Source organism: Streptomyces sp. NPDC058632 (assembly GCF_042717095.1).
Lineage (GTDB): Bacteria > Actinomycetota > Actinomycetes > Streptomycetales > Streptomycetaceae > Streptomyces.
This window is the reverse complement of record NZ_JBHXQZ010000017.1, coordinates 1-57,671: the sequence shown is the minus strand read 5'-3', so window position 1 is coordinate 57,671 and position 57,671 is coordinate 1. Positions and strand designations below refer to the sequence as shown.

Annotated in this window: 48 protein-coding genes and 2 pseudogenes; 34 read left to right on the top strand and 16 right to left on the bottom strand. The window is 68.8% G+C overall.

Annotated elements, in window-relative coordinates; genetic code table 11:
• Nucleotides 1-333 precede the first annotated feature (333 nt).
• From ACFWVE_RS09565 to ACFWVE_RS09550, 4 genes are all read left to right on the top strand, one after another.
• The gene (locus ACFWVE_RS09565) at nt 334-1,989 is read left to right on the top strand and encodes a class I SAM-dependent DNA methyltransferase (RefSeq protein ID WP_384009921.1); all 1,656 of its coding nucleotides are present in this window, start codon (nt 334-336) and stop codon (nt 1,987-1,989) included.
• Between the two features lie 608 nt (nt 1,990-2,597).
• Entirely contained in the window at nt 2,598-5,582 is a 2,985-nt protein-coding gene (locus ACFWVE_RS09560) for a CHAT domain-containing protein (protein ID WP_384009919.1), read from the top strand.
• Nucleotides 5,579-7,087 carry an alpha/beta hydrolase gene (locus tag ACFWVE_RS09555; RefSeq protein ID WP_384009916.1) on the top strand — a complete coding sequence of 503 codons (1,509 nt, stop codon included), beginning with the start codon at nt 5,579-5,581 and terminating at the stop codon, nt 7,085-7,087. Before ACFWVE_RS09560 ends, ACFWVE_RS09555 begins: the two co-directional genes overlap by 4 nt.
• A gap of 91 nt (nt 7,088-7,178) precedes the next feature.
• Nucleotides 7,179-7,463, top strand: coding sequence for a hypothetical protein (locus ACFWVE_RS09550; protein WP_384009914.1), 285 nt, complete (start codon nt 7,179-7,181; stop codon nt 7,461-7,463).
• 341 nt (nt 7,464-7,804) lie between these two features.
• Here ACFWVE_RS09550 and gap read toward each other — a convergent pair whose 3' ends face one another.
• The 9 genes and pseudogenes from gap to ACFWVE_RS09505 all read right to left on the bottom strand — a co-directional run bounded on the left by gap (nt 7,805) and on the right by ACFWVE_RS09505 (nt 19,367).
• The gene (gene gap / locus ACFWVE_RS09545) at nt 7,805-8,803 is read right to left on the bottom strand and encodes a type I glyceraldehyde-3-phosphate dehydrogenase (RefSeq protein WP_384009911.1); all 999 of its coding nucleotides are present in this window, start codon (nt 8,801-8,803) and stop codon (nt 7,805-7,807) included.
• Between the two features lie 107 nt (nt 8,804-8,910).
• Nucleotides 8,911-9,867: a GlxA family transcriptional regulator gene (locus tag ACFWVE_RS09540; RefSeq protein ID WP_384009908.1), complete on the bottom strand. Its 957-nt coding sequence runs from the start codon at nt 9,865-9,867 to the stop codon at nt 8,911-8,913.
• Between the two features lie 349 nt (nt 9,868-10,216).
• Nucleotides 10,217-10,864: a CBS domain-containing protein gene (locus ACFWVE_RS09535; RefSeq protein WP_384009905.1), complete on the bottom strand. Its 648-nt coding sequence runs from the start codon at nt 10,862-10,864 to the stop codon at nt 10,217-10,219.
• A gap of 317 nt (nt 10,865-11,181) precedes the next feature.
• The gene (locus ACFWVE_RS09530) at nt 11,182-11,400 is read right to left on the bottom strand and encodes a hypothetical protein (RefSeq protein ID WP_384009902.1); all 219 of its coding nucleotides are present in this window, start codon (nt 11,398-11,400) and stop codon (nt 11,182-11,184) included.
• 341 nt (nt 11,401-11,741) lie between these two features.
• Complete coding sequence (locus tag ACFWVE_RS09525; protein ID WP_384009899.1) at nt 11,742-12,137, bottom strand: hypothetical protein; 396 nt, start codon at nt 12,135-12,137, stop codon at nt 11,742-11,744.
• Between the two features lie 24 nt (nt 12,138-12,161).
• Entirely contained in the window at nt 12,162-16,058 is a 3,897-nt protein-coding gene (locus ACFWVE_RS09520; protein WP_384009897.1) for a hypothetical protein, read from the bottom strand.
• Nucleotides 16,059-16,395: 337 nt separating this feature from the next.
• Nucleotides 16,396-17,076: a lipoprotein gene (locus ACFWVE_RS09515; RefSeq protein ID WP_384009894.1), complete on the bottom strand. Its 681-nt coding sequence runs from the start codon at nt 17,074-17,076 to the stop codon at nt 16,396-16,398.
• Between the two features lie 292 nt (nt 17,077-17,368).
• Nucleotides 17,369-17,488: pseudogene (locus tag ACFWVE_RS09510) on the bottom strand (VOC family protein); the annotation flags it as partial.
• Between the two features lie 604 nt (nt 17,489-18,092).
• Nucleotides 18,093-19,367, bottom strand: coding sequence for a tyrosine-type recombinase/integrase (locus ACFWVE_RS09505; protein ID WP_384009891.1), 1,275 nt, complete (start codon nt 19,365-19,367; stop codon nt 18,093-18,095).
• Between the two features lie 417 nt (nt 19,368-19,784).
• Here ACFWVE_RS09505 and ACFWVE_RS09500 point away from each other — a divergent pair, with 417 nt between their 5' ends.
• From ACFWVE_RS09500 to drmB, 5 genes are all read left to right on the top strand, one after another.
• On the top strand, nt 19,785-20,018 hold the full coding sequence (locus ACFWVE_RS09500) for a helix-turn-helix transcriptional regulator (RefSeq protein WP_384009889.1): 234 nt from the start codon (nt 19,785-19,787) through the stop codon (nt 20,016-20,018).
• 636 nt (nt 20,019-20,654) lie between these two features.
• Complete coding sequence (locus ACFWVE_RS09495) at nt 20,655-22,268, top strand: hypothetical protein (RefSeq protein ID WP_384009886.1); 1,614 nt, start codon at nt 20,655-20,657, stop codon at nt 22,266-22,268.
• 831 nt (nt 22,269-23,099) lie between these two features.
• Nucleotides 23,100-23,330, top strand: coding sequence for a hypothetical protein (locus ACFWVE_RS09490; RefSeq protein ID WP_384009883.1), 231 nt, complete (start codon nt 23,100-23,102; stop codon nt 23,328-23,330).
• Nucleotides 23,323-27,231: a DISARM system helicase DrmA gene (gene drmA, locus ACFWVE_RS09485; RefSeq protein ID WP_384009881.1), complete on the top strand. Its 3,909-nt coding sequence runs from the start codon at nt 23,323-23,325 to the stop codon at nt 27,229-27,231. The genes ACFWVE_RS09490 and drmA overlap by 8 nt, the downstream gene beginning before the upstream one ends.
• 3 nt (nt 27,232-27,234) lie before the next feature.
• Nucleotides 27,235-28,977, top strand: a complete 1,743-nt coding sequence (drmB, locus tag ACFWVE_RS09480) for a DrmB family protein (protein ID WP_384009879.1) — start codon at nt 27,235-27,237, stop codon at nt 28,975-28,977.
• An 81-nt stretch (nt 28,978-29,058) separates the two neighbouring features.
• Here drmB and ACFWVE_RS09475 read toward each other — a convergent pair whose 3' ends face one another.
• Nucleotides 29,059-30,822: a DEAD/DEAH box helicase gene (locus ACFWVE_RS09475; protein ID WP_384009876.1), complete on the bottom strand. Its 1,764-nt coding sequence runs from the start codon at nt 30,820-30,822 to the stop codon at nt 29,059-29,061.
• Nucleotides 30,823-31,153: 331 nt separating this feature from the next.
• Nucleotides 31,154-31,351, bottom strand: a pseudogene (locus ACFWVE_RS09470) (ISL3 family transposase); the annotation flags it as partial.
• Between the two features lie 181 nt (nt 31,352-31,532).
• On the opposite strand from ACFWVE_RS09470, the gene cutA reads away from it, so the two are divergent.
• Nucleotides 31,533-31,859: a divalent-cation tolerance protein CutA gene (cutA, locus tag ACFWVE_RS09465; protein ID WP_384009873.1), complete on the top strand. Its 327-nt coding sequence runs from the start codon at nt 31,533-31,535 to the stop codon at nt 31,857-31,859.
• Between the two features lie 49 nt (nt 31,860-31,908).
• Here the strand turns inward: cutA and ACFWVE_RS09460 are convergent, their stop codons facing one another.
• Nucleotides 31,909-33,156 (bottom strand): helix-turn-helix domain-containing protein, encoded by a 1,248-nt coding sequence (locus ACFWVE_RS09460; protein WP_384009870.1) that lies wholly within the window; start codon nt 33,154-33,156, stop codon nt 31,909-31,911.
• Between the two features lie 131 nt (nt 33,157-33,287).
• Between ACFWVE_RS09460 and ACFWVE_RS09455 the strand changes: the two genes are divergently transcribed.
• The 17 genes from ACFWVE_RS09455 to ACFWVE_RS09375 all read left to right on the top strand — a co-directional run bounded on the left by ACFWVE_RS09455 (nt 33,288) and on the right by ACFWVE_RS09375 (nt 48,374).
• The gene (locus tag ACFWVE_RS09455) at nt 33,288-33,806 is read left to right on the top strand and encodes an ATP-binding protein (protein WP_384009868.1); all 519 of its coding nucleotides are present in this window, start codon (nt 33,288-33,290) and stop codon (nt 33,804-33,806) included.
• Nucleotides 33,764-34,369, top strand: a complete 606-nt coding sequence (locus tag ACFWVE_RS09450) for a hypothetical protein (RefSeq protein ID WP_384009866.1) — start codon at nt 33,764-33,766, stop codon at nt 34,367-34,369. Before ACFWVE_RS09455 ends, ACFWVE_RS09450 begins: the two co-directional genes overlap by 43 nt.
• 130 nt (nt 34,370-34,499) lie before the next feature.
• Nucleotides 34,500-34,754 carry a hypothetical protein gene (locus tag ACFWVE_RS09445; RefSeq protein WP_384009862.1) on the top strand — a complete coding sequence of 85 codons (255 nt, stop codon included), beginning with the start codon at nt 34,500-34,502 and terminating at the stop codon, nt 34,752-34,754.
• An 86-nt stretch (nt 34,755-34,840) separates the two neighbouring features.
• Entirely contained in the window at nt 34,841-35,533 is a 693-nt protein-coding gene (locus tag ACFWVE_RS09440; RefSeq protein ID WP_384009860.1) for an HAD family hydrolase, read from the top strand.
• Nucleotides 35,530-37,377: a hypothetical protein gene (locus ACFWVE_RS09435; protein ID WP_384009858.1), complete on the top strand. Its 1,848-nt coding sequence runs from the start codon at nt 35,530-35,532 to the stop codon at nt 37,375-37,377. The genes ACFWVE_RS09440 and ACFWVE_RS09435 overlap by 4 nt, the downstream gene beginning before the upstream one ends.
• On the top strand, nt 37,374-38,324 hold the full coding sequence (locus ACFWVE_RS09430; protein WP_384009856.1) for a thymidylate synthase: 951 nt from the start codon (nt 37,374-37,376) through the stop codon (nt 38,322-38,324). The genes ACFWVE_RS09435 and ACFWVE_RS09430 overlap by 4 nt, the downstream gene beginning before the upstream one ends.
• Before the next feature lie 8 nt (nt 38,325-38,332).
• Nucleotides 38,333-40,051 carry a carbamoyltransferase gene (locus tag ACFWVE_RS09425; protein WP_384009853.1) on the top strand — a complete coding sequence of 573 codons (1,719 nt, stop codon included), beginning with the start codon at nt 38,333-38,335 and terminating at the stop codon, nt 40,049-40,051.
• Entirely contained in the window at nt 40,048-41,100 is a 1,053-nt protein-coding gene (locus ACFWVE_RS09420; RefSeq protein ID WP_384009851.1) for a hypothetical protein, read from the top strand. The genes ACFWVE_RS09425 and ACFWVE_RS09420 overlap by 4 nt, the downstream gene beginning before the upstream one ends.
• A gap of 96 nt (nt 41,101-41,196) precedes the next feature.
• Nucleotides 41,197-41,706 (top strand): topology modulation protein, encoded by a 510-nt coding sequence (locus tag ACFWVE_RS09415; RefSeq protein WP_384009848.1) that lies wholly within the window; start codon nt 41,197-41,199, stop codon nt 41,704-41,706.
• A 31-nt stretch (nt 41,707-41,737) separates the two neighbouring features.
• Nucleotides 41,738-42,586, top strand: coding sequence for a class I SAM-dependent methyltransferase (locus ACFWVE_RS09410; RefSeq protein WP_384009845.1), 849 nt, complete (start codon nt 41,738-41,740; stop codon nt 42,584-42,586).
• On the top strand, nt 42,583-43,341 hold the full coding sequence (locus ACFWVE_RS09405) for a phosphotransferase (RefSeq protein WP_384009843.1): 759 nt from the start codon (nt 42,583-42,585) through the stop codon (nt 43,339-43,341). The genes ACFWVE_RS09410 and ACFWVE_RS09405 overlap by 4 nt, the downstream gene beginning before the upstream one ends.
• Complete coding sequence (locus ACFWVE_RS09400; RefSeq protein WP_384009840.1) at nt 43,338-43,994, top strand: histidine phosphatase family protein; 657 nt, start codon at nt 43,338-43,340, stop codon at nt 43,992-43,994. The genes ACFWVE_RS09405 and ACFWVE_RS09400 overlap by 4 nt, the downstream gene beginning before the upstream one ends.
• Nucleotides 43,991-44,827 carry an aminoglycoside phosphotransferase gene (locus tag ACFWVE_RS09395; protein WP_384009838.1) on the top strand — a complete coding sequence of 279 codons (837 nt, stop codon included), beginning with the start codon at nt 43,991-43,993 and terminating at the stop codon, nt 44,825-44,827. Before ACFWVE_RS09400 ends, ACFWVE_RS09395 begins: the two co-directional genes overlap by 4 nt.
• Before the next feature lie 83 nt (nt 44,828-44,910).
• Entirely contained in the window at nt 44,911-45,861 is a 951-nt protein-coding gene (locus tag ACFWVE_RS09390; protein WP_384009837.1) for an NAD-dependent epimerase/dehydratase family protein, read from the top strand.
• A 31-nt stretch (nt 45,862-45,892) separates the two neighbouring features.
• Nucleotides 45,893-47,014 carry an adenosylhomocysteinase gene (locus tag ACFWVE_RS09385; RefSeq protein ID WP_384009835.1) on the top strand — a complete coding sequence of 374 codons (1,122 nt, stop codon included), beginning with the start codon at nt 45,893-45,895 and terminating at the stop codon, nt 47,012-47,014.
• The gene (locus tag ACFWVE_RS09380; RefSeq protein ID WP_384009834.1) at nt 47,011-47,571 is read left to right on the top strand and encodes an NUDIX hydrolase; all 561 of its coding nucleotides are present in this window, start codon (nt 47,011-47,013) and stop codon (nt 47,569-47,571) included. Before ACFWVE_RS09385 ends, ACFWVE_RS09380 begins: the two co-directional genes overlap by 4 nt.
• 32 nt (nt 47,572-47,603) lie before the next feature.
• Nucleotides 47,604-48,374, top strand: a complete 771-nt coding sequence (locus ACFWVE_RS09375; RefSeq protein ID WP_384009832.1) for a 3-deoxy-manno-octulosonate cytidylyltransferase — start codon at nt 47,604-47,606, stop codon at nt 48,372-48,374.
• A gap of 17 nt (nt 48,375-48,391) precedes the next feature.
• Here the strand turns inward: ACFWVE_RS09375 and ACFWVE_RS09370 are convergent, their stop codons facing one another.
• Genes ACFWVE_RS09370 through ACFWVE_RS09360 form a run of 3 tightly spaced genes read right to left on the bottom strand, consistent with a single transcriptional unit; the run spans nt 48,392 to nt 51,292 of the window.
• Nucleotides 48,392-49,570: a cytochrome P450 gene (locus ACFWVE_RS09370; protein WP_384009830.1), complete on the bottom strand. Its 1,179-nt coding sequence runs from the start codon at nt 49,568-49,570 to the stop codon at nt 48,392-48,394.
• Between the two features lie 4 nt (nt 49,571-49,574).
• Entirely contained in the window at nt 49,575-50,729 is a 1,155-nt protein-coding gene (locus ACFWVE_RS09365) for an MAB_1171c family putative transporter (protein ID WP_384009828.1), read from the bottom strand.
• A 17-nt stretch (nt 50,730-50,746) separates the two neighbouring features.
• The gene (locus ACFWVE_RS09360; protein WP_384009826.1) at nt 50,747-51,292 is read right to left on the bottom strand and encodes a regulator component; all 546 of its coding nucleotides are present in this window, start codon (nt 51,290-51,292) and stop codon (nt 50,747-50,749) included.
• 354 nt (nt 51,293-51,646) lie between these two features.
• On the opposite strand from ACFWVE_RS09360, the gene ACFWVE_RS09355 reads away from it, so the two are divergent.
• The gene (locus ACFWVE_RS09355; RefSeq protein ID WP_384009825.1) at nt 51,647-52,492 is read left to right on the top strand and encodes a helix-turn-helix domain-containing protein; all 846 of its coding nucleotides are present in this window, start codon (nt 51,647-51,649) and stop codon (nt 52,490-52,492) included.
• A 43-nt stretch (nt 52,493-52,535) separates the two neighbouring features.
• Here ACFWVE_RS09355 and ACFWVE_RS09350 read toward each other — a convergent pair whose 3' ends face one another.
• Nucleotides 52,536-52,982, bottom strand: a complete 447-nt coding sequence (locus ACFWVE_RS09350; protein WP_164253271.1) for a Secondary metabolite protein — start codon at nt 52,980-52,982, stop codon at nt 52,536-52,538.
• Nucleotides 52,983-53,413: 431 nt separating this feature from the next.
• Between ACFWVE_RS09350 and ACFWVE_RS09345 the strand changes: the two genes are divergently transcribed.
• From ACFWVE_RS09345 to ACFWVE_RS09320, 6 genes are all read left to right on the top strand, one after another.
• Nucleotides 53,414-53,740 (top strand): transcriptional regulator, encoded by a 327-nt coding sequence (locus tag ACFWVE_RS09345; protein ID WP_384009823.1) that lies wholly within the window; start codon nt 53,414-53,416, stop codon nt 53,738-53,740.
• A 1-nt stretch (nt 53,741) separates the two neighbouring features.
• Nucleotides 53,742-54,761 (top strand): hypothetical protein, encoded by a 1,020-nt coding sequence (locus ACFWVE_RS09340; RefSeq protein ID WP_384009821.1) that lies wholly within the window; start codon nt 53,742-53,744, stop codon nt 54,759-54,761.
• Nucleotides 54,761-55,468, top strand: a complete 708-nt coding sequence (locus tag ACFWVE_RS09335; RefSeq protein ID WP_164253273.1) for an ATP-binding protein — start codon at nt 54,761-54,763, stop codon at nt 55,466-55,468. The genes ACFWVE_RS09340 and ACFWVE_RS09335 overlap by 1 nt, the downstream gene beginning before the upstream one ends.
• A 115-nt stretch (nt 55,469-55,583) precedes the next feature.
• Nucleotides 55,584-56,150, top strand: a complete 567-nt coding sequence (locus ACFWVE_RS09330; protein WP_384009819.1) for a WhiB family transcriptional regulator — start codon at nt 55,584-55,586, stop codon at nt 56,148-56,150.
• Nucleotides 56,147-57,214, top strand: a complete 1,068-nt coding sequence (locus tag ACFWVE_RS09325) for a DUF2637 domain-containing protein (RefSeq protein WP_384009817.1) — start codon at nt 56,147-56,149, stop codon at nt 57,212-57,214. The genes ACFWVE_RS09330 and ACFWVE_RS09325 overlap by 4 nt, the downstream gene beginning before the upstream one ends.
• A 102-nt stretch (nt 57,215-57,316) precedes the next feature.
• Nucleotides 57,317-57,541, top strand: a complete 225-nt coding sequence (locus ACFWVE_RS09320; RefSeq protein ID WP_219088720.1) for a hypothetical protein — start codon at nt 57,317-57,319, stop codon at nt 57,539-57,541.
• Nucleotides 57,542-57,671 lie beyond the last annotated feature (130 nt).

Sequence of the window (57,671 nt, the reverse complement as noted above, 5' to 3'; positions counted from 1 at the left end):
CGAGGTGGGGCCTCATGCTCCTGTTCCCTCCCCGCGTACCGGACCCACGCCGGACACTCGCGTGATCATGGCACTTCCCGTGCCGCGCGTCCATGAGCTTCCCGCGGGGGTGAGCAGGCGGCCGAGGGCCGGCCCCGAAGGTGATGGTGTGCAGGTGCGGTCCCAAGGGGCGTTGGTACGGCGAACGGCAGAGCCGCGGAACCTGCAGGGTCAGGTGCGTCGCAATGGACTCGGGCGAACCTGGACACGTCAAGAGCGAAACGACTTATTGTTGCTGCTGTCAACAGGTATTCGGGCAGGGGGATGGGTTTTCGGTCCGTGTACGCTAGGGGCATGACGGACAATGCCGCCCCACCGGTAGGCCCGCTTGTTACCGGTTCTGAGATCGCCCGGTTGGCCGGAGTCACTCGGGCCGCTGTCTCGAACTGGCGTCGGCGCTACGACGACTTCCCCGCGGCGGCGGGAGGTGCTGCGAACAGTCCGCTCTACGCGCTCGCCGAGGTCCAGGAATGGCTGGACAAGCAGCGCAAGGGCCAAGAGGTGTCGCCCGAGGTCGAGCTGTGGCAGGCCATGAGAGCCGCGTACGGGGAACAGATGGTCGCGGGTCTGGCAGAGGTGGCCTCGGTGCTGGCCGGAGGAAGTGGGCAGGGGCTGCCGGATGACGTCGCCACCCGTGTGCAGGAGCTCGCCCGGACCGAAGCGCCCGTCGGCCTTGTGAAGGCACTGACGGAACGATTCATGGACTCCGCCCGGCGTGCGGGATCGGACCAGGTGACGTCCGGGCGCGTGGTGCGTGCCATGTGTCACTTCGCTCCCGAACTGCGGGCCGACGCCACGGTCTTCGATCCCGCCTGCGGTATCGGGGTGCTGCTCCTGTCCGTCGCCTCCGAAGCGGGAACGCGCTGCTGCGGCCAGGAGACGGATGCCGACAGTGCCCGCTTCGCGCAGCTCCGCGCCGACCTCCTGGGCCGATCGGGCGTGCGCATCGCGGCAGGTGACTCCCTGCGCGCGGACGAGTGGCCGGATCTCAAGGCGGACCTGGTGGTCTGCGACCCGCCGACCGGCGTGACCGAGTGGGGGCGAGAGGAACTGCTGCTCGACTCCCGCTGGGAACTCGGTACCCCGTCCAAGGCCGAAGGGGAGCTGGCGTGGCTCCAGCACGCCTATGCCCACACCGGGCCCGGCGGCCAGGTCCTCATGGTCATGCCTGCCTCGGTCGCCTACCGCAGGGCGGGCCGCCGCATCCGGGCAGAGCTCGTACGCCGGGGGATCGTCCGTCAAGTGATTGCCCTGCCGCCGGGCACAGCGACGTCTCACGCCCTGCCCGTTCACCTGTGGTGCCTGAGACGCCCCGAGAACGCGGGAGCCGCGGACACGAACCAGACCGTGCGCATGGTCGACCTCACCGGCAACAGCCCCGACGGGAGCCTGGAACCACGCCCCGACCAGGTCGCCGAGGTGCCGCTGATCGAACTCCTCGACGAGACCGTCGACCTGACCCCCGGCAACCATCTCCGGTCCCGGCACCGCGACTATCCCGGTGAATACGCCGCCCTGCGCAAGGAACTGGAGGACCAGGTCCGTCGACTCGCCGTACTCCTGCCCGAGCTCGCGCCGGGCGGCGAACCGGGCTCACTGGACGGTGCCACCACCAGCGTCGCGGATCTGGCCCGCGCCGGACTCGTCGCGTACGACGGTCCGGAGCCGGTCTCGGCCAGCGAGCAGCTCGACACGGACTATCTGCAGGGATTCCTGCGCAGTTCCGTCAACGCCCGCCGGTCCACAAGCGCCAGCGGTACCTACCGCCTTGACGGCAGGGGCTCCCGCATCCCCCGCATGGGCATCGACGAGCAGCGTCGGTACGGCACTGCCTTCCGGGCCCTGTCCGCGTTCGAGGAAGGCATGCGCAGGGTCGACGAGCTGAGCCGGCGGCTCGCCGAAGTCGCCCGTGACGGCCTCGCCGCGGGTGCTCTGGTACCGGAGGAGTGAGGGACGGCGCGGCCCGCCCCGGCGGGCGCCTCGCGCCGCCCCGCACGCGTTCGCACCGGCGAGCATCGGCCGGCCGGCCGGGCCGAAGCGTGCGCACACGCAGGTCCCGTGCGGTGCGAGGTCTTCGGCGAGCAGCGCCCGGCCCTGGCCCACCAGGGCCCCGGCAGGAGGCAGATGCGCGTCCGCGAGCGAGACGAACCCCTCCTCTTCCCCGGTGTTGTGCCCCCGCACGATTGGCGCTCCCGGACCCCCTACACAACAACAAGCGCCGTAAACCAGCGTGTTGGCGTTGTCAACGCACTAATGTGTCGGGGGGTGGTGGCGAGTGCCAGGCCGCGGAGGGCCTCGGCTTCGGCTTCGGCGCTGTCGTCATCGCCGACGCGTGGCGCCGGCCCGGTGGACGAGCGCGACGCCGGGGCGGGTGAGGTCGAGGTAGCGGTAGCGGTAACGTCCGGTAGCGGCCGCCGGGTTGGGGCTCGTGGGCGGGGCCGGCCCGGTGCGGGCGGCGGACGCACGAGGCGGAAGCGCCGGTACCGATCCGCTTCGGTCGGGAGATTTCCGATGCTGGGGGACGAAATCACGCCGCCGACCATAAACTGCTGCGGCATATGGACCCTTACGCGAGTGCCCTGACGCACTGGGACGAGTTCGACCGCACGGGCGACACCGGCCGACTGGTCCTGGCGGTGGACCTGTTACGTGTCGCCTACAAAACGGCTGAGGTGCCCGAGGACCGCTACCGCTGCGGAAACGATCTGGGGCTGGCCCTGAGCCGCCTGTACGACCAGACCTACGACCTCGACCTCCTGCGGGAGTCGATCGACCTGCTCCGCGGCGGTCTCGGCGTGGAGTCGACGAGCGACGGGCGCGCCTACAACCTCGCGCTCGACTTGCAGAAACACGGCATGATGACGGACGATCTGCCCGCTCTCGACGAGTCGATCGCCCTCATGCGCGAGGTGTCCGACTGCGCGGCGGTCGCGGAGGACATGCGAGCCCGCGTGCTGTCCGCGCTGAGCACGGCACTGCAGGACCGCTACGAGCTGGCCTCGGACGCGGAGGCGCTGGCCGAGAGCGTGGTCAAGGCCCGCGCGTCGCTGGTGATCACCCCGGAGGACCACCCCCGTCGCGGGCCGCATCTGGCGCACCTCGGGCTCGCGCTCCGTATGACCTACGAGAGCACGGGGGACCCCGAGGCGCTCGAGGAAGCCGTCGAGGTCGGACGCGCGGCCGTGCGCGCCATCGACGACGACGTCCCGAGCAAGGACATCGAGATGGGCACCCTCAGCCTCGCGCTCCGGGTGAAGTACGAGGCCTACGGTGATCCGGCCGCACTGGACGAGTCGATCCTCTGGCTCCGACGGGCGATCGCGTTCCTTCCCGAGGACCACGGCCGGCAGGCGCCCCACCATTCGAACCTCTCGCTCGCCCTGTGGACGCGGTACGAGCGGACGGGCGATCTCGCGGTCCTCAACGAAGCCGTCGACGCCGCCCGGACCGCCGTGGCCCGAACCGATCCCGGTACCTCCGACCACCGCCTGTACCGCAACAACCTCGGTCTCGCCCTGTGGTCCCTGCACGAACGGGACCCCCTGTCGGGCGCTCTGGACGAGGCGATCGACCATTTCCGCGCCGTCCTCGCCACCACCGGGGAATCCAGGACGTTCTTCCATCAGACAGCGGCGAATCTCGCGGTGGCCCTTCGCGCCCGTTACCTGCGCCGCGGTTCCGCCACCGACCTCCGGGACGCGATCTCGGCGGGCGAGCTCGCCGACCGGGCGGCGGCCGAGACCCACGTCGACCGGCAGCGGTACCTGTCGCTGCTGGGCACACTGCACCAGGACAGCCACCACCGTCACTCGGTCCCGGCCGATCTGGAAAAGGCCGTTTCCCACTTCCGCGACGCGGTCGCCGCCACCCCGGCGGATCACCCCGACCACGCCCTGTTCCAGCTCAATCTCGGAACGGCCCTCGTCGAGCGATGGCGTGCGGGGCACAGGGCGGACGGAAGCCGCCTCTCCGCGGCACGGGACATCCTCCACGAGGCGGCCGGTTCCCCCACGGCGCCCCCGCGGATCCGCGTCGCCGCCGCACGGACCGCCGGTGACGCGGCCGCGGAGGTCCGGGACTGGCCCGGCGCGGTGCGCAGTTACGAGACCGGTGTGGCGCAACTGCCCCAGGTCGCGCCCGGGCACCTCGACCTGGCCGACCGGGGCCGTGAGCTCGGCCGGTTCCTCGGCCTCGCCTCCGACGCGGCGGCGGCGGCCTTCCACTGCGGCGACCCCGGCGGAGCACTGCAGCTCCTGGAGGACGGACGCGGGCTGCTCCTCGGGACCGTCCTCGACGACGTGCCGCTGCTCGCCGAGTTACGACGGCGCGAGCCGGAGCTGGCCGACGCCTTCGTGTGGACACGTCACCGCCTGGACCGGGCCGGCCCGGACCCGGTGGGAATGCCCCGGCCCCAGGATCTCGAGTCCGACGACCGTCATACCGCCGGCGCCGAGTGGGACCGCCTGATCGAGCGGATCCGCGCGATACCCGGGTTCGGGGAGTTCCTCAGGCAGGAACCGGTCGCGGAGCTGATCGACGACGTCGACGACACACCCGTGATCGTCCTGAACACCAGCCGGCTGCGGTGCGACGCCGTGGTCCTCCGGAGCGGTGCGGCGGTCCACGTACCGCTTCCGCTGCTGGAACACGACACCGTGCGGGCGCGGGCGGGCGACCTGCGGCGGGCGATCGACGCCGCCACCGACAGCTCGGAGGCCGGACGCACGGCGGCCGAACGCCGCTTCGGCGAGACCTTCGACGCGGTCTGCCGCTGGCTGTTCCTGGCCGTGGTGGAACCCGTGCTCGCCGTCTGCGGCCCGGTCGACCGCGTGCACTGGCTCCCCACCGGCGCGCTGACGGCGCTGCCTCTGCACGCCGCGGCCGAGCGTGAACCCGGCGACTTCCTGGAACGTGCGGTCTCCTCCTACACGGCGACGCTGCGCGGCCTGCGAGCGCCCGTCCCGGCCAGGACGTCCCCGGAGAGCGTCCTGATCGTGAGCGGGGAGCAGGATCTGCGCGCGGCCGAGCGCGAGGCCGACGTCCTTGAACACCTCCTCGGAGCGGACCACCAGGTCCTGCGCCCGGGACCCGCGACGGTGCGCACGGTCCTGGACGCGCTCCCTGCCTGCTCGACGGCGCACATCGCGCTCCACGGGTACAGCGATCCGGACAATCCCCTCTCCGGTTGCCTGGAACTCACCGACGGCGACCTCGACGTGCCGGCGATCTCACGGCTGCGTCTGACCGCGATGCGGCTGGCGTACCTGTCGGCGTGCGACACGGCGGCGCCCGACGACGGCTGGGCGGACGAACCCGTGCACCTCGCCGCGGCCTTCCGCGCGGCGGGATGCAGGCACGTCATCGCCACGCTCTGGCCTGCCGAGGACGACAGCGCGGCCGAGGTCGCGCTCGACTTCTACGCCGACGGCCTCCCCGAGGATCCCGCCGTCGCCATCAACCGCGCACAGCGTCGCCGCAGGGCGGCCGCTCCCGCGTCACCGCTGTCGTGGGGGCCGTACGAGCACTGGGGAGTCCTGGGATGAAGGTCGTGATCTGCGAGCTGGACCCGCACGCCGTCCCGGCCGGGCTCGCCGGGCACGCGGCCGCCCTGGACCCGGACCCGCGGACGGTGCCCGCGGACCGGCTCGCCTTCCCCCTCCCGCTCCCGGGCGGCGAACCAGTCGCCGTCCTCCACCTCGTCGGCTCCGACGACGGGATCCGTGCGAGACACGGAGTCACACCGGGCGCGCCGGCCCCGGCGGCGGGCGACTGGGTGGCCGCGGTTCTTCCCCCGGGCGCCGCACCGGAGATCGTCGTGCTCGACTCCTGCTACCTGCCGTCACAGGCCGATGCGGTGGCCGGGGTCGCTCCCGTGGTGATCGGGCTGCCCGGACGCATCGGGCGCGTCACCGCCGACGCCTTCCTGGAGGAGTGGTACGCGCAGTTGGGCCGAGGGGCCGCGGCCGAGGCGGCGTTCGAGGCCGCCTGTGACCGGATCGCGGCCGGTGACCTTCCGGAGCCGCTGCAGCCCCGACTGCATCGGCGCGGTGGGGCGAGCACGGTCTACCGCAACGGCAGGCACGCAGGTGCCGAGACGGTCACCGTGTGGTTCGGTACCAATCGCGTACGGCTCGAGAACGGTGAGTTCGGCGCCCGGGCGTCGTCCACGCTGCACCGTGGAAGCTGCTCCGTGGAGGTTCCGGCGTCGGCGCCGATCGGGGGACGGCCCCGCCGTCGTCTCGGGCGCGCCGACGGGCGGCGCCGGCTGGCGTTCGTCGGCTCCCGGCCACTCGACCGCGAGGCGTACCTGACGGCGGTCGCGGACGCGCTGGACGACACGCTGAGCGATCGAAGGGCCGTGTTCGTCTACGTGCACGGCTACCGGACGACGTTCGAGGAAGCCGCCGTCCGTGCCGCCCAACTGCACATGGACCTGAAGATCCCCGGAGTCACGGCGTTCTTCAGCTGGCCGTCGCGCGGCACGGCCCACGGTTACGCCGCCGACGAGGACGCCGTCCAGCTGAGCGAGCGCCACCTGTGCGAGTTCCTCGTCGACCTCTGCGCGAAGTCCTCGGCGAAGAAGGTGCACCTCCTCGCGCACAGCATGGGCAGCAGGGCCGTCCTCCGGGTCGCGATGCGTGCCGCCGAGAACTCCTCGAGGACCCAGGGAATCGAGCTGGGCCAGCTCATCCTGGCCGCGCCGGACATCGACGGCGCGTTCTTCGCGTCCGAGGCGGACTCCTTCCGGCACATCGCCGAAGGAACGACGCTGTACACGTCGTCCCGCGACCTGGCGTTGCAGAGTTCGTCCGTCGTGCACCGCGGTCCTCGCGCCGGCCAGGGGCCCTCGCTGCCGCTCCCCGGAGCGGTGCACGTGATCGACGCGGCTCCGATCGACGTCTCCCTGCTCGGCCACGGGTACTACTCCGCGGCTTTCCCCGTCCTCGGGGACATTCACTCCCTCATCTACGACCGGCACGATCCGTCCGCGCGCATGGCCCTGCGGAGTCTGGGCGAGGACCGTTGGGGATTCCGCGAACTGAACTGAACTGAGCTGAGCTGAGCTGAGCTGAGCTGAGCTGAACCGGATTGACCGGACCGGACCGGACGCGTCGCGCACGGTAGGGCAGGAGGCGGGCATGACCGACATGGCCAGGCTGAAAGTGCTGTTCGAGGAGATCGGCGGATACCAGCGGGCGCTCGACGGCGGGATGACGCTCAGCACGGGCGGGCCCGAGATATACCGGCGGGTGCTGGAAGTGCAACTCCTGCTACCACCCGGCAACGAACACATCTGGAACGACTTCCGCATGTGGATCATGCAGAGCTGGGCCACGGCCCATCAACGCGGGGGCGACGCGGAGTCCGAGCCGTGGCGGGTGTTCCTGGGCGAGATCGGCGACCTGCTGGGCCCTGCTGTCTGACTTTGCATCGTGACCCAGGTTTCCGCTTACTCGAGGTGGAGAGCCGCCAAGCGTGGCAGTCGGCGAGTCATTTCGTCTCGATCGTCGAAGTCGAAGTTCCAAGTGGGGTCCAGCTCGGGATGTCGGATGCTGAACGCGTCGTCAGGGAGTTGCCTGTCGGTCGCCGGGGCGACGCTCGAAGAGTGCCTTGACCGGCCGTGGCGCTCCCGCACCCTCCGGAGGCCGGGCGGACCCGCTTCTGTGACGGGGCGCTCCGGTTGGCCCGACCGGTCAACCGGAGCGCCCGAAGGAAGTGCCGGCCGGCGCGGTCGCCGGAGGCGGTGCACCGCCCCGGCGTCCGGTCAGCGGGTGGCGAGCAGCTCGAGCGTGTCGATCACGCGGTTCGAGAAGCCCCACTCGTTGTCGTACCACGCGACCACCTTGACGTGGCGGCCGTCGACGCGGGTGAGGGCCGAGTCGAAGATCGACGAGGCGGGGTTGCCCGTGATGTCGGACGACACGAGCGGGTCGTCCGAGTACTCGAGGATGCCGGCGAGCGGCCCCTGCGCTGCGGCGCGGTACGCCGCCAGCACGTCGTCGCGTGTCACGTCGCGGGCGACGGTCGTGTTGAGTTCGACGATCGAGCCCACCGGCACCGGTACGCGGATCGAGTCGCCCGACAGCCTGCCGTCGAGGTTCGGCAGCACCCTGCCGATCGCCTTGGCGGCGCCGGTCGTGGTCGGCACGATGTTGACGCCGGCGGCCCGGGCGCGACGGGCGTCGCGGTGCGGACCGTCCTGCAGGTTCTGCTCCTGCGTGTAGGCGTGCACCGTCGTCATGAACCCGTGTTCGATACCGGCGAGTTCGTCGAGGACCGCGGCCAGCGGCGCGAGCGCGTTGGTGGTGCAGGAGGCGTTCGAGACGATCGTGTGCACGGCCGGGTCGTAGGCGTCGGTGTTGACCCCGAACGCGAGCGTGACGTCGGCGCCGTCCGACGGCGCGCTGACGAGTACCTTCCTCGCGCCCGCGTCGAGGTGGGCGCGGGCGGCCTTGGCCGAGGTGAAGCGGCCGGTGGCCTCCAGGGCGATGTCGACGCCGAGTTCGGCCCACGGAAGCTGCGCCGGTTCGCGCTCGGCCAGCACCGTGATGCGACGGCCGTCGACGACGAGGGCGTCCCCGTCGACGGTCACCGGGCGCCCGAGCCGGCCGGCCGTGCTGTCGTAGGCGAGCAGCCGGGCGAGAGCGGCGGGCTCCGTCAGGTCGTTGACGGCGACGACCTCGAGGGGGCTGTCGCGCTCCAGCAGTGCGCGCAGCACATTGCGTCCGATGCGGCCGAATCCGTTGATGGCGATGCGAGTCATGAGTGATGTCCCTTCCCTTCCACACCAGGCTCGCCCGCGGCTCGCGCCCCTGACAGTGGCGGGATCGCCACGGTTCAAAAGGATCCCGCCACGCGGTGCCGGGCGGATCACTCGCCCCGGGTGAAGGTGCGCCGGTACTCGCTCGGTGTGGTGCCGAGGATGCGCTGGAAGTGCAGGCGCAGGTTCGCGCCGGTGCCGAGCCCGACGCCGGCGGCGATCTGTTCGACGCTGCGCTGCGAGCGCTCGAGCAGTTCGCGGGCCAGGTCGATGCGGGCGCGCATCACCCACTGCATCGGCGTGCAGCCGGTCTCCCCGACGAAGCGCCGGGAGAACGTGCGCGGCGAGACCCCGGCCTGCCGCGCCAGTATGTCGAGGGTGAGGGGCTCACCGAGCCGGTGCAGCGCCCACTCGCGGGTGGCGGCGAACCGCTCGCCGAGCGGCTCGGGGACGCTGCGCGGCACGTACTGGGCCTGGCCGCCGCTGCGGTAGGGGGCGGCAACCAGACGCCGGGCCGCGTGGTTGGACGCGGCCACTCCGAGGTCGCCGCGCAGGATGTGCAGGCACAGGTCGATGCCGGAGGCGGCGCCGGCCGAGGTGAGTACGCTGCCCTCGTCGACGAACAGCACGTTCTCGTCGACCTGGACGAGCGGATGCCTGGCCAAGAGTGCCCGCGTGTAGTGCCAGTGCGTCGTGGCGCGCCTGCCGTCGAGCAGGCCCGTGGCGGCGAGCGCGAAGGCGCCCGTCGAGATGGCGGCGAGCCGCGCGCCCCGGTCGTGGGCGGCGATCAGCGCCTCGACGACGGCCTGCGGCGGGTCGTCGCGGTCCGGGAACCGGTAGCCGGGGACGAAGACGACGTCGGCCCACGCAAGCGCGTCGAGGCCGTGGGCGACGTGGTACGCGAGGCCGTCGCCGCCGGTCACGAGACCGGGTGTCGCCCCGCACACCCGCACCTCGTACGGCATGCTCGCGCGGGTCGTGAACACCTGCGCGGGAATTCCGACATCGAGCGGCTTCGCACCCTCGAGCACGAGGACGGCGACGCGATGCAGGCGGGAGGCTGGCACGGGAAGAGGTTACGCGGGCCGAGACCGTCACCCGCTCGGCTCGGTGCCCCGCGGTCCGAGCGGCCGATCACCGCACATGAGTCGCCCCTGTTCTTCTCGCCGGCTCGCGACGGGCCGAAGCGGGCGGCCGAGGCGACGGACAGCGGCGGGACAGCGGGCATCCGGTCAGCGCGGCGGCGAGGCCGGCCAGTCCGGCCGCCGCGAAGCCGCCCGCCGGCACGGAGACCTCGACCGCCACCCCGACGATCGGGGATCCGAGCGCGAAAGGAGAGTGATCGTGGGTGGGGACGGTCTCGTGCCGGGACCTGCCCGACCGCACCTGGTGGTCGGCCCTCCCGGGGCAGAACACTCAGCCCGCCCCGGTGGCGGCGAGGTGGGCGTCCACGGCGACGACACCGTCGACGCCCTGGCAGAGGCCCACGACCACCGGAACGAGCCGCGGTTCCGGGACGTGTCCCCGAAGGACGACGACCCCGTCCCGGACCTCGACCGCGACGGTGCCCTCGTCCAGGCCGAGGATGCGCCCCAGGACGTCCTGCTCGACCTCGCCGCGGATCTCGACGTCGGAGCGGATGAAGGCGTCGAGCAGGTCGCTGCGGGTGACGATGCCGGTGAGGAGCCCGTCGTCGCCGACCACCGGCAGCTGCTTGACGTGACGCCTGCGGAGTTCCCGCGCGGCCCGGGGGATCGTCCAGTCGGCGCGGGCGGTGAAGACGGGGCTGCTCATGAGCGCGCCCGCGGTTCGCGCCTGGGCCTTGCTCCAGGCGCGCTCGTCGTTCCCGCCCCGACCCTGCGGATCGGGCATGCCGGTCTCGTGCCGCAGCACGTCGGACGCGGACACGACGCCGACGGGAACGCCGTCATCGTCGATGACCGGGGCCGCGACGATGTCGTTCGCGTCCAGCAGGGCGGCGACCTCCTGGAGTGGTGTGGTGGGGCGGAAGGTGAGGACCTCCTCGGTCATCACGTCACCGACCGTGCGGCGGTACAGCGTCATGGCATCGGCCTCCTCCGCTGTGCGACGGGGCGGCCGCGCCCTTGCCGGCTCGTCCGCGCCGTCTTCCCTACTCATGACACCACCGCGAGGCTCCGGCGACCAGTGACGTTCGGCCTGGCGGGGAGGGCCGGCGGTCCCACGGCCAGGAGTGCGGCCGAGTGCGCGTGAGATGCCGGCGCCGCTGGGCGCCTGGCCCTTGCGCTTGTCGATGGGGATGATCAGGTTGTCCCCTGACCGCTCACTCGGCGTCACTGAGCTGCGGGCTTCAGCCGCGAATGCGCGCCCCCCACCACGCGCCCTCACCAGTCCCGAGACCGTCATGCCGAGCGCGCGCAGGTCAGGGCTTCGGCACGCTCCGTGAGGTTCCGCGGTGCGCCCCGGGCGTGCGCCCCGGGCGTGCGGCTCGGGCGTGCGGCTCGGGCGTGCGGCTCGGTCACGGCGAGGAGCCGGGCGGGACGGGCGCCGCGCCGCGTGGACGACAGCAGCTGGGTGAAGGCGCCGACGGGGGCGCCGACGTGAGGTGTTGCGTGGTTCATGGCGTCGGAGCGCCGGCCGGACACGGGGGGAGGGCCCCGGCCCGGCAGCCCCATAGCCACCGGTAGTCCTGAGGGCGTTCAACAGAGGGTGACCGGTAGAACCGGGGAGTGTCGCCGCCCCTTGTGAAGGGTGAGTTTTTATTGCAGGGCTCGTCATCCGCTTCACCTGCTCGGGTGATGCTTGATCACGGAGATGGCAATGTCAGCCTCCGCGACCGCTCGGCCGACGGTCGGCGTGCCTTTGGAACGGGGGTTCCCGAGGCGCTGGGGGACAGGGCCGTAAACCGAACGGGCCGCACCCGGAGTGGGGTGCGGCCCGCCTTGTGGGACGGCCGGGTCACCTACGGCGCCGTGGCCTCGGACACGGCGCTGACGATGTTCGACGCCATGGCGTCGAAGTTCTCCCGGAAGAAGCTGGTCCTGTCGTGGAACCCTTCCTCCGAGAACCCTCCGTTCGTCAGGAACATCGGGGCGATCGCCGTGAGCGCCGCATGGATGACGTGCAGCTCGCGGGAGGTCAGGGTGAACTCCCGGGTGGTTCTGTGGTCACCCTTGAGCCTGTCGCGCAGTCGGCCGACCTCTTCGCGGTCCGCGCCGAGCTGTACGACCAGGGCCTCGTCCGTGGAGGCCCAGCCGTCGAGTGTCCGCAGCGCCTCGCACATCAGGTCCGTCTGCGTCGCCGTGAGCCGTCCCTGGAACGCCTCACCGGCCCTGGTCAGCTTGATCCGTGTCCTCATCGTGGTCGGTCTTTCCTAACTGGTCTACGGAGTGAGGGGGTTGTACTTGTCGTTGAACTTCTCCAGGGTCATCTTGTATCCGTGGATGTACCTGTCCTTGATGATGACGACGACCTTCTTGTTCGCGTCGAAGGCGACCTTGTTGCCGGTGTTGGGGTCGATGTGGGTGGCCTTGCCCCGCCACGAGGCGAAGTACTTGGCCAGCTCCTCGATGTTGGTGCCGATACCGGGGATGGCGTGGTCGTTCGCGTTCTTCGTGGGCTTCCCGTCGGGTCCCTTCTCCATCATCTTCTGCCAGTTGTAGTCCACGCCGTCGGCTGCGTCGAGGCCGTACTTGTCCTCCAGGGCGTCCAGCTTCTCGACGGGCAGGTCCTCGATGGTCCAGTCGAGGTCGCAGACGTCGTTCGTGCTGTTGGCGACGGCGAAGGACCTGGCACCGGAACCTGCCGCTTCTTCGAGGCAGGGCGGGGTGTCAGGGTCGCGCCTGACCTTCTCGATGATCTCGCGGAGCTTCTTCAGGGTCCGTCGTCCCTTGGCGGACGCTTCGAAGAACGCCTTGATCCCCACCACGACCCGTCCCACGGCCACGGTGAGCTGCGGGAGCTTGGCCACGACGACGGCGAGACTGACGGCGTTGATCAACGTCCACAGGCAACCTTCGATGTCACCCTTGCTGAAGCACGCCTTGGCGTCGTTGTAGCCGACGACGTCGAGGATGATCTCGCCGCCGTTGGCCTTGACCCAGTCCATGACGTCCTGGGAGGTGGCCGCCTTCGCCTCACGCCACTGATCGACGCAGGTCTGGCCGCACGCGGCGAGCAGGATCTCCTCCTCGTCGGCGGTCAGCTCCGCCCCGGTGTCGACGGGGCTGTCGGCCCTCTCCGCACGGGCGGCTTCGATGCGCTCCTGGAGCGCCGCCTCCGCCCGCGTGGCCGCGGCGTCCGCCTCAAGGGCGCTGGCCTGGGCGTTCGCGGCGGCGGCCTCGGCGCGCAACGCCTCCTGCTCGGCGTAGTCCGCCACGGCGTGCGCGGCACCGGCGTCGCTCTCGGCGGCGTCGGCCGAGGCGTGGGCGGCCGCGGCGTCCAGTTCGGCGGCCGAGGCCGCCGCTCGGGCGCTCGCCGCCTCGCTCTCGGCGCCCGTGGCCGCGGTATCGGCCGCAGCGGCGTCGGCCGCCGCCTGGGTCTCGTACTTCGTGGCGTTGACAGCCGCCGTCTGCGCCGCACGCGCGTCCGCCGCCGCGGCACTGGCGGATGCCTGCGCCTTGGTGACGGAGACCGCCGCCTTCGCCGCCTGCTCCGCGGCGGTGGCCGCGGCGGTGGCGGCGAGCACGGCGTCGGCGTCGGCACGGTCGGCCGCTTCCTTCGCCGCCAGAGCGGCTTCGGCCGCCTCGTCCGCCCGGGCCTGCGCCGCAGCAGCCTGCTGCACCGACAGGCTCAGCGCGCTCTGTCCGACGAGCACAGCCATGCCCGCGGAGGCATCTCTGGTCTGGTGCGGACTGCCCAGCGAGATCGCCTCGTTGGCGGGATCGATCACCAGCGCCGCGGCGTCACTCGCTGCCGTGGCCGCCTGGGCGGCTGCCCAGGCGTGGCCGGTGGTCACCGCGCTCTCGGTGCGGGCCTGGTCGGCCTGCGCCCGGGCGGCATCCGCGTTGGCCTTCGCCGACACGGCGTTGGCCGAGGCGACACGGGCGTACGCCTCTGCCGCCCGTGCGTGGGCGCCGGCCGCCTCGGAGGCGTCGATGGCGTCGGCCGCCGCGGCACGGGCCGCGGTGGCTTCGGCGTGCGTGGTCGCGGCAGCGGCCTTGGCGCCTTCGGCGGCGGCCCGGGAACGCCCCGCGGCCGCAGTGGACTCGTCCGCCGCGACGCGTGCGGCCACTGCGGCGGCGCTCGCCTCGTTGGCCGCGGTGCGGGAACGACCCGCAGCCGCTGACGCCTCGTTCGCGGCGGCTCTGGCGTCGGTCGCCGCCGCGCGTGCCGCCGCGGCGTCCTCGGTGCCTTCCGCCGCCGCTGCGGCAGCTTCGTAGGCCGCTGCCCGGGAGGCTGCGGCGTCCTCCTTCCGCTCGGCTTCGAGAGCTTTGTTTTTGGCATCCGCGGCCCGGATTTCGGCGGCCAGGGCCTCCGACGTCCGGGACTCGGCGATCGCGGCGGATGCCTCGGCACTGGTCAGGGCCTGTGCAGCGGCTTTGCGCTCCGCGGCGGCCCGTTCCTCGGCGGCGGCAGCCTCGGCGCGTTCGGCGTCGGCCCGCTTGCGTGCTTCGGCCGCGACCTTCTTCTCCGCCTCGGCGGTCAGCCGCTTGGCGCGGGCCTCCGCGGCGGCCTCCTTGGCATTGGCCTCGGCGGTCTCCGCGCGGACGCGGGCGGTCTTGGCGCGCGCGGCCTCTTTGGCGGCCTTCGTGGCCTGCTCGGCCGCCGCGTTCGCGGCCTTCGTGGCCTGCGCCGCGTTCTCCTGCGCGGCGACCCGACGGTACTCGGCCTCCAGCGCGTTCGCCTCGGCACGGGCCCGGGAGAACAGGGCGCCGTTGTCGGCGACCGTCGCCTTCGACGCCTGCAGCGCGGTGTTCGCGGCCTGGTAGGCGGCCTTGGCCCCCGCCGCCGACGCCTTCGTGACCTGTACCGACTGTTGCGCGTAGGCCAGTCCGCGGCCGGGCGGTGCGCCGATCTCGGCGGCGGCCTCAAGGGCGGCCTCCTGCGCGGCGTCGGCCCGGGTCACCTGCTTCTCGGCGTCCTCGACGTACGACCGGGCGAGGGTCAGCTGCTCGGTGATGTTGGTCTGGGTCTCCTTCAGCCCAGCCTCGATCCTGCTCTTCTCTCCAGCCGTGGGCACCCAGTTCGCGCCGTGCGCACGCTGCCATGCCAGGATCTCCTCGGCCACCCATGCCTGGCCGACCGCCTCGACCATGGCGAACGAGGCGTTCCACAGGTCGTCGTAGGCGAGGGACTCGGCGTCGACGATGGTGTTCCGGTACTCGGCCTGGGTGTCCAGCTCCGCCTGGTACTCGGCGCGGGCGGTCTCCACGACGTCGCCCATCACCCGGTAGGGGTCGGAGGCGTTCTCGTGGTCGCAGTTGGCCCACCGGGTCTTCAGCGCCTCGACCTCGGTGCGGAACTCGACGGTGCCCGGCTCGGGGGCGGTCTTCGGGAAGCCACCGGCCTGGAGGAACATGCGGGCGTCGTCCGCGGACATCCCGACGGTCAGGTCGGTCAGCGTGCCGGCATCGGAGCCCAGCAGAGTCGCCAATTCTGTCTGGAACCGGTTGAGTTCGACGAAGTACTCGTCGGTGTCCTTGGTCTGGCCGATGATCTCGGCCACTCGGGCGACCGACTCCGCACCGGCTCGCGGAACCAGGTCCTCGAAGGTCGCGTCCTGCGTCCTCTGGTGGGAGTCGCGGCGGAACTCGCGGGTTTCGGTGTCGAATTCAGGTGCGTCGAAGTGGTGCTGGAACTCGCCGATCTGTTCCAGCCAGCGTTCCTGCTGCTCCGTTTGGAATCCGGGCGGCGGTGGTGCGGTCGCCCAGTCGTTGGAGTTCGCCAACTCGACGGGGGTGTCGCCCGTGGAGTTCTCGGTGAGTGCGAGGCGCCGGTCCTCGGGGGCGCCGGCCAGAGCGGTCTTGGTCAGACCCTTCACCAGCGGGCCGCCGGTGTGCAGGACGCGGCCCAGGCGGCACATGTCGGCGAGCCCCTGCTCACCGGTGGCGGCGCTGGGTATCCAGGCGTTCCAGACGGTGACGTCCGGCTGTGCAAAGCTGGTCCAGATGCTCCACTCCGGCCAGCGGTCCCAGTTGATGTCCGGGAACCCGGGCGGGGCGTCCGACGCCGCTTCGGCCTGGGAGGCCAGGGCGGCCTCGGCGACGGCCACAGCGGTGGTCCGCGAGGCGGCGGAGGCGGTGTCGGCGGTCGCCGCGAGCAGGGTCATGCTGGTCACCGCGGCCGTCGTCGAGATCGCTCTTCTCGCGAGCCTCAGCATAGTTCCTGATAACGATGGTCTTATCGGCTTCATGCCGAGCAGAACCTTTCTATCGGCTGACCGGCATCATGAGAGATGCCGGGTGTTCCGGAATCGCGCCCGCACCTGCTGTTTTTGGGCAGCATGAGGTGCCGGGTTGAGGTATCCCGGAAGAATGGAAAGCGAAGGGAGGGGAGGTATTTGGGCACGCCGAGAAACCTGGACGGGAGGTCGGCTTGAACCTCGGCCGATGGAATCCGGCGATTGGGGCGGGCAGCGCGCGGATTAAGGCGCTGAGGGGTGCGGGGTTGTCCGGTTACGGAACGGGTTGAGCGGAAGTGATGGAATCCCGCATCGTGTTCCGGGCGAGAACGTATGCGGGAAGCATGTTCTCGTGTTCCCGGGTGTCGAGACCGCCGAGCTGGAGAACGACGGAACCCTGCGGAAGCTCCACGGCCAGGGCGCGCTCCCGTTTCGTCTCCGCCTCAGCAGCACCGGGCTTGAGGTAGGTGACCTCGGTGGCCGGGAACGGACCGGCCTTCGTCTCGCGGTACGTGGGCTCCTCCACGCCTGTCTCTTCCGCCATGTAGCCGTTGAGAACCTCACGGGAATCGAGCTTCGTGTCCTCGCTGGCCCATACGCGCAGGAATCCGGCGTGGCCGGCGGGCTTGGCGTCGATTTCGCAGGCCAGGGAGACGGTTCCCTGACCGGGTGTGCCGCCCCGTTCATCCGCATCCACCGTTTCGGGAACCCAGGATTCGGCGATGTCGAATGTGACGGGCAGCCGGCACGCGCTGTTCGAGCCGCCGACGGTGGTGGTCGCCGGCACCGGTGCGAGATCGTCCTGCCAGCTGTCTCCGTCCGAAGGGGATGTGCATGCGGCGATCGAGCCGCCGACCAAGATGAAGGCGACGAGCCTGAAGAAGAGTGTTCTGTGCATCCCGCATCCAGGTCGGTTAAATGAAAGTCGTGTCAAGTTACATCTGGTCATGATCATGGTCAATAGAAATGATCAATTTTTTCTTCAGGATTTTCCTGAAGAACGATACTCGCTTTCCACGTCACTTGCGGCGATCTAATGGCTGATGTGTTTCGGATTCTGCAAATTCCCGAAAGATTTGATGTGTATACATTTTTGGTGCATGTTCGAGCTCTTGTCGCGCAAGGGGCGACTTGTACGGCTTTTCCTCGCGGTTGCCCGGTTGCCCGGTTGCCTGGTTGCCCGGTTGTCCGGTTGGACGCCCACCAGCAGGGCTCGGTGGGCGGCCAGGTCGATGGGCGGCCGGTCGGGGGCGTGTGTAGGGCCGCGTCATGGTTTCCATGTTGTGGCCGTCCGGGTCGGCGCAGTACGTCACCCCGACCGTCTCCAGGCGGGCGATCATCGCGCCGAACTGCTCCTCGGGCACGAGGCGGAGGGCATCTGAAAAGCCCTTCGGCGGGCAAGTCCCTGGTAGCGGGACGGCGTGTGGGAGCAGATGCTGACGTCGCTGCGTGAACGCGAGCGGGTGCAGCTCGGCCGGGATCCCACTCCCACTCCCAGTGCCGCCGTCGTGGACGGCCGGAGCGTCCGGGCCGGTGAACGTGGCGGCCTGCACGGTTACGACGGCGGCAAGAAGGTCAGCGCGGTATCAAGCGGCACCTGTTCGTCGACAACCGTCCACGAACGACACGGCGGTGGCGCTCCACCAGTCGGCCGGGTTCCCCGCCCTGGACGATCCGTCCCGAGAGGTCAGTGGTCGTAGGCGGTCAGTGAGCGCAGTAAGGGTTGTCCGACCGGACGCACCGGGGCCGGACCGTGGCTCGCGGCAGCCCCCGCTCGGGCGCGAAGTCCCGGAGAGGTCCCACGGATACCGCCGCCCCTTCCGAACCAGTGGTTCACCCGGTCGTGGAGGGAGCGGCGGTCTTCGTCGATCAGATGTCGCGGAACTCATGGACAAAGCTTCTGACCTGCGTAAATGACACCTCTCGAAGATCATCTTGCACGGTTGTTGCACAAGCCGAACGGAGGAGGACTCACGCGGCCCTGGTGTAGGCGCTCCGGACCGCGATGCGGACCTTGGAACCGGCTCCCACGACCCGGTGCACGTATTTACGCAGAGTGAACGCGGGATCGGCGTGTCCGAGTCGGTCTGCAAGCGTGTACACGTCTACCCCGCCGTTGATCATCATCGACGCGTACAGGTGTCGGAGCGCGTGCATCATCACGTCGCGGGACTTCTCCCAGCGTCGTCCCTTCGCGTCGGGCTCAAGGGGCTTGATGAGGCCGGCCGACGCCAGGGCGGGCTTCCAGCGGTAGGAGTTGAACCAATTCGACTGAATGGCGGTCTTCTCCCGGGTGTAGAAGATCAGCCGCACCGTGACCGGGTCGCCGCCTTTGCTGCCCCACGGTCGGGTCACCTCGACCGGCGGGTACTTCTGCATGTGCTCGCGCAGGGGGATGGCCACGTCGTCGGTCAGCTCGACCCACCGGTCCTTCGGGTCCTCGTCGTCTCCGCCCTTGGGGAGGGCGTATACGAGGAACGAGCCGTCGTGGACTACTTGCCGTTGCACGTGCACCATGGCACCGTCCGGATGTGCCCAGTCGATATCTTCTGGTGACAGGCCGAATATCTCTCCTTGCCGAAGACCCAGGCCGCGACCACAGTCGACGAGTGCTTTATAGCGGTCGGGAAGTTCGGCACGGATCTTCTCGGTGTCCTCCCATGTCAGGGTCAGCTCTGCCCGGCCGCCACCTCCTCGCTTCGGCTTGGCGTCCTGCACCGATTTGGCGAGGCACGGATTTTTGTGTATCAGGCTGTCGTCCACGGCCAGGTCAAAGACAGCCCGAAGATTGTCGAAGACCAGGCGCAGTGTGGAACTCTCGAGCAGCCTGCGACGGTCGTGCAGCCAGTCCAGCAAAGATGAGGCGTTCACGTCCTTTACGCGCATCTTCCCAACTGAGGTAGGAACGACGTGCAGGAGGATCCGCTCCTTGTGGCGTCGATAAGTCCGTGGATTCTTGTGTTCGTGCCCCTTGAGCCACGTAAGGGCGAGTTCACCGACCCTGACCTCTCCGGCACGAGGGTTGATGTACGAGCCGTCGTCCACTCCGGACCGCATCTTGGTCTCGTGCCTGCGGGCTTCGACCTCGGTGCGGAACAGCTCCGTCTGCTGGACATCTTCCCGGTTGCGCCATCGGGCCTGCCACCGCTTCCCCGTCCCATGATCCCGCGTCGGAACTTTGCCGTGTTCCTTACAGGTCGACTCCTCGTCTTTCGGTCGCGACTTGTGCCAGCGGTCGTACGGCATCGACTCAACTCCTAGTTTCTAACGGCCCTTTGAGTCTATTTGTGGACTCTCTTTAATCAGGGCCATCGCCGACGGCGAGATCGTCTGTCCGTTCATCGCACCCTGAGTGAATTGGATGTTGATCCAGGCGAGCTGGAGATGTCAAATGTATTCTTGGGCTCTTCGCGACAAAGGGGGCGGAGTGGTAGGGAAGATTTCACCTAGGCGAATGCTCGCTGAGGGTTCGACGAGGGCTCGTCGAACCCTCAGCGAGCATTCGCCGGTGTCCTTCGAGAGTTCGCAAGAGTCGTAGGCGTTTCGTCGAAAGGCCCTCTGTTTGGTCCGGCCGGAATTTAATGCAAACGTTCCGTCTACCACCACGGCGGAGTACCGCTCACGTGGTTTTTCCTGCCCGCTTCGAACCGTTCTGGAGTGCCCATGCGTCGAACCACTGCCCGCGCGGAAGAGGCCGCTAGTGGCGCGGGGGACCGTTGTCCCTTGATGGGCGCGGAGGAGCTGGCCGACTTCTTGGGCGTACCTCTGAATACGGTCTACATATGGAATCACCGACACCAGGGTCCGCGAGCCCACAAGGTTGGCCGCTATTTGCGCTACCGCTGGTCGGAGGTAGAGGCATGGCTGGAAGCTCAAGCAGTGAATCGCGCGACCTGATCAGCCAAGATTGGCTGGTGCCCTTGTCCTTGGTCGGGAGACAGAACCCGGCGTACAGCCCGACTCGCGCGTCGCCACCGGCGACTTTAGATCGGAAAGGGCCTCCGACCTGCGTCGGAGGCCCTTTCCGGACTTTCAGGAGCTTGCCGCATTAGGCGGTGAAAAGTCCCTAGAAATTCCCTCAGACAGCGCGGAAAGTCTCTGGCACGAAGGGGCAGACGATGCCGCTGAGTGCATCGGGTTGATGAGAGAGCTTGCTCTGGCTCCGCCACGCTGGAGCGGGAGGCGGCCGGGGTGGAGTGCTTTGAGGAGGCGGGTCGGGTGCTGGCCGTTGGCCGTTGGCCGTCGCGGTCCGGGCGAGGAAGGGGAGTGTCGTCTCGCCGTCGATCAGCGGTACCCGGATCGGGAGATCGGCGGACCGGCGCAGCTTGTGGTGCTGCGGGGTCGGGCGGTTGCGCCCTTGGTGCTCTGCGTCATGATGCATGCGGCGGCACACCGTTTCTGTGGACAAAGAACGGAGACCGGCTGCCCTGGCCAGGGACTCGTATAGCCGCTGTTCGACCCCAACTGTCAGTGCCGAGGCGCACAATGGCGTGGTACCAGTCGAACGGAGCATTTGGAACACCCGGGAGCAGGATGGACACACGCCTTATCCAGACGGCTGTCCTCGGCAGTCCGGAGTCCGACGAGCCGGTGATCTGCCCGGAGGACCCGGAAGAGCTGTTGGCCTTCCGTCTGGAGCACGAAGGAAACACCTGGTGGTGCGGCAGCAACCTACCGGGTGGATGCGGCCGCCGCCTCACAACGCGGCTTTGCACAGACAAGATCTGCCACTTCATGCATGTGCCGGACCCGCACGGTTCCTCCGACTCCAGCCTGCCCTGCACCCGACGGCTCCGCGGCAAGGAGGACGCCGACCACCTCTTCATCAAGGCGGACATCGCCCGGTGGCTGCGCGAGCAGAATATCGAGGCCGACCTCACCCTCCCCGACCCTCTCGGGTCCGCCGTCACCGCGCGCCTCACCGACGGGCGGCTACTGGTCGTCCACCTCGACACCGGCCGGGCTCCGGCATGGGACGACGAGGAGGCGTGGGAACACATCCTGGGACCCGGCTGCCCGATCAGCGAGGACGTGCTTGCCCGGCGCGGGTACGTGTACCGGATCCGGATGGCGGGTCGCTCCGACCGAGGGCGCCGCTACGTCGTCGCCGGCGTCGAAAGAGCCGGTGTGCACACCCGATGGTTCGACCTGGCCAACCTCAGTGTCTCGGCGGACGGCATTAACACGGTCGACGAACCGCCCGCTGTCACGCCCTCGTCGGTGTCTGCGGCCCCAGCCGCTGCGGAGAGGCCGGCCCTGGAGCGGCAACCGGTCGCCGCGCCAGTGGCGTCCGCCGCCGAGGTGCCAGCTCCTCGGGAGATCCGCCCGTCGACCGTGCGCCGACTCGACAGCGCCCTCTACGAAGAGTCGCCGGCGCACGTGAAGGTCGCGATGCTCAGCCTGGAGAATGTCATCGCGTATCAAGAACTCGATGCCGACGAGCTCGCGGCGTTGCGGGCCGCGCACGCCCGCGGCCAGCGGTGGCTGGACATGCGGGCGCGGCAGCGCAGGATCGTCATCGACCAGCTCCAGGAGAGCGTCGACGCCGGCCGGGATCCCGGGGGGCTGGTCCGGCAGGCGTGGGACCTCGTCCGCGACGAGGACGCAGCGAATGACGACAAGGCAAGGGTCGTCGCGATCCAGCGCGAGATTCAGCGCGTTGAGAAAGAGAGGCTTGAGACCAAGAAGCGGAAGAAAGCCGAGGCCGATCGGGCTGCGCGCGAAGCGATGCAACGTGCGGCTTACGAGTACCGGGTCAGCCTCGGCCAGAAAACGGCACGGAAAGAGAATCTGGCGCGGACGGCACAGCTCCAGGCGCTCGTCCAGTCCGTCCGAGGCGGGCTGAAGAAGGCGGCCGGGGCCGGAGAGATGCGTACCTGGTCGACGCTGCAGCACAAAACCGGAGCCCGCGGACTCAAGAGCCTCTCTTACGAAGACCGGGTCGACCTGCTGGTGATGGTCGGACAGAAGACGCCGGACGACGAACCCCTGTGGTCCGTGTTGCTCATCGCGCACGGGGACCAGGACGCCCTCGCCATGCACCGTGCCGTCTCGGCACAGCTGGGGCGGCAGGTTGCCGAGACCGACATCGAGCTCATCGCGCAGCTGACGGCCGAACGTGCCGAGTTGCACCGCCTCCACCAGTAGGTGCCGGGTGGTGTAGAGGTCCCCGTCTCCTGGCGGGGACCTCTACACGACACCAACCGCGACGCGGGGAGGGGGTACCCGGGTCCGCGGTCTGTGCTGTGCGAAAACTCGGGCCGGTAGCAGAAGGAGGACTACTCGTAACTCTGCGAGACGATTTGCATGGGGCCCAGAGTGATCGGTGACGCCGTAGTGACGATTCGCTCAGGGGGTTCACATGAGTTCGGGCTGCATACGGAGGAGACCGCCTCAGAGATGGGAGTAGTCGCCGTCACGGTCGCCGTCCTCTTTATTCTCGCGTTCGGGAGCGAGGGCAGCGGCAAGGGGAGCGGCGACGCTGTTGCCGAAGCGCCCCGGTGATTGCGGGTGGTTGGGGCCTTTACCGCGTTCTCATGAACTGCCCGAGCCCATCGCGCGCACCCAGGTGCCAAGGCCCCATCGGATACTCGGAGGCGAGGAAGCGGATGCCGAGCAGGCTTCCATGCTGGCCTCGATACGGTGCTGAAGCTCCACCTCCAGAGCCACCGTCGAGCCGCGCGGCTCGACGGCCCGGCCATCGGCATCCAGCCAGAACAAGTTTCAGGTCGCTCATTCGCCTCCCCATCCTCCCCAACGTCAACAGTCGGACAAACAACCGGAGGGCACGGCTATGCCGCGTTGTCGGCCTGCCTCTGCGAGGGAGCCTGTCGGCCTTCGGAGCTCGTCGATGTAGACGGAAGAACGGGGCCTGAACCAAGTGGAGTTGCGGACGTACACTGCGTTGCCTGGACGTGGGCCTGCCACACGACCGTCAAGGTGACATACGTTGTCCCCAGTTGATCGTCAGGGGGTGTCTTGGCAGGACGCGATCTTCGGACGCTGTTCAGCTCGAACGACCTGAGCACCTCCGTGAACGAGGCGTTCACCAGCTGGCAGGCCCAGCGGCAGGCCGTGACGGCTTCTCTCCTCGGATGCACGTTGCCGCTTGCGGACCAGACCGAGCAGCCGGACGAACTCGGTGCAGCCGCGTTCGTGCTTGGGTTTACCCACGAGGAACGAAGCGAGAAGGAGCACCCCGATGAGTGAGCGAGACCACCTTGTCGAGGATCTCGTAGCTGAGATCCTTGGCCCCCGGGGAGGGCCGATCGAGAGACTGGGGGGCGACGAGGACCCGCTTGACGAGTACATCGTCGGTGTCCTCGCTCCGTTCTCATCTCCTTCGGTCGAGGTCGACTCGGACCAAGAGCTTGTCGGCGACGAGGTGTCGGGCGGTGATGACGACCTTGATCCAGGCGAGTCCGTGTCAGGACATCAGCCCGCCGCCGCGGGCCTTCCGTCGCTGGCACTCGACCCTCGCGCCAGGCCGTCGTCGATTGGCCTGTCCCTGGCGGTCAGCGCCCCTGACAGGCCACGCCTCGACATCTGCTGTACGTGGGCCAGGTACCGCAAGGAGGCCAACGGGGAATGGAGCCGGGAGCCACAAGGTGCTATCTGGCGCGACGTGGACTGTTCCGTCGACAACACGCTGAGCGACCCCGCGGATCCGGGGATCGTGGCGAGGGTCCGTAGCCGAAGGGACTCCGGCGGCGTATGGAAGATCTCGGTGTTCATGGTCAACCAGAGCGCTGTGGAATCAGACCGCCTCTCCCCGTCGGACCACGTGTTCCAGCCACAGGTACGTCTGCGTTGCGGGGACAGAGCCGAGCTGGTTCCACTGGAACACCAGCACTTGGCGCAGGACGAGGAGGACGAGAGCCTGGCGCTGCTCTACGAGGACCGTCCCGTCCTCGCCCGGGGGCACCTCTGCTCTGCCGTCTGGCGCCGGGTCGACCCGGAGCGCCCGCATCCGGGAGGGTTGGAAGGAACCAGGCCCCCGTTCAGGTGGTCCGACGGGCGTCACCTGTTCGACGACGGGACGGTGGCCGAGTTCGAACCGGCCGACGTCCGGTCCGAGTTCGTTCCTGTGGTTCCCGTCAACGCTCCGGACAAGGGCTGGCCGGCCGACGCGGGAGAACCACCTGAGCTGGACCCGGTGGAACTGGCCCAGATCACGGATGGTGCCGTACTCCGCCTGAGGCTGGAGCCGCTCGCGGACGCCTACGAACGCTGGATCGAGGGTCAGGCCCGCAGCGTTGAAGGCCATGCGCCAGGTACGCCGGCCCAACGACACCTCTCCGGGTGCCGACGCGCGCTGGATCGGATCCGCGACGGGATCGAGCTGTTGGCAGGGGACCGCGACGCCCTACTCGCGTTCTGCTTCGCCAACCAGGCGATTGCCGTCCAGTCGCAGTGGACCAAGGGGAGGGTCAACCGCTGGTGGCCGTTCCAACTCGCGTTCCAGCTGGTCAACCTTCGGGGAATCGTCGACGACGCCCACGAGGACCGGGACGTGTGTGACCTGCTCTGGTTCCCGACCGGTGGAGGCAAGACCGAGGCTTACCTCGGACTCGCTGCGTTCACCCTCGCGCTTCGGCGGCTTCGTGCCCAGCGAGGGCAGGAGCCCGGGGGAGGAGCAGGAGTGACCGTCCTTTCCCGGTACACACTTCGGCTCCTCACGATTCAGCAGTACAGGAGGGCGCTCGCGATGGTGACGGCGTGCGAGCTCCTCAGGGTCAGCGGGTCGCCCGGACAGCGTGGCTGGCGGCCGTCCGGGTGGGAGGATCTCGGTGACGCGCCGTGGGGCTCCACCAGGTTCTCGGTCGGACTGTGGGTCGGCGGCAACGTGACCCCGAACAACCTGCAGGACCTCGAATACCGTGACGCGAACAACAGGATCATCACGGCCCACGGAGCCATCTCGATCCTGGAGGGGGAAGAAGGCGAAGGTGACCCGGCGCAGATCCTGAACTGTCCGGCCTGTAGGTCGACACTGGCGATCCCCCCGGAGGGCCTGCGCGAGGGCGACACGGGTGTGCTGCACTTCGTGGTGGGCGACCCGGATCCAGCTCTGGGCCCGGACGCGGCGCCGCAGCTGTCGGAAGAGCCGTTCGACGTGACCGCGATCACGGTCACCCGTCATCCGGACCCGTCGTACGCGACCGTTTCCGTTCGGTTCAGTGTCACTGCGGACGTGTCCGACCAGAGCGTCGACAAATGGTTTAACGGGCATGCACGTCGCCTGCTCGGTTCCAGGTCCTGGCTTGTCTCCGCCCGCGCTAGCCGGCCAGGGTACTTCGTGCGGACAGTTGAGTGGGGCAGGCAACGAAGAGAGAAGCCCGTCGAGTTCGAGATCTTCTGTCCGAACCCGAAGTGCCAGCTCAACTCCGACCTGGCCTGGTCCGAGGCGACCGAGGTCGGTGCCTGGCCTGTGCCGCCGGCCTTCGACCGGGGTGACGGCTCTTCGACGCACTGCCCTGTCCCGGCGTGGACAGTGGACGACCAGGTCTATGCCAGGTGCCCGTCGATGGTCGTGGCGACGGTGGACAAGTTCGCCCGCCTGGCGTTCGAACCGAGAGCCGGTGCGTTGTTCGGCAACGTCGACAGGCTCAACGAACACTTGGGCTACTACCGGGGCTGGGCACCTCCGGCAGGGCCGGCGACACTCCCACGAAACGCCCGTGAGGAGGTGACGTCTGGGAGCGACGTTCCCGTCCGTGGATTCCGCCCACCCGACCTCGTGTTGCAGGACGAACTGCATCTCATCGAAGGCCCTCTGGGCAGCATGGTCGGTCTCTACGAGGCTGGCATCGACCTCCTCTCCACGGTGCATGACGGCGAGAACACTGTCAGGCCGAAGTACGTCGCCTCCACCGCGACCGTCCGGAGGGCGGAGGAGCAGGTCCGTTCGCTGTTCGACCGGAGCCTGCAGGTTTTCCCTCCTCAGGGCCTCCGTGCCGAGGAGACGTTCTTCTCCTCGACCGGTTCCTCGCACCCGCTCGACGCGCAGGAGGCGGGTCGTCTGTACGTCGGGGTGGTCGCCCCCGGACGAGGAGCACAGACACCCATCGTCCGGATGTGGTCGCGTCTACTCCAGACACCCCGCGACCGACTCGAGGCTGGCGTCGTACAAGCGGAGTTGGACCCGTTCTGGACGCTGGTGGGCTACTTCAACGCTATCCGCGAACTAGCGGGAGCCGTGGCACTGGCCCGTCAGGACATCCCCCAACGTCTCGGGAGCGTCGCCACGGCACCTCGCACTCTGGACGAGCAGGAACCGATGGAGTTGTCCAGCCGCACCAGCTCCCTGCGGCTCCCGGGCATGCTCGAGGAGCTGGGAGTCCGACTGGAGCCCGGCCGGGAACCAGCGAACGCGGTCGTCGCCACCTCCATGTTCGGTACCGGTGTCGACGTGGACAGACTCGGACTCATGGTCGTACACGGGCAGCCGAAGACCACGTCCTCCTACATCCAGGCCACCGGCCGTGTGGGCCGCGGTGTCGGCGGGCTCGTCGTCACCTTCTACCGGGCCTCGCGCCCGCGGGACCTCAGCCACTACGAGTACTTCACCGGCTACCACACCACGCTCTACCGCCACGTTGAGCCTGTCACCGTCAACCCCTTCGCGCCCCGGGCGAGGGACAGGGCCCTTGGCCCGGTGATGGTCAGTGTCCTCCGCCAGGCGGCGAGGATTCCGACCGTGACGGGTTCCGTGGCGGTCGACGAGCGGTGGCGGATCCAACAGCGGCTCAGTAACGGGGGCTGGTTCTGCCGTGCCCACGAGATGAGCGACGCCCACACGGACCCCGAGGTGGACCTGCTCCCCGGCATCCTCGAGCAACGTGCTGCCCAGCAGCCGTCGCTCCGTCGTCCACCGTCATCGGAGACGGAGAACCATGCTCGCTCGGAGTTGGAGCATTGGCGGGAGGTCGCAGACCGTGTCGGTGATGTCTTGCTGTACCACGAGTCGACGGTCACACGTCCGGCCTCTCGCCCGGTCGTCCTAGGCGATCTCGCGCATCTTGTCGCGAACATGGATGAGGCTTATGAAAACGCGCCAAACTCTCTACGAGAGGTGGAGGCCACCACCACGATCGAAGGAAGGGGATAAACCGTGAGCCGTCCCTACCAGGAGGTCCGCCCCTCCCAGTTCGTCATCACCCTCGGCCCTGGAAGCATTCTCGAGACAGGATCCGGGCCGGTCGTACTCAAGTCGGTGGACACGCTTTTCAACAAGATTGGCCGTAACCCCCAGGACTTCGAGATCGTAGACAAACGGCTCTCACGACTCGAGCTGGACGGTGCACGGATCGCTCGTGTGCCAACCAACGCCGAACTGGGACTTCCCTCGGACAGAACGATCTACCCCACACACGCTTTTCCGTTCTGGTCCCTGTGCACACAGCACCGACCACACCAGGTTCTGTACGAGACGGGAAACGGATGCCCGGAGTGCCCATCGGTGTCGGCTCCGCAGCGTCGGGAGAAGGCGGGGCGCGAGGCGATCCGCTTCGTGCAGGCATGCGAGAACGGTCACCTGGACGAGGTTCATTGGCACGGACTCGTACACGAGGGGGCAGGCTGTGGCACGAAGCACTACCTCTGGCACGGAGGTGGCCGCGCCCTCCGACTGGTCCGCATCGAGTGCCCCCGTTGCCACGCGACCGCGAACTTCGGCCAGGCGTACGCGAAGTCCTGGCGCTGTAGCGGCCGCATCGTGGAGCACGGGGGGCGCCCGGTGCCCGCAAACGCGCGGTGCGTTCAGAAGGCGCGCATCGTCCAGCGAGGAGCTGCCAACCTACGGCTCAACCTGCTCCAGAGCGCACTGACGATCATGGATATGCCGACCCGGCTTCACGACGTCCTGAACGACCCGTCCCTTCTGGGAGCAGTCGGTGCACTCCATCGCCGCGGTCTCCTGGACCAGGTCGCTCTTATGGAAGAGGCCGAGCAGGTCGGGCTTGCCCGGGGTGCGATCGAGTACCTGAAGCAGACGAACTGGTCCGAGATCAGCAAGGCGTTCGACGAACTACTGGGGTCTGGTAACACAGGTTCGTCGTCACTGCGTGACGACGAACTCGACCGCCTTCGCCAGGCGGCGACCTCTGGCGTTCCGGCAGTTCCCCATCCGCATCCCGGCTCTCCTCCGTTGTTCGAGGTTCGCCAGGACGATGTGCGCCTCGTGCAGGGACCCGTCCGCCGGCACAGGCTGCGCGTCGCACCTGTCAGCCGTCTCCGCATGGTCATGGTCCAGACCGGTTACCAGCGGCTGGACCCGCAGAAGGCCCAGAAGATGTCCACCGCTTTCGACTGGAACGGCACCACCTGGTACCCGGGCATCGAGCTCTTCGGCGAGGGCGTCTTCATCGATCTTGCCGGCGACTCACTCACCCTTGCGGGCAGCCGGGCCGACCAGTGGAACGATCGGTTCAGGATTGATCCGGACGGTGACCCGTCACTCCACCCCGCACACGTCTGGTGGCATACCCTCTCCCACCGTCTCCTCAGGTCGCTCTCGGTGGACTCCGGGTACTCGTCCGCAGCGATCCGTGAGCGCGTCTATCTCAGCGTGCAGGACGGCAGGGTCACGGGCAGTGGACTCCTCCTCTACACGGTCCAACCCGGAGGAGACGGCACCCTCGGAGGGCTGGTCGCCCTCGTTAACCGGTTCGAGCACGTTCTTTTGCACGCTCTAGGAGACGTTGAGAGCTGTTCGAACGACCCGTTGTGCCAGGAGGCGCCGTCGGTGGGGGCGGAGGGAGTCGCCTGCTACTCGTGTCTCCTGGCGTCGGAGACCTCGTGTGAGCACCGCAACCAGGGGTTGGACCGCCTTCTTCTCGCTGAGAACCTACCCTGACCTGCTGAGCGGTTCGGTCGATCACCGACCGCTTCTGCGTGGGCTGGCGGACAGCCGACGCAGAAGCGGTGTGGCGTCGGACTACGTGCGGCTCTGGTTGCTCGACCAGTAGCCGGAGTACCGCTCGTACGCGAGCTGTCCGCTGAAACGGATGTTGTCCTCGATGTCCACGACCAGGCAGCTCTTCGTTCCACCGAATCGCGGTCCGCGCATGCCCCGACCGATCATCTGCTCGTACAGGACCGGGCTGGTGGTGGGACGACCGACTACCAGGGCTCGTACCGCCGGAGCGTCGAAGCCGGTCGTGAGGACGCCGTAGTTGCAGAGAACGGACAGGCGCTCGTCGCGGAACTGTTCGATGAGCGCGCGCCGCGTCGCACTGCGCGTATTGGAGGTGACGACCTCCGCGGCCCGGCCAGCGCGTCGCAGCAGAACCGCCATTGCTATGGAGTGTTCCACGGTGCAGCCGAAGAACAGCGTCGGGCAGTCCGGCGGTAGTTCGAGCAGTTGCTCGAGCAGAGCACGGTTCCTCGCGTCCGATTCACCGATCTTACGGAGGAAGTCAGGGTGGAAGTCCTTGAACTGCTCGAAGTGCGCACGGTGGCTTTCGACGTCGTCCATCCGGAACCCAGGACCGGCATAGGAGAGCACCTTGTGCTCAGGCCGTGACAGGACGTCTCGCCGACGGAGCTCGGACACGATGTCGCCCCCCAAGGAGCGGGAGCTGAGAAGCTTGCTGTGAAACCTCTCCGCCAGCTGGCGAGTCTCGGCGTCGACCCTCCGAAAGGGCGTGGCTGTCAGCCCGATGACGGGAACCGGGGCTTTTTGTCCTAGTTCGATCCCCAGGAAGCGCAAGACCCTGTTGTAGCTGGGGGCCAGCATTCGGTGCGCCTCGTCCACAACCACCGCACCCAGGTTCTCGCGCAGCAACTCGAGTTCCTGTTGCGTGTCGTCATTGGTGCCTCGAAGGACCGCGTCAAGCTTCTGGATGCTGGCCACCACGATGTCGGGGTCGCTCGGTACCGAGGCGCCGCTTCCCCACAGTCGGGCAATCTCCATCGTGTGCCGTACCTGGTCATTGCGGTGCCCCAAGTCGGTCCATACCTCACGGAACGCCTGGACCGCCTGCTCGCACAGCTCCTCGCTCTGGGCGATCCAGAGAACGGCCTGACGGCGTGGCTGGGAGATGCGCCACTCAACGAGGCTCTCCACCGCGGTCCTGGTCTTGCCAGCTCCTGTGGGCAGGGTCAGAACACCACGGTTGGCGCCCGGTGCCCCGGAGAGCATCTCGATCACCTGCTCCTTGAGGTCCTGTTGGAAGTCCTCCAGGTCTCGGAGAGGTACGAAGGGGGCAACTTCCAGCGTGTCCGGCTCCCGTGTACTTCCCGGCAGGCCGGCAAAGGCAGGCGGGATGTCGAGGACTCGTGCGAAGTGGCGAGGCCAGCTCTTACCGGGCTTCCACGTGCGCTCCGCGATCTTCTTGGCTCTGGCTCTGCTCCCACCACGGCTGCGTTCGGCACCTCGGTAGTCGTGCAGCGTCTCCAGCTCGTCCTCCGATGCGGAAAGCGCAAGCCGTTCCCGTAGCGCCCTGGACTCGAGAAGACCGAAGCCCGACCTATCGACCAGGAACTCGGCAAGCTCCCCCTCGGGAAGTTTTGACCGTGCCCTTCCGGATTCGTGCTCGACCGCCGCGATGATCCCCTCCACCGACTTCCTGGAGCGAGATCTCCCTTTGCTCTCGAGATCCTCGATCACCGCCCGCAGATCCCGCGGAACGAGTCGCCGACGCAGTACCTGGATTGCCTGGGATCGGTCCTGCTCACTCAATTGGCCGAAGGCTTCCACCGAACACCGTCTCCTGGGCTGGCTAAGAGTCGACTGTGCTTAGTCGTTCATGGATGGTCAAACAGCGCAGTGGGGGGGGGGGGTGTGGAAGTCTCTCACCGCCAGAGCGGTCCTTCTTCCGGGCGCACGGTCACTGATCATATGCCAGGTCTGTTTCAACGGGTGATCAGTTCGTCACCTGGAACGCGGTCCTTGCAGCGCGAGGATTCTGATACCTCGCCCCCGAACGTCGTTCAGTGGCCTTCGATGCTTCGCTGGGCGAGGCTGATGGGTCTGTGCAAGAAGCGGGTCTTCCAAGATTTTCGTAGGCGTTGATCGCTGCGGATGGCAGTCAGTTGAGCAGGATGAGTCGGCGCAGGAGGGAGTGGCCGGCGCGGCCGTACCGTTGACGCTTGAGCAGTTTGATCTTGCAGTTGGTGTGCGGTGCGGCCGTTGTGGTGGGGCAGGGTGAAGGCGGCGTCGACGGCGGCGCGGTCGCGTTCCAGGCCAGTGGCGAGGAGTGCAGGAAGGGCAGGGCGGCAACGCGCACCGAGTGGTCAAGGCCGACCTGCTGCGCCTTCACAGTGATGTCAAGGAGGCGCTCCTTTCGCGGGTCGCGGGTGCTTCAGAAGTAAACAGTGCGTTTGCGCGGTCTCCCGTCGGCTACCACCCGCCAGCTTGCGTCGAACACAGGGATAGGGTCGCGGTATCCGAGCTGGAGAGGTAGCCGTATGGACCCCGAGATCGTGATCGCGCAGACGACCAGTGACGACGAGGAACTGGCGAGGACCCTCGCCAGAGGTGCTGTCGAGAGCAAGCTGGCGGCGGGCGTTCACATCGATGCGCCCATCACCGCCTTCTACTGGTGGCAGGGGAAGGTCGAAGCGGCTCAGGAGTGGCGGATCTCCTACATGACGTCGTCGGATCGCCTCCCCGCGCTAGAGGCATGGCTGCACGAGAGGCACCCGTACGACGTCCCCCAGTGGGTCACGCTGCCCGTGACCGGAGGCTCGGAGGCGTACCTGTCCTGGGTCGTCGACGAGACGCGCCCGCAGTAGAGGTCACCACTGCAGCGCCTCGCTCTCACCGAGTGTGTGCTGGGACGCTTCACAGCGTCGCGAACGTCAGCAGGTGGCTGGCCAGATCATGCTCGGTGTCGGGGAGCCCGGCAGCGATGGCCTGGGCCCGCTGCCGGCCCATGGTGTTGGGCTTCGACTCCGCCGCTGCGGCGAACTGGTGCGCGACGTAGGCCCCGCGATCTACGTCGCCGCCGCGCAGAAGGGCGGACGCCAGGTCACCCAGGACGACCACACCTGACTCGGGTAGTCCACCGCCGAGGCGCTCGACTGCGGAGTCGGCCGTGGCCGTCAGCTCCTGACGCTTGAGTTCGCCGTAGACCGAGAGGGTCAAGGAGTCCATCCGGTACGGCGTCACGAAGCGGACCCACGCCTGCTCGCTCGTATGGTCGGCGAAGTCATAGGCGAACCTGGCCTGGTCGAGAGCACGAAGGGCGGCGGCGTCATCGCCCGACTGAGCGGCCTCCTCCGCGTACCGGCCCAGGGCCCACGCTGCGGCGGTTGCATTGCCACGTCCGCGTACGTCCTGAGCTGCCTGCGAGAGCATCTCCAGCGCCTTCGCAGGGCTGGGGGCACCGTAACTCGCGTAGCCCAGAGCCAGAGCGCGCAGAGGGGGGTGCCCAGCCTTCTTCGCGCACTCCGAGGTCACTCCGTAATAGGAGATGGCCTTGTCGTGCTCGCCGAGGTCCCAGGCAACCCATCCGGCAAGAGCTGCGGTCTCTCCCGCCGCGATGGTCAGCGCTCGCTCGTGGGTTCCGGCGCGGGGAAGGGCTGCGGTGATCGCGTCCAAGTGTGCCTCGACCCGAGACTGCAGGCTGAGCGCGCTCTCGTTCAGCTCGTCCACGTGCAACCGGGCCGCATGGTCAATAAGCACCCCCGCTGACTCAGAGTCGATCTTGGAACCCTTGCTGAGTGCATAGGCCAGCCGGCCCCACGGCTCGGCAGCCGCAGCCGCACCGATGACTGCGCCTCCCAGCAGCGTTCGGCGTTTCACGTCGTCCAGGTCCTCCGCCTCGGCCTTGTTCTTCTCTCGCCGCCTAGCACGGGCGGCTTTCGCCTCGCGCAGCAGCGGCTCCAGCGGGACGCCGCAGGCCAAAGCGATGTTCCCCAGGGTGTGGTCCGTCGGCACGTTGACACCGTTCTCGTACCGATTGACCTCTCGGCGGGTCATCGTTGCCCGGCCGGAAGCGGCGTTGATCGCACCGGCCTGTTCGTCCTGCGTCCGATTCGCGTTACGCCGCAGGTGACGGAGCAGCTCGGCAAATGGATCCACTGCCATGAGTCTGACCCCTATCCGTGGGAGAAGGCCAATACTCCCTTCAACTCCCCCCTGATTTTCCCCCCTTGACAAAGATTTCCCCCCTCCGGTTTCCCCTGTTCCGGATCGCGCAGCCACGGTGCGATGTGCGCATGACCACGCACCGGACAGCAACGCCGCCCCGACCTGGGGGCGACGACGGTGGCGCCCACGTCGTCGGCGCCGCGACCGCTCGGTGTCCGATGGCCTCGCACGTCTTCGAGATGGCCATGGAGCCGGTGGATATGCACGTCGCTCAAGCGCGACGAACCACGGCCACCGTCCTGAGGCAGTGGTCGTTGCCGGAGACGCCGGCAGAGGACGCCCAGCTCGTCGTCTCGGAGTTGGTATCCAACGCGATCATCCACGGTTCCGGGGATGTCCGACTGCAACTGCGACACGACGACCACGAGCTTCGAATCCGAGTCACCGACGACAGCACCGCACCGGCGAGGCGACGACATGCAAGTGCCGCCAGCCTCGGTGGTCGAGGGCTGCACCTCGTCGCCTGCCTGTCGCTTCGGTGGGGCGTCGCGGACGGCGGCCGAACTACGTACGCGGTCATCCCCACTCTCACGGAGGCACCCCCATGTCGCCGCACGACGCAGTCAAGCACGGGCCCAACGTGTTGAGCCTCGTTGCCTGCGACCGGGGGCGTGAGAAGCACACGGGCGGTGGGTCGCCGATTGCTGGCAACGACACCCGAGAGGGCCCCGCACTTCTCCCGGTGAAGCGCCAGTCCCGAGCTGGCCAACTCCGAGGTATCCGCCAGCACTTCTACCGACAGGTCGTTGACACGCAGGACGATCAGCCGCTGCGCGTGCTGGCGTACAGCTTGGTACCGAGTCCGAGAACCCGACCTGACGAGGACTGGGGGACGCTGCAGGCTGAGGCCGACCAGCTCGGTTACGCGATCGCCGCCCGGCTCCACGATGTGGCTGTCCCGGTGACCACGACGTACTTCCCGGCGTCCAGTGCGAGCCAGGGCGTCTACACGCCGCCTTGGGATCGACCTGGTTGGCGGGAAGCCGAGCGGCAGCTCCGAGAGGGCTTGGCCGACGGCGTGATGGTCCTCGACCGGCACAACATCAGCTCCGATGACGACGAGTACCACGCCGTGATCAAACATCTGGGCGAGCACTGCCGGGCGTTTCTCCACCTCGTGATCTCCGAGGAGCCCGTCGCGCCGACTTGAAGGCGTCCACTGCTCTGGATGGACAGGAAGGGCTGGGGCTGGCGGCAGATCAGCGCTCAGATCGCCCTGATCGCCACCGTGAGCGTCGCGCTCGCCTTCACCTTCAAATACACCTGACCGAGGGCTGACCATGACTTTCGAAGGACACACCGATCGTGCGCCGCGCCTCCTGCCGCACCGCGAGCAGGGCGAAGCGCTCCTCGCTATCCGGGAGGCCGCCCCGTCGGCGCCCAGCGAAGAGGGCATCGATCTCTTCGCCGTGCCCGCCGGTGAGGTTCAGGGGCGTGGCTTCAACCTCTCGCGCTTTCACCGGCTCTCGTGCCTGCCGGCCGCGCCGAACGGATCGGTCTCGCCTTCGACTGACGACCCGCCGGACGCGGCCTGATTGGCCCGGCCCGGTACCCCGAGTTGGAACTCGAACCGGCCTCGGCCCTCTGAGGCGCAACAGCCACCCCTGACGAGAGGATGATCATGACCGTTCCCACTCACGAATCGCCACCGGCTCCGGCCGCGCCGAGCGACCACAGGTCGCGCGCTCTTCTCCTCGACCTCGACGGCGTCCTGCTCGACACGCGTCCCGTGATGCGGAAGGCGTGGCAGAGGGTCCAGGAGATCCATGGCGTCGTGCTCCCCTTCCGTGACTACGAGCGCCACCTGGGTCGCGAGTTCGGGGACATCATGCAGCGACTGGGCGTGACCGATGCCGAGGCTGTCCGCAGGACGTACGAGGCGGAGTCCGTGGCCACCGCGCACCTCGCGGAGGAGTTCGCCGGCATCGTCGAGACGCTCCACGCCTTCGTGGCCGCCGACTGGAGGCTGGGCGTCGTGACGTCCAAGCACGTCGACCGGGCGGCCCCGCTCCTCGCGCGCCTCGGGTGTCCCTTCGCGACCATTCGCACGCCCGCCGGAGCGGGCCGGACGAAGCCGGCCCCGGACCCGCTCCTCCTGGCGCTGGTCGACCTGGGAGTCGACCCCGCCTCCGCCGTCTACGTGGGTGACATGGCGGTCGACCAGGAGTCGGCCGCACGCGCCGGCGTCCCCTATGTACACGCTGGATGGGGCTACGGGCAGCCGACGGCTCCCGACCCCGAGAGGGCCTCGTCCCCCAGGGAACTGCTGAGCCTCCTCCCCGCCAAGCAGCTCGTCGAGGGGAGCACGGTGTGAGCCCCCGCACGACTGGTGGCCTCGGCCTGGTCCGCTCCTCCAACGCCGGGAAGCCGACGTGGACTCTCGTCGGAACCGGCGCCCTGGCGCACGCGCGGACCGACCACATTCACACCACGGACCTGGAAGCGACGACCGTCGACAAGCAGTTACTGCGCTCCGGCGTCGAAGACGTCATGGAGGCCGTCGACCGCTACAGCGCCAAGCTGGCCGTCACCCCGGGCGGAGCCGACTGGCTCCACGTCCAGCACGTCCCCGTACGACGCTTCGTCGCCGAGATCGTGCGCAAGCTCCTGGCCCTGAACTCCTGGGCACCGTTCGCCTCCGCCCCAGGGCCCCTGACCCTGGCCCCGTACGAAGGACTCGTGGGACTGCGTTCGAGCAACTCGCGTGAGTACCTGGCCTACACCGTGACGTGGTCCGGCGTCGCGTACGTGCTCGGTGCTGCGGCACCGCACAACCCGGCCCGCTCCGCCCAGCTCCGGAACCGCGCCCGGACGAGTACGGCTAACACGGAGCCGAGTCCGCTCCCCTCGGACCTCGGACGGCAGGACGTTCTGGCGCTGTCGTGGACCTCCCGCCACGAGGCCACGCTGACCCCGGTTCTCGCCGAACTGGCGCGCGGCGGGCAGAGGAGCCTCCTGCTCGATCTCGCCACTGATGCCGCCGAGCGGTGCAGCGCGGAATCGGCAACGGGTATCGAGCTGCGCTCGGCCCCGAGCGACCTCTTCACCGTCTCCGGCACCGCCGAGGGCCTCCACCGTCCCGACGACGAGCACGTCGTCCAGGTGGGAGGCCACGGCGTCCAACTTGCCCGTCTCGTAAGGCTCTTGTCCGTGCTCTTGGAGACCAGCGGCGGCTGCACCCAGCCGTCGTGGCGGACGGTGGTGCGGGCGGAGAGCTGGCTCGACGACATCCTGTCGACCACTCGGCCGCACACCGTCCTGCTGAGCAACGACACCAGCCCCCTGGGTGTGCTGGCCGCGCACGCCGCCGAGCGGCACGGAGCGAACTCGGTGCACGTCCAGCACGGGGCGTGGACGGAGGAATCGGTCGCCTGGCCGGCCCTGCACAGCCGCGACATCATCGTCATGGGCGAGCGGGACCTCGCCCTGGGGCGAGGGTGGGCGCGCCACCCCGAGGCCGAGGTGCACGTACTCGGGCAGCCCCGCTTCGACGTCCTCGCCGGCCTGAGCCGCCAGGCACAGCGGCGGTACCTGGAGAAGCTGCTCGCTTCGGGGGGCCGACGTGGGCCGACCCGGATCGCGGTGTGGGCATGCCAGCCCTTCAACCCCGGTCACCTCAAGTCCCACGCGGACCTCCTCCTGGACGGGCTTGCCGAGGCGGGCGGCGACTGGGGGCTCGTCATCGCTCCACACCCGGCACAGGGCGCCGACGCCTTCACCGCTCTGGTGAAGCGGGACGGCGGGCCGCCCGTCGCGGTGGCCGACCCCCGGGTCGGAGCCCGAGGCTGCCTCGCTGGTGCTGACGCAGTAGCGAGCGCGTACTCGACGTGCGGGATCGAAGCCGCGCTGCTCGGCATCCCGGTCCTCGAAATCGGCCCGCCGGGCGAACGCACCTTGAGCCTGACCGGTCACGGACTGGCGACCCGGTGCGAGGCCACTGGTGACGTCGCCGAAGCGCTCTCCGGCGTGCGCGGGGGCCCTACGCCGATCCCGCGGGCGGCCCTGGACGCGGTCTGCCGGTGGCGCGGAGACAGCGCCGCTCGGGTCGCCCGGCTCATCACCGACCGCGCCACCTCCGGCCCGAAGGCCGACGACTCCACCCACCACCACCCGGGCGCCGCTGCGTCGCCCAAGGACGAAGGAGCATCCGCCCGATGACATCCCTCACGGCCGACAGCATCGCCGAGCTGTTCTCCGGTGCCGTCACGCTGGCCAAGTCCGGCGAGAAGATCAGCCCCCGGGGCATGGCCACCCACGAAGTCCGCGACGTGCACCTGCTGCTCACCCAGCCGCGTGCCCGCCTGCTCTACGCCCCGCCCGCCCGCATCGTGAATCCGGCCTTCGCCGTCGCCGAGACGGTCTGGCACCTGTCCGGATCCGACGCGCCGTGGATCTTCGACTACAACAACCGGCTGCGGCAGTTCGCCGACGAAGGCGTCCTCCTGGGGGCGTACGGCCCCAGGATGCGGAACTGGGCCGGCAAGGTCGACCAGCTCTCCCGCGTCGTCGAAATCCTCCAGGCCGACCCCGACTCCCGGCGAGCCCTGATCCAGCTCTACGACCCGGCCCAGGACGCCGCAGGGCACAAGGACGTGCCCTGCACCCTCGGATTCCGGTTCCACCTGCGCGCCGGCCGCCTGCACATGGCGACCACGATGCGCGGCCAGGACGTATGGATCGGCATGCCGTACGACGTGTTCTTCTACACCGTGCTGCACGAGCTGGTCGCCGGATGGCTCGACGCGGAACTCGGCGAGTTCCACCTGCACATCGGCTCGCTGCACATCTACGACGAGCACATCGAGCAGGCCGACACGCTCACCTCGCTCCCGGCGAGCGAGATCATGCCCGACCTGCGAACACCCTGGAACGGCTTCGACGGCCTGCTCGACCAGGCCGAGGCCCGTGACGTGACCGGCCACCCCGGCTGGGACGCGATGGCCGAGACGCTGCGCAGCTACCGGCTGTGGAAGGACGGCAAGCGCGAGCAGGCGTGGCGGGCGGCCGACACGGTCGACGGGCCCCTCGGCCAGGCCCTCACCGCCTGGTACGGAGAGCTGGAGCGGCGCTCGACCAATCGCGCCGCCACGGCCGGGGCAAGGTGACCGCCGCCATGAAGCGCATCCCCTCCGTCGTCCTCGGTCTGTGCTCGTACACCCACGATTCGTCGGCCGCCCTCCTCGTGGACGGTGAACTCGTCGGCTTCGTCGAGGAGGAACGCCTCTCCGAGCAGAAGCACACCAAGCTCTACCCGGCCCGCGCCGTGGGATGGCTCCTCGACCAGGCCAAGCTGAGCGCCAGCGACGTGGACAGCGTCGCCTACAACTTCCAGCCCGTCCGCTACCTCGCCGAGTCGCCCGCCGCCCTGCGCATGGCGCTCTCACCGATGACACGCGACCGGAGCCTGGCCCGCGCCCACGGATTCGCCAAGGTGGCCCTGCGGACCCGGCGTCGGCTGCGCGTCCTTGGCAGTCAGTTCCCCTCGGCCCGCGTCACACCGGTCCTGCACCACCGAGCCCACCAGCTCACAGCCTTCGCCGCCTCCGGTTGGGAGGAATCCGCCGTACTCGTGGTCGACAGCCTCGGCGAGCGGCAGACCACCACCATCGCCCACGGCCACGACATCCAGCGCCCCCGCCTCCAGCCCATGGAAGCGATCAACGACCCGGCCTCCCTCGGGTACGTGTACGGCGCCGTCACCGAGCACCTGGGCTGGAGGCGTGGCGACGAGGAAGGCACCGTCATGGCGCTGGCCGCCCTCGGCGACCCCGCCCGTTTCCGGCACCTGTTCACTACGGCCGTCCGCACGACGGCCACGGGCTTTCGCATCCACCCCTGCTACTTCCCGACGCGCACCCTCACCTCGGGATACCCGAGGACGTCCCGGCGGTTCGTCGCCGAGACCTGCCCCGAGCGGCACCCGAGCGAGCCGCTCACCGACGTCCACCGAGACCTGGCGGCTGCCCTCCAGGAGCGGACCGAGCAGGTGATGGTCCACCTTGCCCGCCGTGCCCGTGCGCTCACCGGCTCCCGGCGGCTGTGCGTGGGCGGCGGCGTCGCCACGAACTGCGTCAGCATCGGGAAGATCATCGAGGCTGGCATCTTCGACGAGGTGTTCGTCCCGCCAGCACCCGGAGACGCCGGAACCGCCATCGGGGCCGCCCTCGCCGTGCACGTCGATGGGCGCAGCCCTCGCCCGGTCGCCGGCATCGCCCGCCACTGTTACCTCGGCCCCTCCTACGAGGACCAGCCCCTCGACCTGACCCCCTGGCCCGGCCTCCACCAGAAGACCCTCGGCATCGAGACCGCCGAGTTCCTCGCCGACCAGCTCGCCCACGGCATGATCGCCGGACTCTTCCAGGGTGGGGTTGAAGCCGGGCCGCGCGCCCTGGGCAACCGCTCGATCCTCGCCTCCCCGCTGGAGCCCGGCGTCGTCGAGCGGCTCAACGCCACCGTGAAGTTCCGCGAGCCGTTCCGGCCCTTCGCCCCCATGGTTCCCGCCGAGCGCGCCGCCGAGTTCTTCACCCTCGGCCAGCCGGCCCCGTACATGTCCATGGCCTCCGGGGTGACTGACCTGACGCGCGAGCGGGTGCCAGCCATCGTGCACGCCAACGACACCTCCCGCCTGCAGACCGTCACCCGCTCACAGAACCCGTTCATGCACGCGGTGCTGACCGCCTTCGGCCGCCGGACCGGCATCCCCGTGCTGATCAACACCTCCCTCAACGTCAAGGGCAAGCCGATCTGCGGAACACCCGAGATGGCCCTGGACTGCCTCGCCAACTCCGGCCTCGACGCCCTGCTCCTCGAAGGGCGGTGGATCACCAAGTGAAGATCGGATACAGCTTCTGGGGCTTCCTCGGTAACGGCGTCACCGACACCCCCGACGGAGGCCGCAGCCACCGCCGTCCCTTCATCGACGCCCTCCTTGCCCGCGGTCACGAGATCGTCTTCCTCCAGCCCGACCGCGACCGCCTCGAAGCCGGTGACGACCTCGGCGGCGCGTACACCTTCGACGACGGCCTGCCCGGCATCGACGCCCTGTTCCTGGAGTGGCGCTGGGCGATCCCCGGCCGCAACACCACCGTGTGCGGCAGCGAGGGGCACACCTGCGACCTCCATAGGCAGGCCCAGCTCATCAACCACTACACGGCCCGGCACCGGACGCCCACCGTCATCTGGGACAAGGACCGCACCCTGCGCGCCGAGAGCGTGTGGCGCCGCACGGCCCACACGCGCGTCTGCGAGGCCGCGCTCACCCCGACCCCTGGCGCGCACTCGCTGCTCTTCCCTGTCGCCGAGGACCTCCTAGCCCAGACCGATCCCCTCACCCTCGCGGCGCGGCCTCGGGATCTCGCGCTCGGCTATGTGGGCAACCAGTACGACCGGGACGAGCCCTTCGACCGCTTCTTCGCCCCGGCCGCCGTCCGCGTCGAGCACCTGGTCGCCGGGAAGTGGACGAAGACCGGCCGCTGGCCGCACGTCCGCTTCGCGGGCCGGATCCCGTTCGAGGACACCGCCGACGTCTACGGCCGCTCCCTGGCCACGGTGCTCATGCTGCCCGAGCGGTACGCCGCGGTCGGGCAGATGACCCAGCGCATCTTCGAGGCCGTGCTCGCCGGATGCCTGCCCCTGGCCCCGGCGGACATCCGCTTCGCCGACCGGTTCGTCCCGAAGGAGCTGGTCGTGCGCTCAGGCGACGACGTGCTCGAACGCCTCTCCTACCTGCGCGAGATCGCCGGCACCGAGCAGCACGCCGCCCTGATCGCCGCCTGCGTGGACCGGCTGCGCCTGTTCGGCCTGTGCAAGCAGGCCAACACCCTGGAGTCCGTCCTGCACGGCCTCCTCCAGGCCGCCGCGACCGAGCGGGGAGCTGTCTGATGCAGACCGCTCGATCGACCACGGCGCGCGGATCCTCTGGGCGCGTCCCGGAGGATGGGTCCGCCGGACACCCGAACCTCTCTACGCTGGAGCACCATGAAGAAGGTCGCCATCGTCGGCTGCGGAGGCAGCGGCAAATCCCACGTGGCCCGCGAACTGGGCAGGATCCTCGACGCCCCGGTGACACACCTGGACGCCGCGTTCTACGACGACGAGTGGAACGCGTTGCCCATGGACAAGTTCACCGACGTGCAGCGCGAGCTGGTCGCGCAGCCGCGGTGGGTGATCGACGGCAACTACAACTCGACGCTGCAGGTACGGCTCGAAGCCTGCGACACCGTGGTCCTGATGGACGTGTCGACCGTGGCGGCGCTGTACGGGATCTTCTCCCGGCAGATCCGGCACGGCGCGGGGCACAAGGGCAACGGGGTGCACAACCGCATCCACTGGGGCGTGATCAAGTACGTCGCCACGTACCGGCGCAAGATGCGGCCCCGCGTGATGGCGAAGATCGAGGAGTTCGGCTCCGGCGCCGATGTGGTGCTGCTGGCCAACCGGCGCCAGACGCGCCGCTGGCTGCGGAGGGTCGCCGCCGAGCAGTCCTGACCGGCCAGCGCCCCCGGTCAGGGGGTGCGGCATGAACGAGTCCAACCCGTTCCTGGACCCCGTCCGGCAGCCGGAGCTGTACGGACACGCCTCACGGCTGGCCGGGCGGACCAGCGCCCTGATGCGGGCCAAGACCGCCGGACACCCGGTGCCCGAGACCATCGTCAGCCTGGTGCAGACCCATCACGCCCGGCCGGACCGGCTCGGCGTGGTGCTCGACGTCGGATGCGGTCGCGGCACGAGCAGCCTCGTCATCGCCGAGCAGCTCCGGCCCGAGCGCGTCGTGGGCCTGGACGCCGCCCCTTCCTTGCTCGCCCAGGCGCGCGAGCGCGCCAAGGACCTGCCCGACAGCACGGTGGAGTTCGTCGAAGGCGACTTCCACGACCTCCCTCTGCCCGACAGGTCGAGCGATGTCGTCGTCGCGGCGTTCTGCCTCTACCACTCGCCGCGTCCCCAGGACGTCGTCGGACAGATCGCCAGGGTCCTCGCCCCCGGTGGTGTGGCCGTGCTCGTCACCAAGGGCCTCGACAGCTATCGGGAGATGGACCAGCTGGTCGCCTGCGCCGGTCTCGATCCGCGTGCCGCCCAGCACGACAGCCTGTACACCGCAGCCCACAGCGACAACCTGGCCGACATCGCCGCCTCCTCGCTCGACGTGATCGCCGTCCTGGACGAGGAGCACGTCTTCACCTTCGACGGCCACGACCACTCGGCGCAGTACCTGGCCACCAACCCCAAGTACGACCTGGCGCCCGGCTTGTACGGCAACCCCGGTGCCCTGGCGGCGACCCTGCACGAGTTCCTTCCCGACGAGCCGCTGACCACCCGGTCCCGGATCACCTTCGTCGTCGCCCAGCCGAACGATGGGCGGATGGCATGACCCTCGCGCCCTTCACCAAGCCCTACGCGGAACCGGAGCGTGCGGCGGGGGCGGTGCGCCACTATCAGTGGCTCACCGAGCACGCCAAGCCACTGCGGCAGCCGGCGCTCCTCACCGTCCGAGCGAACAGCCTGACGTTCGAACGGATCGAAGGTCGCTCGGTACGCCCGGACGACCTCCCGCGCGTCGCGGCACTGCTGGGACACGCCCACGGTGCCGCCTGGGCCAGCGACCTGCGGTCCGTGTCGCTGGACACCCCGCACCACTTCCGGGACGGGACCAGGTTCGACGACTACCTCGGCCCCCGGAATCGCGCCCTGCGGCGACGCCACGAACAGGGCTACCTGCCGAACAAGGCCGCGCTGCACGCGATGTTCGGCCTGCTGGAAACGACGGCCCAAGGGCCCTGCGCCTTCTACAAGGACAGCAACCCCCGGAACTTCATCGTCACCAGCAGGGACATCGTCGCCGTCGACACCGACGACCTGTCCCTGGCCCCGATGGGCTACGACCTCGCCAAGCTCATCGTGACGCTCCACCTGACCTACGGGCCGCTCCCGGACCAAGCCGTCACCAACGCCCTGCTCGCGTACAACGAGGCAGCTCTACGACACGACGCCCGGCTGGGAACGACGGACCGAAACCAGCTCGACAGCTCATTGGCCCTGCACGCCGTGCTCACCGCCCCGTATATCGGTCGCAACGGCTACCGCTACAGCCTGCCCCTCCGTTTCAGCCACCGAGGAGCCTCATGATCACCACCGAACTCGTCTTCGTCCGGCACGGCCAGGCCCAGTGCAACGCCGACGGCCTCGTCGGAGGCCCGCGCACCTGCACCGGCCTGACCAACCTCGGATATGCCCAGGCCGAACAGGCCGCACGCCGCCTGGCCACCGAGCACCTGAAGAAGCCCTTCGACGTCATCTACACCGGCCCGCGGATCCGTCTCGTCCAGACCGGCGAGATCATCGCCCAGACCCTCCAGATCCCCGTGCACCACGACGACCGACTCGACGGCCCGGTCCACGGCGACGCCGATGGCCGGCCCTGGGACGCGGTGAAGACGGCCGCCGACGGCGGGCCGCACGCCCATCCCGACACACCCTGGGCCAACGGCTCCGACACCTGGAACGGATTCCTGGAGCGCGCCAGCAGGAACCTGAGCCAGCTCATCGAGGAGAACCGGGGCAAGCGCGTCGTCTTCGCGGCCCACGGGGAGACGGTGATCACCGCGCACACCCTGCTGCTCGGCATCCCGATCGGCTCGCCCGCCGGATTCACTCACAACCACGCCTCCATCACCCGCTGGCAGCACCACCGCAACCGCCTGGGCCAGAACCGCTGGATGCTCGACCGGCACAACGACACCGAGCACCTCAGTCTCCTCACGCCGGAGCCGACCCCGTGATCGCGACCTCGCGCGACCCCCGGATACAACTGGCGCACCTCCTCCTAGGCGCAGTCGACATCGCAGCGGACCCCGCGCTCCCGCCCCGCGTCGTACGCCTGGTGGCCGACGACGGGCGTCAGTTCATAGCGAAGCAGCACGCCGAGCGAGACCGGTACGCCGGAGAACTCCACGCCTACCGGGCGTGGGTCACCCATCTGAGCGGCCACGCCCCGGAGTTGGTCGGCCGGGACGATGCCACCCGCACCCTGCTGCTCACCGCGCTCGCAGGCCACCGCGCGGACACCTTCGCTCCGGGCTCGCCCGAGGAGGAGCTGGCCCACCACGAGGCCGGGCACGTGCTGGGCAAGCTGCACCGGGCCACGGCCATGCCCCAGAGCGGTGCCGTCGGCGCTTCGCTCGCCGAGCGGTTCCACGGGTGGATCGGCCGGGCCGTCCACGCCGACCTGCTCGACGCGGCCGAGGAGAACCTGCTGAAGCACCACGCGGTGATCCTGGGCACCAGCCAGATGGACAGCGCGATCTGCCACCTCGACTACCAGCCGCGCAACTGGCTGCTCGGCGACACCTTCGGCATCTTCGACTTCGAACACATGCGACGCGACGCCCGGGTCCGCGACTTCGCCCGACTCGAATTCCGACGCTGGCAGGCCGCACCCCACCTGCGCATCGCCTTCTTCGACGGCTACGGACGCTCCCTCAACGACACCGAACGCCGCCTCTTGGAGTCTTTCGGAGCCATCGAGGCGGCCACAGCCCTGGTCAAGGGCCACCAGGAGAACGACACCGCCCTCAGCGCACACGGCAGAACCGTCCTGTCCCGGCTCGCCTGACCAGCCCCTTAGACGACACCCCTCTGGAGATCCCCGTGCCACAGCACGAGCAGCCCCCGACCAACGCTTCCCCCCGACGGGCCGTGGTTACCGGCTCCGCCGGATTCATCGGCTCCTACCTCGCCCACGCCCTCGTCCAGGCCGGCACCACCGTGATCGGGGTGGACCGCCGAGACCCGTCCTCCGACCCGACGGCCGCCGCCAACCTCGCCGCGCTGCGGGGCCGCCAGGGATACCACCACGTCACGGCCGACCTCCTCCACTGCGCGATCGAACCGCTCCTGATCGACGCCGACACCGTCTTCCACCTCGCCGGCATCCCCGGGGTACGGCCCTCCTGGGGACCGCAGTTCGGCGACTACCTCGCGTCCAACGTGTTGGCCACCCACCGCGTCCTCGACGCCTCCACCCGGATCGGTGTCCGCCGACTGGTCGTCGCCTCCTCGTCCAGCGTCTACGGACCGACCGACGGCGACGCGAGCCGCGAGACCGACCGCCCCAACCCCGCCTCCCCGTACGCCGTGACCAAGCTGGCCGAGGAGCAGCTCTGCCTCGCATACGCCGAGCGCCCCGGCGGCCCCAAGGTCGTCGCCCTGCGGTACTTCACCGTCTACGGCCCCCGCCAGCGTGCCGACATGTTCACCCACCGTGCCCTGTACGCCGCCCTGACCGGACAGCCCCTGCGCCTGTACGGAGACGGCCACCAGCGCCGCGACTTCACCTACATCGACGACGTGGTCGCCGCCACGATCGCCGCCGGTACCGTCCCGAACGCGCACGGTGCCATCAACGTCGGCGGCGGCTCGAACGCCTCCCTGCTCGACGTGATCAACATCGCCAACAGCCTCACCGGCCGCGAGATCCAGCTCCACCAGGACCACGTGCGCAACGGGGACGTGATCTTCACGCGTGCCGACCCCGGCCGCGCCGGAGAGGTCCTCGGATGGCAGCCGCGCGTCGACCTCCACAGCGGACTGCGCGCCCACATGCAGGCGCTGGCCGCCCCGGTGCCGGACTACAGCCGTGCCGCATAGGCGACCCCGTCGGATCATGAGAGGAGTGCTCATGGAAACCCCCGAGCGGGCACGGCTGGATGCCTTCTTTCGGAGGATCACCGCGCAGTTCCCCGCCGGGCAGGCGATCACAACGCTGGTCGTCACCCACCTGCTCCCGGAACGCCCCGCCTTCTTGCGCGCCATGGCCGCGGTGTCCACGATCGGCGCCGTCCTCCCCAAGCCTCGGTCGATCCACCAGCCGACCCTCGACACCGTCCGCCGCACCCTGCCGGTCCACGACCTGAGCCGGGAGCGGTTCACTGACGAGACCCAGGCCCTGCACTACCTGGAGGACACGGCCGGCGGCCAGGACATCGTCCTGGTCGACATCGGCGGCTACTTCGCAGCCAGCCTCGACACCCTCGTGGAGAAGTTCTCCGGCCGCATCCTCGGCGTCGTCGAGGACACCGAGAACGGACACCAGCGGTACGCGGCCCTCGGCTCGCTGCCGTGCCCCGTCGTGTCCGTGGCCCGCTCACCGCTCAAGGACTGCGAGGACCACCTCGTCGGCCGGTCCATCGTGTTCTCCACCGACGCCCTCGTCCGCGCCCGCGGGGACATCCTCACGAGTCGCAGCGCCTGCGTCATCGGCTTCGGCAAGGTCGGCCGCTCGATCGCCCAGACCCTGCGCGCCCAGGACCTGCGCGTCACCGTGTACGACAACGACGCGGTCAAGCGGGTACAGGCGCACGCCCTTGGCTTCCGCACCAGCGCGTCCACCACCGAGGCCGTCCGCGACGCGGAACTCGTCCTGTGCGCCACCGGCAATCTCGCCCTCCGGCACGAGGATTTCGCCGCCCTGCGCAACGGCGCATACCTCGGATCGGTGACCTCCTCCGAGGACGAACTCGAACTCGGCAGCCTCGACGACCTCTACGAACGACACCCCGTCGGACCCCAGTTGACCCGCTACGAGGTCACAGGCCACTACTTCTACGTTCTCGCCGACGGCGGTGCCGTCAACTTCGTGCACGGAGCTGCCGTCGGCACATACATCCACCTCGTCCAGGCCGAGATACTCGCCGCCACCGCCGCGCTCAGCCACGCGCGATTCCAACCCGGACTGCACGAGATGCCGGCGGCCGACCGCGACACCATCGCCAGAACCTGGCTTCGCCACTTCGAAAGGTGACCTCGTTGCCACTCTCCACCGAACACGTCCGCGCGGTCACGGAGGCGTACCTCGCCCGCCACCCGGACGAGCGCGCCTCCCTGACGATGCTGTTCGCCGTGCTCGAGGGCTCGGACGATCCCACCAGCCGCAAGACCTTCCCCGCCCACGTGACCTGCAGCGCCATCCTCATCAACGGTGAACGGCACGTGCTCCACATCCTGCACAAGGCGTCCGGAAAACTTCTGGCGCCCGGCGGGCACAACGAACCGTCCGACCAGATCCTGCGCGACGCCGCCCTACGCGAACTGCACGAGGAGGCCGGCATCCCGCCAAGCGCCGTCGTCCCCCTCGCCGGCCACGAGGACATCCCCCTCGACATTGACGTGCACGCGATCGACGCGAACCCGTCGAAGAACGAGCCGGCCCACCACCACGTGGACTTCCGCTGGGCCTTCCACCTCGGGGCCGATCACGCGGTGACACTGCAGGAGGAGGAGGTCGACGGCTACCAATGGCGGCCGTTCGCGACCACCGCCTCACCCACCGTCCGCGCCAAGCTCGCCCAGCTCACCTGAACCCCCGCGAACCCGACCACCAGGAGGACGCCGTGGCCGCCACCACAGCCCGACCGACCGTCGCCCGCCGGCGCCGGCACATCGCCGTCATACCGTGCCGCTGGGGTGCCTCCCGCTTCCCCGGCAAACCACTGGCCCTCCTCGGCGGCATGCCGCTGCTCTGGCACGTCCACCAGCGCTGCCTGGAGGCCAAACGCCTCGACGGAGCCATCGTCGCGACGGACGACGAACGCATCGAAGCGGCGTGCCGCGAACTTGACATCGACTGCATCCGCACCGGGGAGCACCTCACCGGCACCGACCGCGTCGCGGAGGTCGCCGAACGCCTCCCGGCCGACGGATACATCAACGTCCAGGGCGACGAGCCGTTCATCGCACCCGGTGCGATCGACGCCATCTCGGAAGCTCTGGAGCACCTGCCTCCGGGCACGCTGGCCGTGAACGCTTACACCGAACTGGTCGACATCGCCGCAGCCCTGGACAACAACGTCGTCAAGGTCGTCGTCGCCGCTCAGGGCGACGCCCTGATGTTCTCGCGCCACCCCATTCCCTATCCGAAGGGGGAGCGGCCGAAGTACACACGCCAGCTGGGCCTCTACGGATTCGCTGGCCATTCTCTCCAGCGCTTCCGGCAACTTCGGCAGGGGCCCTTGGAGCGCGCAGAAGGAGTGGAGATGCTGCGCTTCATCGAGCACGGCCACGCTGTCCGGATGGTGCCTGTCACGGACGACGGCGTCGCGGTGGACACTCCAGACGATCTCGCGCGAGCCAGCATCCTGCTCGCCCAGTACGCAGAAGCATGACTTGTACTTACCACCTGCTACACCAGGACAGGAAGAGTTGCCAGTCCGCGAACGAGACGGGTGCGCCGCCAGTCCAGTTGGTCAATTGGCGCGGCAAGCCGGATTCCGGGAAACCGAGTCAGTACCGCTCGGAGGGCGATCTCCACCTCGGCCTTGGCCAGGGGAGCACCGACACAGCGGTGGATGCCATGGCCGAAGCTGAGATGAGCGGCGGCGTCTCGGTCCAAGTCGAGCAGGTCCGGCGACGGGAACCGCTCTGGGTCGCGGTTGGCGGCTCCAAGAGCGACCAGCACCGGGACACCGGCAGGGATATCGGTACAGCCGAGCGTGACGGCCTCCGTGGTGAACCGAAAGGTTGCTGTACTGACGGGGGAATCGAACCGAAGCAGCTCGTCCAGCACGGCTGGGACATCGTCCGGATTCTTCCGAAGGCGATCCAGCTCGGCACGGTGCTGGAGCAGCGCCAGGGCGGCGTTTCCGAGGAAGTTAGTGGTGGTCTCGTGCCCGGCCACGAGCAACAGCACCGCCAGAGAGACCAGCTCCTCCTCGCTTAGATGGTCGTCTCCGTCGCGCGCCGAGATGAGTCGGTCAAGAAGAGAAGCACCAGGGTCCAGGCGCTTGGCGGCGATGAGGCTCGTCATGTAGTCAGCCATGGAATGCGAGGCCGCGTCGATGACGTCGGACTTGCCTGCCGCGAACAGTTCTTCTGACCAGCGTTGGACGTCGGGTCGGTCCCCCTCTGGGACTCCGAGCAGCTCGCAGATCACGATGACTGGCAGCGGTACCGCCAGGCAGGCCACGAAGTCGAACCGCTCGCCGACGGGCCACTGATCCAGCAACTCGTCGGTGACCCGGGCAATGAACGGACGCAGCTCCGCGACGGCCCCGGTCGTGAACGTTTTGGTCACCAGCTTGCGGAGGCGGGTGTGCTGGGGCGGGTCGCTGGCCAGCATCGTGTGCGCCACCGCAGGGTGTAGTCGACGCCGTGACCCCTTGCCCGCGAAGAAGGCGGCCGTGTCCTTCGAGAGCCGTGCGTCGCGGAGAGCTTCCCTCGCTTCCGCGTAGCCGGTGACCAGGTAGCTGATGTGCCCACCGGACCCAGTGGGCACGGACTGCACCGGGCACCTGGACCGCATGGCCGCATAGGTGGGGTAGGGGTCCTGGAGAAAACGGGGGTCTTGAGTCGGGTCGGTCATGCCATCAGGCTCCAACCGGCTCTGGCTGACTGTCATCGGCGACACGCCCAACCCGGTGCGCGTAGGCGTCGGCCACCAGGAGGAGCCACTCCGTGTCCGCACGGAGGTCCTTGCGGGAGGCTGCCTCCGCCGACGGCAGGGCAACCTTGTCGGCGTACCGGCCGGCCTTCGAAGCGGCCAGCGCTGCCTTCACGACAGCCGCCTCGACCGCTGCGGCTTCCGCCTCCGTTCCAGCGTCGAACGTGCCCTGGGCCATCTCCTGCACCCTGCGGGACCGGTACGGACGAAGGGCGAGGATGCCGTCGTTGATCTCGATGACCCTACGTTGGAGCAGGAAGTCCGAGTCGTTCGAAGCGGCCTCGTCGAAGACCGGGTCGATATTCGGCATCGCGGCGGACAGGTCCTGCCAGAGAGAACCGAGGGCTTCGAAGGATTGTGCCTCCCAGCGGCGACGTCGGGCCTGGCTGAGCGGGTAGACGACAGCCGGCAGGGTGAGACCGACGCAGATCAGCAGGACGGCGAGCGCCGGAGACGTCACGCTGAAGACGCACGACGTAGACACGAGCGACGAACACTCCGAATGGTCGGACACCAGGTGGAAGCCCAGGCCCAGGGAGATGAGGACCGTCAGCTTGTACACCGCGTAGACCAGTGCGAAGACGCACCCTGCGGCCGCCATGCGCAGACCTATCCGGACGCTGCTGCGGCGGGTCGACCTTGACTGGCTTACGGCCTGCACCAGGAAGTCGACGATGGCGAAACCGAGGTAGGAGATGAAAAGCAGCAGGTAGAGCGCATACACCTGCGGAGAGCGATGCGTCATCTGCTCGTACGTGAACAGCACGGTCATGCCGAGGGCGGACGTGGCGAAGAGGACGAGACGCAGCCGGACTCGCCGTTGCGCTTCCGCGGGTTCCAGGTTGAGCTGGAAGGAGACAGCCAGGACCGCTGTGGCGGCGGCCAGGGAAGCACAGTTGCTCAGCAGCCGGGCGACGTGCGGCACGACGCCCTCAACGGCGTTCTCGAACAGCGGGGCGTAGGTGGCGAAGGCCAGGGCGAACGAGCCGAGGAGCGCGCCCATGGCCCATGTGCCGGTCGGACGGGGCGTCCCTCTACCGAGGACCCAGTAGGCGGCAGCCGCTGCGAGCAGGCAGGCCATGCCAAGGAAGACGGAATTCATCGTGATCGGAACCGAGATTTCTTAATGGGCTGGGAGAAAAGCGCGTCCCAGCTGTCCGATCCCCTCGTCGGCTGATGAGAAGGGGATTCGCGTTCACGGTAGATGCGCTGGCGGATAACCGTCGCCATCATTTCCGCTTCGCGTTCGTCGGCCGTCGAGTAACTTGTGCGTCCCGACATGCGCATCACCAGCGTGGGGTTCACCCCGAGAGCCTGTGCCGTATCCGCGTCGACCTGCAGGCTTCCGGGGTGGTCGCAGAACACATGGCACAGTTCGTGCGTGAGAATGTGTCGCTGGTGGTGGACGGACGTGCCTTCCTCGTAATAGAGGAGGTCGGCGGACGGCGTCTCGATCCTTATGCCACAGGGTGCTTCGACAGCGCCGAGCGTGCTCAACGGTTTCAGGATGATCGGTTTCTCGCGAAGGGCGGCTATCGCCTCGCGCAGTTCGCGCGTGCTGAAGCGATGCGGTAGGTGCAGGAGATCGACCTGCTCCTCACATGATTTGCGCAGTCGACTCTCGTCGATTTCTGGCAAGGGCATGGCAATCCCCCCTCGGTCTCGGCTGTGCACCAACTTGCTACTGAGTGACAGCCAAGAGGATGCCAAGAAGAAGGGGGAACTCACGCTTCCCGGAAGTATGAGTTCCGGTTACGGATGGTGACTCGATTCCTGTGAGGAGGATGGAAGAGTGCCAGGCTGGAGGATTCCTGCGACCTTGATCGACAGTGGGTGAAGCCCGTGATCGCGGGTCGCTGTGGCGCACGACACAGATGGTTGAACGGTCGACTACCCGTTATGTCTGACTACGCTGGATGACCGTTTCGTGATCTCTTGATGCTGTTTCGGGGCGTGTCGTGATGCATGTCACTTCATCATGAGATCTAATTTTGGGCCATGGACTCTCGGGGTGGGCAGGTCGAGGGCGACGAACCTGACGGTGAGTCCCTGCCGGAGCTGCTGCGATCATGGCGGAGCCGCACGGATCCGCGCGCGATTATGGGCCTGGCAGCCTCAGGACGCAGGAGTAAAGGGCTGACGCAGCGTGACGTGGCTCGTCTGACCGGAGTGAGCGAACGTTGGTACGGCGCACTGGAGCGCGGCAACGAGGCCAAGTACTCGGCCGACTTCCTCGATCGGCTCTCGTCGGCGCTGAGGCTGAGCCCGGCAGAGCGTCGCGCGTTGTACCTGAGGGCGGTCGGTCGTCCGCCGGCACTTGCCTCAACGCCGGATGTGGACGCGGCAACAGATGTGGACGAGGTGCTGCTCCAGCAGTTCCTGGACAATCAGTCCCCCGCTCCCGCCTTCGCCGCGGATCTCGCATGGAACGTGATCAGCTACAACGAGCCGCTGCTTGATTGGTTTCCGTGGGCTGCCTACCAGGCCAATCAGATGCGATGGGCTTTGCTGGAGCCGGAGGCTCGTGAGCATCTCGTGAACTGGGAACAGGACTGGGCCCGCCCATTTCTCGGGCAGATCCGCTATGAGCGGGCTCACCACCCGAAGAGCGAGGCCCTGCGGCAACTGGAGCGCGACATCCTCGCGGGATCGCCAGCCGCGCGACAGATGTGGGATCGTCGCGAGATGGTCGAGCACTCCCACGGTGCTCTGCGCCGGCTCAGGATTCCGTATCACCAAGGACGGGAAGTCGCTGTCCGCATCGTCGCCCTGCGACCGATGCGCAGCGACCTCCTCCGAGTGATCGTGCTGCTGGAAGGCCGCCACGGAAGCGATGCCGTCTGACCGCGACGGAGGGTCGCGTGTCGCGGTTCGGGCGGCACTGAACTCATTCGTCGTCGAGCAGCCCGGAGTCGTCCGACTCCTCCGGCATTCCCTCCAGTCGGCGAGCCTGGTCGATCACGGTGTTCAGCATGTGCAGGCTCGACGTGCTGAGCCCGTTGGCGCGCAAGGCGACCCGGCGCACCCCCTGGTCGCGCATGGCGGCAATCACCTGGATCTCTGCACGCTGCCGTTCGGCCTCTTCCCCGTCGAAGAAGTAGCCCGGGTTCACCCCGAAGAATCCGGCCAACGCCCGGATGGTCTGCATCTTCGGGTTCGTGTTGGTTCCGGTGCGGAGCTGCTGGATGGCGCTTGCGGAGATGGTCACGCCCGAGGTGTCGCGGATCCCCTGTGACACCTCCGCGTACGTGTACGGACCGCGCCCCTTCGGATGCACCTCCCGAAACAGGTAGTCGAGCAGCTCCGCGAAGGTGCGCTCGTTCTTCTCGGTCATCCCCAACCCTTCGTCATGACGACCATCCTATCCACCCCAGTGGTGATCATGGCTAGCATCGTCTCGCGCGCCGACATTGCAGTTGACGCAAGGACGCCACTGCGGTGTACGTTTACCCTGGAGTTCGTCCAGTTCAGTGTTCCGTGCCTGTTCGGAGCAGGTGTGGAGAAGCTGGACTTGTGCCAGCGGTCGCCATACGGTTCTGGTCCCTGCACAAGCGGATCACCGGCCGGGGACCGGCCAGGAGGGGAGGGGCGATGTACCCACAGGGGCCATGACGCCCACCGGGGTGGATGAGAGCGGCGCCCGGGAGCTACCAACTCCCAAGCGCCGGGCCGGCACCCCGAAGAGTGCCGATTCACATCTCGCGGGCGGCGGGGCTTTTGCACGAGAACCGCCGCACCGCACTCCTACGAACAACGGAGTATCGCATGCGCGCCATGCCGAGTGGAACCCCGGCCTGCCCGGATACCGACCGCCAGCGCCGCCTCGCCGCCCAGCTCGCAGACATGATCCCGGGCGCGGCCACTGTCCGGGTCAGCCTCAACGACCCGAAGGAGGCGTGGCCCCACCCGCACGCCATCGTCAAGGACGAGGCCGGGGAGCCCCTGGAGCTGGGGCCGACGACCGCAAGGGTCGCAGCCCGCTGGATCCTGCGAGCCTGGCCGGAGGCGGACTGGACTCGGCCGCACACCTTCGACGTCGCCGCCGCGACCCTCACCCGCAGCGACCTGGTCGCCGCCGGTCGGGGCTGCTGACATGGCGCGGATACGAACCATCAAGCCGGAGGCGTTCGTCTCCGAGTCGCTCGCCGAAGTGAGCGTCGAGGCAGAGCGCACCTTCTTCGGCCTGCTCACCCAGTCCGACGACCACGGTCGCCACCGGGACAACGCCGCGATCATCGCTGGGCTGCTCTGGCCGCTGCGCGCCGAGCACACCTCGGTCCACGTCGAGGACGACCTCCACCAGCTAGCGAACGCCGAACTGATCTGCCGGTACACCGGATGCGACGGCCGCCTCTACCTCCATGTCGTGACCTGGTCCGAGCACCAGAAGATCGACAAGCCGAGCCAGTCCCGCCTGCCCTCGTGCCCGCAGCACCAGGCTGCCGACCGGTGCGCACCCTGCAAGGGCTCCTGCACCCGGAGGGCGGAGGGCTCGCCCACGGCTCCCGGAGGACTCGCCGAGACCTCGGGGAGGGCACCCCGAGCCCTCGATCTGCCTGCCTCACCGGCCCCGACGGTCCCGGAACAGGCAGACGGGCCAGCCGTAGACCGACAGGAGGCCGCCGACGGAGACGTCAGCGCACCCGGACGGACTGGAGGCAAAAGTACAGCTCAGAGGGTTTTCCCCGATGGTTCCCCGACCCTTCCCCGAAGCCTCCCCGAAAGCTCGGCGCCTGGATCTAGGATCTTGGATCCTGGATCTCTTGTCCCTACGGGGCGCACAGCGCCCGCAGCCGGCATCTCCGCCAAGGACCTCATCGGCGAGTACGTGGCCGGGTGCGACCAGCGCCCCCCGAGCGACGTGATCGGGCACCTCGGTCGGATCATCAAGAAGCTCCTGGACGAGGGCATCGCTCCGGTGCACATCCGGGCCGGGCTGGCGAATTTCACCGCCAACCCCAAGCACCCGAGCGTCCTGACCAGCATGGTCAACGAGGCGATGAACGTTCGCCCCGGCGGTTTGGCGCGGCCGGGAATCCGGCCTAACGTGCCCGCCCACCAGGCGTGGACCAACCCGGCCAACGCTTCCGCCGCCTACGCCGAGGAGCTGTGATGCACACCCGCCACCGCGAACCGCAGCTCCTCGGCAACGAAGGCACCCTGGAGCGCATGGCCCGGATCCTGGCCGCCCGCAACATCGACCCGGCCGACGCCGCCGCGCTCCCCGACGACCCCGAGCCATTCTCCCCGCTCGACGCCCTCCTGGCCGGGATGCCCCCGCGCTACCAGGCGGCCGTCGCCGACCACCCGAGGGTCCTGGACTGGGTCGCGGAGGTCACCGAGGCGGCCGTCGCCCCCAGCCGGGGAGCCCGGCGGCAGGTCACCACCGGGCCTAGCCTCCTGATGGCCGGAGTCGTCGGCGCGGGCAAGACGCACCAGGCGTACGGCGCGGTCCGAGCGCTCGTGGAGAGCGGGGTCGGCGTGCGCTGGCGCGCGACCACCGCCGCCGACCTCTACGCCGATCTCCGCCCCCGGCCCGGGGTCGACAGCGAGCGGGAGCTGGCGGCCGTCTGCCGCTGCCCGCTCCTGATCATCGACGACCTCGGCGCGGCCAAGGCCAGTGAGTGGGTCGAGGAAGTGACGTACCGGCTGATCAACCGGCGGTACAACTACGAACTCCCCACGCTGATCACGACCAACCTGGCGATCAAGGACCTGCGCTCGTACCTCGGTGACCGCGTCGCCTCTCGACTCGCGGAGATGACCGACCGGGCCGAGTTCGAGGCCGTCGACCGCAGACGCCACAGCGCCGCCGCCTGACCCCCCACAGGCCACCCCGCCGGACCGCGCCCCGCAACGCCGTCCGAGGGGGCCTACCGCCAGCGCACCTCTCCGCCGACGCCCCTGCGCGCGGAGAGCGATCGGAGCACCCCGCATGACCAGCACGATGAACGGCCCCGCCCACCACCGTCAGCTCGGCGACCAGACCTGGCAGGCCGAAGCCATCTGCCAGAGCACCGAGTACCACCCGGTGGACCCCGAAGTCTTCTTCCCCGAACCCGACGAGACCGCCAAGATCGCCACGGCCAAGGCGCTGTGCGGCCAGTGCCCGGTCCGCCGTACCTGCCTGGACGCCGCTCTCGAAGGGGGTGACACCGAAGGGATCCGTGGCGGCCTGACGGAGGAGGAGCGCGGGCCGCTGCACGACAAGCTCGCCAGCCGCCTCGACTACAGCCGCGTCAATGCCACCATCGCCGGGCGCGACGTGCACCTCACCCACGCGGAGCGCCGCGCGGTCGAGTACGCGGCCTACCGCCACGGGGTGAGCGAGCAGCGCCTGGCCTGGCTTCTGAAGGTCACCGAGGAGCACGCCAAGAAGCGATACCGCGAGATCCGCCGGGCCGAGCGCAATCGAACCCTGAACCAGCCCACCACGAACACCCCGCCCCCCGAGACCAGCGGCGAGCGCCTGATCCGCGACGACTTCGGGACGGCGGCATGAACACCGCAAGCGCGCCGAAGACGGCGCACATATCCGGGTGGGACCGCGCGGCTGTCGTGGCCCTCGGGGGCGCGGGATGCGCGCTGTCGTACGACGCCCTGCAGCAGATGGCCGTCGCCATCCACATCCGAGGCTTCCTTACCTACCTGTTCCCTCTGGTGATCGACGGGTTCATCGCGTACGGCATCCGAGCCCTCCTAGTCCTGCGCAACGCGCACTTGCGCGCCCGGCTCTACGTCTGGGCCCTCTTCGGCACGGCCACCGCCGCCAGCATCTGGGCCAACGCCCTCCACGCGGTCCGCATCAACCAGGACACGGTCGCCGGCACCAGCCTCCGGCTCGGCGACGCGGTGGTCGCGGTGCTCTCCACCATCGCCCCGCTCGCACTGGCCGGAGCAGTCCACCTCTACATCCTCATTGCCCGGGGCCCGGTCAAGGACACTGACCGGCAGAACCTCGGTGAGCCCGGTCACCTCGGCCAGACCGACCGGGGTGACGCCATCGAGGTCACCCGGACCGACCGGGCCGGTCAGCAGCGGGCAGCGGCCGGTCAGGTCGAGCCCGGTCAGTCGGTCACTGCTCTGACCGACCGGTTGCCGCTGTCCCCGACCGACGAGGACACCGCCACCCGGTCAGTGACCGGGGACTCGACCCCGGCGGCCAACGGTCAGTCGGTCACCGACCACCGCAACCGGAGGCACGGTGCCCCTGACCTGCCGGGACAGGCGGACAAGGGCCGGACGGGCGCTGACCGCCCCGACGGCGCTGCCCCGGTCGGTGATGGCCAGGGCAGCCCGGCGGCGGTCATTGCCCCGCCGGTCACCTCGCCGCCGGTCACTGACCGGGCTGCTCAGCCGACTGGTGACCGGCGTCCTGACCCGGACACCGAGGAGCTGCTGAAGATCGCCCGGTCGGCGGTCAGGGCCGAGGACAAACTGACCCGCAAGGTGGTCGCCCAGGCGATCCGAGGTCAGCAGATCCCGCTGTCCAGCGACACCCTGACCGCGCTGATGGCCCAGCTGCGCGAGCAGCACCGCCAGCCGGTCACTTCCTCCCGGCCCTGACCGAACCTCCACGGAGTGGGTGACCGAGTCGGTCACCCCGGCCGGTCACCCGCTCCGCATGTCTCCGAGACATCCCGCCACAGCAGAAGCGGAGAGCATCCGATGCGCACTCACCCGGCCACGCCCGCCGAAGTCGACTCCTGGCTGACCGTCCTGCACCAGCACGGACACCTCCACCGCGCCCGGTCCGGCCCCGACACCACCTGGATCGTGCAACGCGAGCAGCACGACCGGCCCTGGACCCTGCACCACCCCGTCCTGGCCATGGACTGGATCGAGGAACTCGTCCGCGAAATCCAGCAGCAGGACCCGGAGACGAGCCGGTGAACACCAACGACCCGGTGGCCACCTCCGCTGGACAGCAGCGTGACCCCACCACGGCTCCTGGCGGAGCAAGCTATCGCGTACGACGGTCCTACGGCCCGTCGTACGCACTTGCCCCCGCCCAGGAGGGCGG

Bases quoted from the DNA above. Each gene is read 5' to 3' on its own strand.
- ACFWVE_RS09550 (WP_384009914.1), top strand. From the start codon at position 7,179: ATGACCGACATGGCCAGGCTGAAAGTGCTGTTCGAGGAGATCGGCGGA.
- ACFWVE_RS09535 (WP_384009905.1), bottom strand. From the start codon at position 10,864: ATGACGCTGTACCGCCGCACGGTCGGTGACGTGATGACCGAGGAGGTC.
- ACFWVE_RS09340 (WP_384009821.1), top strand. From the start codon at position 53,742: ATGGCGCGGATACGAACCATCAAGCCGGAGGCGTTCGTCTCCGAGTCG.
- ACFWVE_RS09455 (WP_384009868.1), top strand. From the start codon at position 33,288: ATGACCACGCACCGGACAGCAACGCCGCCCCGACCTGGGGGCGACGAC.
- ACFWVE_RS09400 (WP_384009840.1), top strand. From the start codon at position 43,338: ATGATCACCACCGAACTCGTCTTCGTCCGGCACGGCCAGGCCCAGTGC.
- gap (WP_384009911.1), bottom strand. From the start codon at position 8,803: ATGACTCGCATCGCCATCAACGGATTCGGCCGCATCGGACGCAATGTG.
- ACFWVE_RS09565 (WP_384009921.1), top strand. From the start codon at position 334: ATGACGGACAATGCCGCCCCACCGGTAGGCCCGCTTGTTACCGGTTCT.
- ACFWVE_RS09500 (WP_384009889.1), top strand. From the start codon at position 19,785: ATGCGTCGAACCACTGCCCGCGCGGAAGAGGCCGCTAGTGGCGCGGGG.
- ACFWVE_RS09355 (WP_384009825.1), top strand. From the start codon at position 51,647: ATGGACTCTCGGGGTGGGCAGGTCGAGGGCGACGAACCTGACGGTGAG.
- ACFWVE_RS09365 (WP_384009828.1), bottom strand. From the start codon at position 50,729: ATGGCCTGCCTGCTCGCAGCGGCTGCCGCCTACTGGGTCCTCGGTAGA.
- ACFWVE_RS09415 (WP_384009848.1), top strand. From the start codon at position 41,197: ATGAAGAAGGTCGCCATCGTCGGCTGCGGAGGCAGCGGCAAATCCCAC.
- ACFWVE_RS09330 (WP_384009819.1), top strand. From the start codon at position 55,584: ATGACCAGCACGATGAACGGCCCCGCCCACCACCGTCAGCTCGGCGAC.
- ACFWVE_RS09350 (WP_164253271.1), bottom strand. From the start codon at position 52,982: ATGACCGAGAAGAACGAGCGCACCTTCGCGGAGCTGCTCGACTACCTG.
- ACFWVE_RS09335 (WP_164253273.1), top strand. From the start codon at position 54,761: ATGCACACCCGCCACCGCGAACCGCAGCTCCTCGGCAACGAAGGCACC.
- ACFWVE_RS09525 (WP_384009899.1), bottom strand. From the start codon at position 12,137: ATGAGGACACGGATCAAGCTGACCAGGGCCGGTGAGGCGTTCCAGGGA.
- ACFWVE_RS09320 (WP_219088720.1), top strand. From the start codon at position 57,317: ATGCGCACTCACCCGGCCACGCCCGCCGAAGTCGACTCCTGGCTGACC.
- ACFWVE_RS09555 (WP_384009916.1), top strand. From the start codon at position 5,579: ATGAAGGTCGTGATCTGCGAGCTGGACCCGCACGCCGTCCCGGCCGGG.
- ACFWVE_RS09515 (WP_384009894.1), bottom strand. From the start codon at position 17,076: ATGATCATGACCAGATGTAACTTGACACGACTTTCATTTAACCGACCT.
- ACFWVE_RS09345 (WP_384009823.1), top strand. From the start codon at position 53,414: ATGCGCGCCATGCCGAGTGGAACCCCGGCCTGCCCGGATACCGACCGC.
- ACFWVE_RS09410 (WP_384009845.1), top strand. From the start codon at position 41,738: ATGAACGAGTCCAACCCGTTCCTGGACCCCGTCCGGCAGCCGGAGCTG.
- ACFWVE_RS09370 (WP_384009830.1), bottom strand. From the start codon at position 49,570: ATGACCGACCCGACTCAAGACCCCCGTTTTCTCCAGGACCCCTACCCC.
- ACFWVE_RS09405 (WP_384009843.1), top strand. From the start codon at position 42,583: ATGACCCTCGCGCCCTTCACCAAGCCCTACGCGGAACCGGAGCGTGCG.
- ACFWVE_RS09385 (WP_384009835.1), top strand. From the start codon at position 45,893: ATGGAAACCCCCGAGCGGGCACGGCTGGATGCCTTCTTTCGGAGGATC.
- ACFWVE_RS09440 (WP_384009860.1), top strand. From the start codon at position 34,841: ATGACCGTTCCCACTCACGAATCGCCACCGGCTCCGGCCGCGCCGAGC.
- cutA (WP_384009873.1), top strand. From the start codon at position 31,533: ATGGACCCCGAGATCGTGATCGCGCAGACGACCAGTGACGACGAGGAA.
- ACFWVE_RS09450 (WP_384009866.1), top strand. From the start codon at position 33,764: ATGTCGCCGCACGACGCAGTCAAGCACGGGCCCAACGTGTTGAGCCTC.
- ACFWVE_RS09560 (WP_384009919.1), top strand. From the start codon at position 2,598: ATGGACCCTTACGCGAGTGCCCTGACGCACTGGGACGAGTTCGACCGC.
- ACFWVE_RS09495 (WP_384009886.1), top strand. From the start codon at position 20,655: ATGGACACACGCCTTATCCAGACGGCTGTCCTCGGCAGTCCGGAGTCC.
- ACFWVE_RS09325 (WP_384009817.1), top strand. From the start codon at position 56,147: ATGAACACCGCAAGCGCGCCGAAGACGGCGCACATATCCGGGTGGGAC.
- ACFWVE_RS09445 (WP_384009862.1), top strand. From the start codon at position 34,500: ATGACTTTCGAAGGACACACCGATCGTGCGCCGCGCCTCCTGCCGCAC.
- ACFWVE_RS09360 (WP_384009826.1), bottom strand. From the start codon at position 51,292: ATGCCCTTGCCAGAAATCGACGAGAGTCGACTGCGCAAATCATGTGAG.
- ACFWVE_RS09460 (WP_384009870.1), bottom strand. From the start codon at position 33,156: ATGGCAGTGGATCCATTTGCCGAGCTGCTCCGTCACCTGCGGCGTAAC.
- ACFWVE_RS09430 (WP_384009856.1), top strand. From the start codon at position 37,374: ATGACATCCCTCACGGCCGACAGCATCGCCGAGCTGTTCTCCGGTGCC.
- drmA (WP_384009881.1), top strand. From the start codon at position 23,323: ATGAGTGAGCGAGACCACCTTGTCGAGGATCTCGTAGCTGAGATCCTT.
- ACFWVE_RS09425 (WP_384009853.1), top strand. From the start codon at position 38,333: ATGAAGCGCATCCCCTCCGTCGTCCTCGGTCTGTGCTCGTACACCCAC.
- ACFWVE_RS09530 (WP_384009902.1), bottom strand. From the start codon at position 11,400: ATGAACCACGCAACACCTCACGTCGGCGCCCCCGTCGGCGCCTTCACC.
- ACFWVE_RS09505 (WP_384009891.1), bottom strand. From the start codon at position 19,367: ATGCCGTACGACCGCTGGCACAAGTCGCGACCGAAAGACGAGGAGTCG.